Here is a 57,671-nt window from a genome sequence, read left to right on the forward strand (position 1 = left end):
ACGACTACTGGGCAATTGAATACGGCTACATTCCACTGGAAGGTGGAACATTTGGCGAAGCAGATGCACTGAAGAAAATTGCCAGTAAATCTGCCCAACCAGGTCATGATTACGGCACCGACGAAGACCTGATGAATGCTGATCCCTTCATTAATATGTGGGATCTCGGTAATGATCCTTTGCAATATGGCAAAGAACGCCTGCAGTTTGCCCAGGAAATGGCCAAAAAATTAAGCGAAACTGCAGTTACAAATGGTGAAAGTTACCAACGGGTAACAGATACCTTTGCAAAAGTGCTCCGACAGTACGGCGATGCCGCTTTTCTGGCCAGCCAGTATGTCGGTGGGGAAGCTGTTCACCGTGATCATAAAGGCGATCCGAATGGACGTGACCCTTTCGTTCCAGTGTCTCCCGCAAAGCAACGAGAAGCACTCGCATTTCTGCAATCGACGATTCTGAATGATCAGACTTTCCAGTTCCCACCGGAACTGTTGCGAAAGCTCACCACCGAAAAGTGGTTACACTGGGAAAGTGATGAAAATTTAATGAGAAGCCCCCATTTCCCACTGAATGAGCGGATACTGGGCATTCAACGGATTGCTTTCCGTGAATTGCTTTCCGATCGCACATTAAATCAGATTCAGAATGTGGCTCTGAAAACAGCGGGTGACGAAAAGCCCCTGACTGCGGCAGAAGTATTACGCAGTCTAACCGATGGCACTTACACCGATGCACCACTGCCAGGTGGGAAAGCAGTGGCCAGCACGCCCATCCGCAGGAATATGCAGCGTGCTTATCAGGCAGAATTAAAACGCCTTGCTTTGACTGGCAGCAATGCAGACGCACGCAGCCTTGCCCGCATGCACCTGCGTGAAATTGACCGCCGTATGCAGGATAGACTGAAAGAGAAGAACCTGGACGAAACAACGAGAGCCCACTACGAAGACTCTCACGAGCAGATTGCGAAGATTCTGGCAGCTACAATTGTGCAGGAATAATACAGGTGCCCGTATAATCTAAAAAATTACGGTAATCTATGTCGATTAGGAAGGTGAGAATATTTGTGCTGAATGTAGTGGTTGTATCAACTGAATAGCTCATTTAGATCGTATGATCTCTATTCATTTGTCAATTTGGACATCCTGCATGAATTACGCTGATTGGGCACAAAATACTATTTGACAAGCATAGAGAACTTATATCGAATATGAGTTGTGATAAACAATTCCTTTGGTAGGATTCGTGCTGATTGCGATAGCAGAACCGACATCAATGTGGCATTCTAATTGATAGAGTACGCCTGATTGCTAGATCTGTTAGAGCCAAACTATGTTGAATCCTCAGGATAATGAGGAAGGATTCAATTACGACCTGAAGGAAATAGGACCCATCTCTGATCCGCAGGATACTATTATCCTGGCGAATCAATCAACGTTGCCCGATATCCTGCCGCACGAAATAAACAGTGCGTTGCCAGATATTGGTTCGATGCTGAACGACTTCATCCGAATCGAAGGAGTAATCGCACATGCCAGACACAGTATCGTTTACAAAGCATTCCACCAGAAACTGGGTATGGAAGTTGCTGTAAAAATGCCGAATCTGCAGGATGCCCAGCAGATTTATGTGCTGCAATCGTTCTATGAAAACGAGGTAAGCATCCTGGCAAAATTAATTCACAATAATATTTCCAGAATCGTTTACTTCGATCAGTTCAATGACTTGCCGTACATCGTTACCCAGTATGTGGAAGGGAAATCCCTGACTGAGGTGATGAAAGCACACCAGATGCAGCCCCAGGTGGGCTACTGTCTGAAGGTAGCAAGCACCACCTTGTCTGCGTTAAACTTTGCCTGGAAACGGGGAATCATCCATCGTGATATCAAACCCGATAACCTGATTTGTCGCCCTGATGGCCAACTAACGGTGATCGACTGGGGACTTGCAGCTGAACGCGACGAATACCTGCCCGTACATTCGGAACGGAATATGTATCGCTATCTTGGTTGTCCGGCATTTCAGGCACCAGAACTGGCACGTCCCGGTGGACGGTTTGATTCGCGGGCCGATATTTACAGCCTGGGTGCGATGATGTATTTTCTGGTTACTGGCAAGTATCCATTTAATTACACCAAAGTGGAGCAGGTGCTGTATGCCCACCTGCACTACGAGCCAATCCCACCACATGAGTTGGTTGCGAAGCCGGGAATGTTGAAGTTGTCCGATCTGATTATGCGGATGATGGCCAAAAATCCGAACCATCGTCCCAGCATTCGCGAAATGCAGGAAGAATTCACACTAATTAGCGAAGTTGTCGCCCAACCCCGCACCCGCTATTTGTTCGGCCAATAATTTGTGGGGCTTTTTGTTTCTGCAGGGTTGCCTGCAAATCAAGGCCGGGAAAGTTCAGTTCGCTAACATTCTAACACTGTGTTGATGGTACGGGTTTTCGCTGGACTTGTCACTTCTGGCGTGGTATAATGTACACAACGTTTTTTTTGTGATCCTACCTACTGAATCATTCCGGCTGGAGCTTTGCATGTCTTTCCCTCTCAATCGTCGTGGTTTTTTACAGGCAGGTGCTTTGGGTGTGGGCTCGTTGTCGTTCTCCAACCTGTTGCGACTGCAGGCCGAAACGCAGAATCACAGTTCAAAAGACCACCCAGCGGTCATTTTGTTGTGGCTTCCAGGTGGTGCACCCCACATGGAAATGTACGATATGAAGCCGGATGCACCGGAAGACTATCGTGGGGCATTCAAGCCAATTGCTTCCAATGTACTTGGGATCGATGTTTGTGAGCATCTACCGATGCATGCCAAAATCGCCGATAAGTTTACTGTGATCCGTTCGGTGCACCACAATTTCAGCGACCACGGTGGAGGGCACAAGAAATTCCTGACAGGGCGCGACCCCATGTCACCGGTGGGGTTCGTCAACGATTACCCCATGGTCGGTTCGCTGGTTTCCAAATCATTTGAAAATCGCGATGTCGGAATGCCAAACTATGTGGCAGGTATGGATAACGGCCGGCAAGGAATTGACACCTTCAGCTTTGGTGCTGCCTATTTGGGTCGCGCCACCACACCGTTCATGGTGCCCGGTGACCCATGCGATGCTAAGTTTGGTGTGCAGAACTTGTCGATTCCGGCTGAGCTTGCCGATCGCCTGGGTGATCGGCGAGATCTATTGAAGAAATTAGATACTGTTCGTCGCGATATTGACCAAAGCGGGGCAATGTCTGCGATGGATGCGTTTGACAGAAAAGCAGTGGAACTTGCTACCAGCACGAAGGCTCGCGATGCATTTGATCTCAGCAAGGAACCGATGAAGCTGCGGGAACGCTATGGTTGGCACCGCTATGGTCAACGGGCATTGTTAGCTCGCCGATTGGTGGAAGCGGGTTGTACCTTTGTCACCATGGTGCTGGAAAATCCATCCCCCCCAGGAGAGTCTTTTCCAAAAGAAGCTACCTACAACTGGGATTCCCATGCGGTGAACTGCCACATCTTCGAAGACAGCAAGTTTCGTTTTCCCTATTACGACCGTGCTGTCACTGCGTTGATTGAAGATATTTACGCACGCGGGCTGGACAAGCGAGTGATGGTTATTGTCACTGGTGAGTTTGGTCGAACCCCACGGATCTCTTACTCAGTGGGCACCCAAACCAAAGTGCAGCAACCCGGTCGGGATCACTGGCCGCAGTCGATGTCAATGATTGTTTCAGGCGGTGGAATGACAACCGGGCAGATCATTGGTTCCACCGATTCGAAAGGTGCCCATCCAAAAGATCGCCCATTGACACCCAACGATTTATGGGCAACGATGTATGCCCACTTGGGGATCAATCCGGAACATTCTTTCCCAGACCATACTGGCCGTCCCATGCCAATTCTTCCCGAAGGAAAAGTTATTTCGGAACTGAATATCTAGATACCGTTCTGGTTTCAATTGCATATCATGCCAGTGAATACAAACCCAGCTTTTCCTGGATCTGAACACCATAATGAATCCACGACATTTTATCTATTCGCTTTTGACAACAATCAGTGTTATAGCTGTTTATTGCTATCTTCCAGCTGAAGACGCCAAGCAGGTTTCTAAATCGCAAACGCTGGAACAGGAGCTGCTGGCAGAAGGGGCTGCCTCGCTAGCAAAAGCGGCTCTAGCGAATGGCGATCCTGTCCGCGGCGCTACGCTGTTTTACCAGCCGTACCTTGCCTGCTCCAAGTGCCACGATCCGCAGGATCAGAAACTACGAATTGGGCCCGATCTTGCCAAACTTTCCAAGCCGACGACAGCAGAGCACCTGATCGAATCAATTCTGGAGCCTTCCAGGGTAATCCACAAAGGTTTTGAAGGAATCACTATCACATTGCTGGATGGTTCCACTGTAAAAGGTATGTTGTTGGAAACGAAGCCGGGTGAATTAGTTGTTCGCGATGCAGCTCGGGACTTCGGGAAAGTCACTATTGCAGTGAAAGATATTGACACCCAAAAACTGGATAGCGTATCCCTGATGCCCACAGGCCAGGCGAATCAACTGACGACGAGACAACAATTTTTAGACATTGCCCGGTATCTGATTGATATCAACACAAAAGGGCCTTCGCTGGCAGATGAATTGCGACCAAAGCAGATTTCGCTGGTGCGTGCTCCACTGCCAGCATACGAAAACGATCTCGATCATGCGGGTCTGATTGCCGACTTGAATACAGACAGCTTGAAACGCGGTGGGGAGATCTATTCACGCATCTGTATGAATTGTCACGGCACGAAAGATAAGCCTGGCTCTATGCCAACGTCATTGCGGTTTGCGGAAGGTGTGTTTAAAAGTGGATCAGACCCGTACAGTATGTATCGCACCTTGACGCATGGTTTCGGACTGATGCCACAGCAGACACTACTTGTGCCACGTCAAAAATATGATGTCATCCACTACATTCGCGAAACATTTTTGAAGCCAGCCAATCGTTCACAATACTTTTCCGTGAATGAACAATACCTTGGCAGATTGCCGAAAGGTAAAGGACGCGGCCCAGCACCGTCGACGATTTTGCCCTGGGTCGCAATGGATTATGGATCCAGTTTAAACAACACTTATGAGATCAGCCGCGATAAATCGAATTTTGCATACAAGGGAATCGCGGTTCGTCTGGATGATGGGCCAGGTGGTATCTCACGCGGTCAATATTGGATGGTTTACGACCACGACACCATGCGGGCTGCTGCAGCGTGGACAGGGAAGGGTTTTATTGACTGGCAGGGGATTCATTTTGATGGTCGACATCAGGCACATCCGCACATCGATGGTCAGATTCAATGGACTACACCGCCTGGGCCAGGCTGGGCCAATCCCTCCGATGGTACTTTTACCGATACACGTATTCTCGGCCGCGACAATAAACACTACGGCCCATTGCCGAAACAATGGCTGCACTACAAAGGCCAGTATCGCTTCGGTAACAAGATCGTTCTTGATTACACCGTTGGCACAACGAAAATCCTGGAATCACCGCGTCTTGCTGCAACAATGCCGGAAAGCGTATTCACACGCATCTTCAATATCGGTCCACGAGATCAGGAAATGGTGTTGCGAGTTGCCCAATCACCTGCAGGGGCGACGAAATTAGAAACGAATCAACATCCAAAAGCGGGTCATCTGGCTATCCTGGTGCCTGCCAAAGAAACTCAGCCGAAGGAGCCTGCAAAAGGTAAGATTCAGTTCAACGGATCATTGTATCTTGAAGCTGCCAAGCCAGATGATTTCGACATGACGCAGAAAGATTTCACGATTGCCGCTCGCATCAAGACGAACCGCACAGGCGTCATTTTTGCAAAAACCGCATCAGGCGAAAAGTGGGTTCCGGATGGCAAAGGGTTTTTTATTCGAAATGGCAAACTTGTTTACGATATCGGCTGGGTGGGTGCCGTCACAAGCCGACGTTTAGTGAATGATAATCGTTGGCATGATGTTGCGTTGTCATGGGAAGAAAAAAGCGGTATGGTAACTATGTACATCGATGGCAAGCGAGATTCCAGCGGAATTTTGAAGCCAAAAGCGGTTGCGAAAGGTCAGAAGGTACGCATCGGTTTTGCTGCTCCCAATTTTCCGAACCCCGAGCCGTTCCAAGGTGCCATCGCAGGAATACGGTTTTATCAACGCAAGTTAAGTGAAGATGATTTCAAAGCCGGTTTCGCAAAATTACCTGAAGATAAAGCACTGATTGCTTCCTGGAATTTCGATGCCGCCAGCTCTCCTCTGGTGAATGACCAAAGCGGTAATACCCATGATGCCAAGGTTGTCTTGGCTCTCGATGCAGATTCACAGCCGGGAATGCTGGTAGCTGGTCTTTCCGAAAGCGGGCAAGGACTCCAGTTTCGTATCGGTGTCGATGGTGATCTGCAACTGGTGATACCAGCGGGCAAAGACTCACTTCAATTTCAACTCTGGCTGTCGCGGATTGAAGACAAAACAGCGATCGACAAGCTGGGAACACAAGTCGCTTCGATAGAAGCATCAGTCGATTTAGCTCCGCTGACAAAAGGCGGATCACCGCAGTGGCCTGGGTTGTTGCGTACGCAGTTCACAAAGGGTGCTGATGATAACGCGTTTGCAATCGATATTCTTACCCTGCCAGTAAGTAATCCCTGGGCATGTCAGATTCGACTATCCGGCCTTGATTTTTATCCGGAAGGAAATCGCATGGTGGCCTGCACTTGGGATGGCGATGTCTGGGAGATAAAGGGTATCTCGGGCCAGGGCGAATTAACCTGGCAACGTATTGCATCCGGTTTGTTCCAACCGCTGGGAATCAAAATTGTGGAGGGAAAGATCTATGTTTGTTGCCGGGATCAACTGGTCATTCTAAATGATCTTGATGGTGATGGTGAAACAGATTACTATGAAAACTTCAATAATGATCATCAGGTGACCGAGCATTTTCACGAATTTGCGATGGGCCTGCAAACAGATTCAAAAGGCAATTTCTATTACGCGAAAGCGGCCCGGCATGCCTTGCCAGCAATCATTCCGCACCATGGGACATTGCTGCGAGTTGATAAAAACGGCTCGAAGACAGATATTCTAGCAACTGGCTTTCGTGCACCAAACGGAGTTTGCCTGAATACGGATGGCACGTTTTTTCTGACTGATCAGGAAGGCCATTGGACACCGAAGAATCGCATCAATCATGTGAAAGTAGGTGGATTTTACGGTAACATGTTCGGCTATCATCATCAGATCGATCCATCGGACAGCGCAATGGAATTGCCATTGTGCTGGATTACCAACAGCTTTGATCGATCACCATCGGAACTGCTCTGGGTACCAGAAAACACCTGGGGACCGCTTGGTGGATCGCTGATGAATCTGTCTTATGGCTACGGAAAAGTGTACGTTGTGCCCCATGAAACAGTCAACGGGCAGATGCAGGGTGGTATGTCTGAATTACCTCTGCCTCAGTTCCCTACGGGTACGATGCGTGGCCGCTTTAATCCGACTGATAAACAGTTGTATCTATGTGGAATGAATGCCTGGGGAAGTAATCAGCAGCAACCAGGCGGGTTTTACAGAGTTCGATTTACTGGTAAGGAAATGGCGGTTCCCCTTGATCTGCAGGCAAGTGAGAAGCAAATGACAATTCGCTTCAGCAGCAAACTGGATGCGAAAGCTGCTGCCGACGCAAGCCAGTATCAAGTGACGGTGTGGGATTTGAAACGGAATGCCAATTATGGCTCAAAGCATATCAATGAACGAAAGTTGGAAATCAGCTCAGTTGATGTAAGCCCCGATGGATGCTCAATTACATTGAAATTGCCGAAATTAGAGCCCACGTGGGGGATGGAAATAAAATATTCGTTGAAAACCGCCAGTGGACAGTCTGTCCGCAATTCGATCCACAGTTCGATCTATCATTTGAAACCGAAGAAGTGATCTGTTGAACAATTTTTGCTAATATTCCAAGTCTTATAATCTAACAACAAATAAACTACCGAATATTACGATTCAAGATTCGGGTGAATCTCATAATTCCATTCACCATGAAACTTGTTCCGCTTAATCCGGCAGGTTGACAATTCTTGATCACTCACCTTTCTACCAGTTTTATAGTCTGCTTCGTCCAGCCATGCGTGTACTTCTAGAGCAAATTCAGGATCATACTTGCGCCCTGTAAAATTGTATGCTATGCTGGTGAAATTCGTTAAACGGGCTCAATCATGCGTGCCATTTCACTCGATTTACGAGAGCGGATCCTTGCAGATTTTCGCAAAGGAATGAACTTTGCTCAGCTGGCAAAAAAGTATACCGTGAGTGCCGAATGGGTACGCCTTTTTATTCGTAGATTTCAATCAACGGGTGAAGTTGCTCCAAGATCAAAACGAGTGAAGAAAAAACCGTTTCATATTCGTTATGAGGCTGAGCTGCCTGCAGCAGTTGCGGAACAACCTGATTTAACTTTGGAACTTTTAAGAACGAAGCTGGGAGTCAAAGTCAGTGTTGCCACATTGCATGCTTCCCTGGTCGCGCTGAAGATCACGTTTAAAAAAAACGCTAAAAGCTGCAGAACAAAATCGACCTGATGTCGCTGCAGAGCGAGCGGAATTTCACACAGCTCAGAATGTAGGAATTGACCCTGACAGATTCGTATTTCTCGACGAAACATGGGTCAAAACCAACATGACCAGACCTTATGGATGGTCTCCTTCTTGTGAGAGATTGATTGATTATGTGCCTCATGGGCATTGGATGACCACCACTTTTTTAGCCGCACTTCGCGCAGATGGTTTATTTGCACCTTTGATCGTTGATGGAGCCATCACTGGAGATATTTTCCGAGCATGGGTTCAGCAGCACCTAACCAAACAGCTACGAGCAGGTGATATTGTGGTAATGGATAATCTACAAGTACATCGAGTGGCAGGTGTTGTTGAAGCGATCGAAGCAGTAGGTGCATTTGTATTATTCTTGGGCGACCGTTGCTGTCGATGGTGCCGAGGTTGATAATGTCGGAGAAAATCGTCAGATCACGAACAGCTCCTTCGAACACTAGTCGACCCGTTGGTCCGATGACAATGGGTCCACCCGCAGTTGATTCCAGGCGTCCCAGTCCACCAGCCCCGGTGGTGTCGATGATGAGCGTGCCATTGATGATGGTGCCGTCGGCGATCTTCAATAGCGGCGGCGTGGTTCCTTTTGTTCTGGCAATCACCATTTGTCCGGCTGCCAAGTTGCCGGCGATTACGCTTGTCGACAGGTTGCTTTGCACGATAAACGTGTTCACATCGGTGCCCTGAATGTCCAGCCGACCGCCATCAATCACGATGGAGTTTCCGGTCACTGTGCCGCTTTGAAACAGCAACACACCCGGTGGATTACTTCCGCTGACCAGGACATCCAAGCTCCCGTTGTTGACGATATCGCCGTTGATCGTCAACTGTCCAGACACATGGAAGTCTCCATCATTGGTAATCAATCCGCCGTTATGCACCATTGAGGTGCTCACGCCTTGCGTCCATTGGGCAGCAGCATCGACATTGATGTTTCCTGTGTTAGTGAAAGTACCACCGAAGCGGTGTGCGCTGTCAGCGTTGATGTCCACCAACCCCTCATTGACGATATCGATGTTGTCAAAATTGACTTTGTTGTCCACCTGAATCACACCGGTCGCGGTGTTGACAATGCTTCCTTTGGCCGTGGAAAAGGAAGTGTCGGTTGTCGAGGAGCGATTGAGCAACAGCAATCCGTTGTTCACAAATCCCGGAGCGAACGTCGTGGTACTGGAAAGGTTCGGTTGCTTCAAGACCCGCACCGTTTGACCTTCCGCGACAACGCCGGAGACCGTATTCGATTGTCTTAACTGCACGTTGGCATCATTCGGTGCTTCAGCAGCGAAATGGGCCGTACCATTCGTGACAACAATGGCGCGTCCGTTGTGATCCCCACCGGAAATGATCAGGTTCTTGACATGGAAAATCTCGGAGCCTGCCGAGTTTTCGTTAAGTACACCCCCAGACATGTTGAAAGTGCCGTTGTTCTCCAGTCGCACATCACGTTCATTGTTGAAGACTCCTGCGATCTGGTTATAAGTAGCATTTTCGCCAAAGAGCCGTCCTGTCGATGCCACGTTCACCGTGCCATGATTATTCAGTACGGTGCCAACACCATTAATCTTGCTGTTGTCTTCCAGAATGTTGATCGTACCAAAATTATCGACGGTACCCTGCAGAATTGACGTACCGGTACCGCTTCCCATCAGTATTTCGCCATCTGCTTCGTTTACCAGGGTAGAACCTTCGGAAAGTATCAGCGACGCGTTCACATTATTGGAGCCGGACAGAAGAAAGTTGACCAGTCCTTCATTGTGCATTTCGCCATTGAAGTTCAACAATACCGCACCCTGGGCGGCAGATTTCACCAGTTGCACGTCCGAACAGTTATTTCCAGGATTGGAGACCGTAATAAGACCAGGATATCATTGTCGAGAAAGCAAACAGAATAATCGCTACCGTCAGTACATACCGGAAACCGGTTAAGGTTGAATCAAAAGCGGCCGAGGTTAGATTGACGCCTGAAAGCGGGGTGCCACCATTGTTCAGGATAACTTCATTGGCCGGGGTCAGTTTACCGTAGGTGAAAATAGCCTCGGGCCCTGTGGCCCCCATATTGAAAAAAAATGATCACCAGCGCCGTCATTGTACAGATAACTACCGTATCAATAAAAGGTTCGAGCAGGGCTACGGCCCCCTCACTGGCCGGATATTGAGTATTGACAGCTGAATGGGCAATGGCGGCAGAACCCGCCCCAGCCTGGTTTGAAAAGGCCGCACGTTGGAAACCAACGATTAGAACCCCGATCAAACCGCCGAGACCAGCAGTCGTTGTGAAAGCTCTTTCAAAGATCAGGATGATCGCATCATCTAGGTACGTATAATTGGACAGAATGATGATCAGCGCTGCACCGACATAGATAATCGCCATAAGGGGTACAATCTTTTCCGTCACACTGGCGATGCGTTTGATCCCGCCAAAGATGACCAGGCCGACTAGTGCTCCGTCACGACTTAACTGTCGGGTAGACCGATTTTAATTTCGTTCGTGCTTCGTCGATCTTCATTTGCCAGTCAACGCCACGCTGTGTGGTGTTGACATCGTTCGACCATGCCTCGGTTTCTTCACGCAACGTGTCGACATCTTCAAAACGTCGATCTGAGACACATTGGCGGGTTAACGAACTCAGTTCATTCTCGGCGATGTTCAGCCAACTGCCATGCTTGGGCGTGTAGCAAAATTCGATCCGACGAACCAAATCACGAGCACGTGCAGGTTCAAATGCTTCATAGAACGCGCCTTTGGTGTGGGTGTTGAGGTTGTCGCACACCACGATCACTTTGGTACATGATGCATAGCGACCCTCCAGCAACCGAGCTATTTCGATGGCCCAGTCGATCTTCGTCCTCCGTTCGCGAACGGAGACTTCACGCCAACCGACCAGCGGTTAGGTAAACATGAAGATAGCCGCCGTGCCCGCTCGTTCGTATTCGTAGTCGACCCGCTTGGCGTGGTTGGCCGTGGCGGGAATGGGAACGCGTGTTTCTTTCAGCAACTACACCGGTTGTTCGTCCATGCACAGGACCGGCACGTTCGGATCGTACGGTTTTTCGTAGGTTTCCAGCACATCTTCCATATGGGCGACAAACTCGGCGTCCGCCTCCGGAGGAATCACCCAATATTCAATCTTCCGATTCGTCATGCCATTTTTTTTAGCGTGCGTCGGACCGTTTCATAGCTCACCGACTCCACGATTTCCAACTCCACGACCTTGCGTGCCAGCAACCGAAGCGTCCAGTTGTTGTAGCCTTTCGGAGGCGGCCCAAGCCGAGTCGCGATGATGCGGGCCTCTTGGTCGCCCGTCAATAGCTTATCCACTGGCGGTTGCTGACGTTTAGCTCGGTTGAGCGTTTCTTCAAATCCTTGCTCGACAAACCGCTGGCGAAGCCGTTCCACGGTTCTAGTCCGACACGAAAACGCCTCGGCAATACGCTCATCGGTCCAATTCGGACCATCGGCATCTGCCTTCAGCAGAATCTGAGCACGTCGAACTTTCTGCCCGGTTCCCTTCAACTTCTTGACGACACTCTGAAGCTCGACTCGTTCTTGATTCGTCAGTCGAACGATATACAACTTCCGCATGGCAACCTCCTTGTACCAAACAGTATCGCTGATTCTACTGAAATTGCCAATCCGACTTTTTAGATGTGACAAAGCACTAGAACGGCGATCACCAATCCGATGACGGTATTAATGGCTCCACCTTCTAGGCCAAACATCGATGTGATCTGAACCGTTGCTTGATTCGCCTGAAAGGCGTTTCCTCCCCCGAATGAAGCCCCGACACAAAGCGTAGCAAAAATTATCCCGAAGACTCTACCCAGCCTGGTCAATCCCCGCTCAGCTAACCCTTTCGAGAGATAATACATCGGTCCACCGTAAACCGTTCCATTCGAGTCTATGTCTCTGTATTTGACACCGAGCGTGCATTCAACGAATTTGGTGGACATACCTAAAAGCCCACAAATAATCATCCAAAACGTGGCGCCGGGACCACCGATTGCGATTGCCACGGCCACCCCGGCAACGTTTCCGAGACCCACAGTACCCGAAATGGCTGTTGCCAATGCTTGAAAATGGCTGACCTCTCCGGACGCGCCAATGATGCTGATCGTTTCACCGTTCTTTCCCTCGATGACTTTATTATTGTCTGTCATCGGATCGTTTCGTCGTTCGATGTAGTCGTATTTACCGATAACTGCCCAAATTGCCAATGGAAATCGTCTAATATTGATGAACCCGAAGTAAACCGTAAAAAACAATGCCCCTAGCACGAGCAGTATGGCCACCAGCGGCATCCTTACTCCGATAATCGGAAACCCAAAGGTGACTATACTTTCCCAGACATTGGCGATCGGTGCAAAGGCTTTGTCAATTTTCTGATCGAGACCCTTTTCTTGAGCAAAGGTGAGCACGGGCAAAAACAAGACAGCAAGAAGCGTCAAAGGGTATCTCGGATTGTTGTGAATTAACATAAAATGGAAGCACTTCCTTTTCGGTTTGTTTATTCCCGACGCAGGCCTAAAATACATCAGCTAAGGGATGAGAATAGTCTAATTTCAGGGGTTTGTATTTGATTTCAAAAAAAATTGTAAAAGCCGATACCAGCGGCCTAAATGGTAAGGGAGTGCATCTGCTTGGAAGCAGCTTTGAGACTGATATTTTCGTAACGTTGCTTGCGGCCATGACCTTTGGGAGGCTGGTTCGGGCTCAATGACTGGTTCGGGTTCGGAAATAATTTCGGTACCCGTTCAGTGAACGACTGTTTTGATTTCAGCCATTCAACAATCCCAATGCCACTCGGCAACTGTTAATCGCCTGAAATCGGTAACCAAATTTGTTGTCCAAATGCCCGATTGTCATCGCAGTGAGATATGCGTTGCGCCGTTTGCAAGTGACAACACATCACGGAGAAAGGTAAAGTAGTGCATAGCTTCCTGTTGTTTTGGGGGGGGTGTTATTGCAGAATAAGACTGAGCCAGCAATGGTGCTCTTTTCTACCACAAATGAAATCTACTGCAATATTCGGTGAATCACAGCAAAATATGTCTTCTTTTTGTACACCGCAGAGATTGCACCTGTTCAAATCTCTGACATTCATGTAATGGGACTGTCAGCATCCTGTTTGAATCAGATAATACCGTATAGAATGTGGTTATCGATCGCAGCCTGCCATAATTCACTCCCGTCTGACTTTTGAAACGCGAGGACCGTTCATGAACAAGTTTGCTTGTGCGATAATGATAACTGCATTCACCTTGCTTTATCAGCAATTTGTGAGTGCAGCACCGATGTTGCCAGGTCTGGCAAACAAACATCCGCTATCTGAAGAGCAGACAGGCCTACTACTGATGGGGGAGCTACGCTGTGCCGCATGTCACAAATCTACTGAATCTCCGCTATTCGAAAGAGCCACTCCAGACTTGGCTGATGTTGGTGCACGTGTGGCTCCAGAATATCTGCAGCGATTTCTTGATTCACCATCTCATGAGCAGCCGGGCACAACCATGCCTGATATGCTCCATGCATTGCCTGCAGCGCAACGCAAAGAAACTGCGGAGGCGTTGACACATTTCCTGGTCTCACAATCACCAGGAAAATTTCAGTTTGAAGCAGTTGAACCAAAACAAGTACTTCCCGGAAAAACGCTGTTTCACACTATCGGCTGCGTGGCGTGTCATGGTCCGCTGGAAAACAAGAGCAACACGCCTGAACCAAAGGCGATTGTGAACCTTGACCATGTGCCTTCCAAGTACAGCGTTGATTCGTTGAGCAAATTCCTTTTTCAACCTAAGCACGTGCGACCTTCGGGCCGCATGCCCGATATGAAATTGACACGCAGTGAAGCGAATCAGGTAGCCAGCTATCTGCTCAGCAAAGTTCAGATGAGGCTTTCTCGTATCGTTCTCAAAGACGAACTGGTAGCGAAGGGTAAAAAAGCCTTTCAGGAACAAAACTGTGTTGCCTGTCACAAACTGGGTAACATTCCGCCAGCGCCAATGCTAGGGGAGTTGAAAAGTGCTGATCTGACACTGGGATGCCTCAGCACCAAGCGATCGAAAAGTCCATTTTTCAATCTGAATGAAACACAAGCCAATGCGATTCGCAAGTCGCTGTCAGCCAAGCCGGAATTGATCTCCGAAAAATTGAAAGTCACTCACACGTTGATTGCATTCAACTGCAATGCCTGCCATGTGCGCGACGGTTTCGGGGGCGTTGCAGCCGAACATCAGGAGTACTTTCAAACTAGGGAGAAGGAACTGGGTGATGAAGCCCGCATTCCGCCACCGCTGACGCAAGTGGGAGCGAAACTGCAACCAGTGGCATTGAAGAAAATGCTCTTTGATGGCGATAGCGTGCGGCCGTATATGCTTACGCGGATGCCACAATTTGGTGAGCTCAATTTGCGTCATCTTCCTGAATTGTTCGCAAAATTGGATACGATTGAAAAGGTTGATTTTTCGCTGCCGAAAGCGGAGACTCGTGATGCCAAAGAACGCGAGCGGGAAAAGGCAATGCGTGCGGCCGGGCGTGATTTACTGGGTGAAAAGATGTTGACTTGTATTGCGTGCCATACGTTCAACGGCAAAGCAGCCGGTCATAAAGGCATCGAACTGATGACGATTACCGAACGTCTGCAGCCCAGTTGGTACTACCACTATATGATCGAACCCAGTGCGTTTCGGCCACGCACCGTGATGCCTACCGCCTGGCCTGGGGGCAAAGCGATGCTGAAAACGGTTCTCAATGGTCACACTAAGGAACAAATTGAAGCCATCTGGTATTACCTGACGCTTGGCACATCGGCGGCGGATCCACCCGGATTGCGTGTAGTACAGACCGCGCTTGAGGTGAAAGATGCTACCCATACATATCGCGGTCGCAGTAGTGTTGCGGGCTTTCGTGGCATTGCGGTCGGTTTTCCGCAGAAACTGAATTACTCCTTCAATGCGGAGACCGGTACGCTTTCAGCCATCTGGGCTGGTGACTATATTCGCGTCAATCGGAGTGGTCAGGGCTCCGGCAATTTCGACCCTGCCGAGAAACATGTTGCCCTCGCCCAGGATGTTTCATTCTTCGATCTGCCCGATGAAAAAACCGCCTGGCCTCTTCGACCCGTGATGACGAAAGAAGCGCCGGTGAATCCTGATCCGCTTTATCCCAAGAATCGCGGTTATCAGTTTGCGGGTTACTTTATGGATGAACAGTCGATTCCGACCTTCATGTACCGCAGCGGCAGCGTTGAAATTGAAGACTACAGTAATGTGGAAGTCGCTCAAGAAAAGCTCCGACTGGTTCGCACGTTTTCGTTTCATGCACCGAAGGGAACAACACTATGGTTCCGGGGATTGACCGGCCAATTCGTAGTGGAATCGAAACAGCAGTTCAAAACGAAAGAGCTGCGTTTAAACATTCCGAAAGTGCCAACTTTAGTACGTCCGGATTCTGGAGATGAAAAATCTTCCGAATTGCTACTCCAATTTATTATCCCCAAGGGTAAATCAACCCAAACGTTGACTTATGAACTACTCAAATAGCTCCACACGTTTACTGCTCGTTTTGCTGAGTGCGTTCCCTTTCGTCTTGGGAACAGCGCAGGCGGAGGATGTCGGCGGCCGTTGGGGTACGGAAGAACGAGAGCGTGAGTATTATCCGCTGGTCAGTATCCCGATTCCGAATGACAAGGTCATTGAGGCGGGTGCTTTTTGTCCGTTACCTGATGGCCGAATTGCAGTCGGTACACGACATGGAGAAATCTATATTCTCGACGGCATCGATACGAAGAAGCCGAACCCGAAGTTCCATTTGTTTGCCACCGGGCTGGATGAAATCTTCGGCCTTGCTTACAAAGACAAATCGTTTTATGTGACGCAAAGCTGCGAACTGACCCGTGTTACCGATACGAAACAGGACTGTACAGCGGATCGCTTCGAAACGCTTTCCGATGCTTGGGGCTACGCCAATTACCATGAATATGCGTTTGGTTCGAAGTTCGACAAAGACGGAAATATCCATGTCGCGCTCGGATTGTCATATTCCTATGAATCGCATGCGCTATTTCGCGGGTGTATATTGAAAGTGACCCCTAAAGGAAAATCGGAAGTGATTGCAACCGGTTTACGCAGCCCCGGTGGTATCGGTGCCAACGAACATGGAGCGTTGTTTTACATTGAAAGTCAGGGGCCTTGGAATTGCTCGTGCAGTTTGAAGGCAGTTACTCCACGAAGTTTTCACGGCCACCCGGCGAGTTTCAACTGGTATCCTTATGCACCGGAACTCGGCAAGGTGCCTGAGATGCCTAAATCTGGCTCACGAATTGCTATCGAGAAAAATCGGGTGAAACAACTGACCCCCTACGCGGTGATATTTCCGTACATCCGCATGGGCCGTTCAATCACAGGCTTTGTGGTCAACGATACGAAAGGAAAGTTCGGCCCGTTTGATGATCAGATGTTCCTGGGAGATTATACGCAATCAATCATCATGCGTGCAACGACCGAACAGATTAACGGTGTCTGGCAAGGCGCGTGTTATCCGTTTCGTGAAGGACTTTCTACTGGTATCTTGAATGTCTCTTTTACCGAAGGCGGTAATCTTTTGTGTGGTGGAACGAATCGCGGCTGGCCGGTGCGTGGCATTAAGCCGTTTGCGCTGGAGCGTCTCGAATGGAGCGGTAAAATGCCCTTCGAGATACAGCGAGTTACCATTGAACCAGACGGTTTTAAAATTGCATTTACCAAACCGGTTGATGCGAATACAGCACTCAACTTGAAGAATTATCAGCTTTCCACTTTTACTCATCCGTACCATGCAGGCTACGGCGGGCCGGAAATTGAGCAGACCAAACCTGAAGTAAAGTCGGCTGTAATCTCAAACGACGGGCTTTCGGTAAAGATTACCTTAGAAAAATTGTTACCCGGCCATGTGTACGAGTTCGACCTGAATAAACTTGAATCTACAGGTAAAGAAACCTTACTGCACCACAACGCTTTTTACACGGTCAATGAAGCACCGATCAAGAAGTAAAATGGCATGATAACTTGGGTGCAATCATTCATTCCAAATATTTCTTATAAGTGTACTTGCGTTTAATTTGCCATGATTACCCTGTGTGGGGTCAATTCTTTCAATCCAGTGCTATCAATAGCTATCGCCGTAATTTCGTCGGAATTGCCCGCTTTCAGAACTACTTTCCACTCGGAATAATCGCCGTTTGTCGAAGTTGCCTCCACTCCATTTACAATCACCTTGGCAACCTTATGATTGTCAGAGGATGAACCGGTTACCAGAACACCCCCGTTCGTTTTTTGCACTCGGGTGATGATAGTAATCGGGGGTAGATCGTCCGTAGGCTCCAGAACCTTGGGAAATTCAATTTTATTCACGTCAGTGAGCTTCGATTCATTTCCGGTGATAGTCGGTTCCGTTCGAAACCGCATCGGATCGGCCTTGTACTCCGGTGACCGGGTGCTGACAACCATCGCATGTTTTCCTTTGCCAAACCAGTCGTGGAGATAAATGGGTACGCCTTTTTCAGTCTTCGGCTCCGGCCTTGGCCCACCGCCCAAATTTACCAGTGATTTCGCACGAGAACCATCTTTCCAATCGGTTATTTTGACATTGCGAAAGTGGGACACTGCGTTTCCAGTAGGGTTATGGTCACTAATTTGAATCAGCGGCATGCCCCCAGATTTACAGTTGATAAAATTCAATCCATCCACCGTCAAAATACCATGTTGAATGCTCTCATCATCGTGGCCCCGATTAAACGGTTCTGCAGTCGCTTCGCTGATGGTCACATTTTTGTAGAAGTGCTTGTCGTAGTCGGGATGATAAACCCCGTACACAATCCGGTGCAAGTTTAAGTTTTCGACCATTAACGACGGCACTTGCGGACGGAAACCATAATGGACATTCCAGATATTCAGGTTTCGCACAACAAATGGGTGCTGAGAATCCGGGCCAACTCGCCGGACACCTTCACCGAGATTCACACCATACAGGCCCACATTCGAATGAACTTCGTTATCGCTGAACCGGATGAAAGGCAATCTCCTTATATCAACAATTTCCCGGGAACCATCCGGCTGTCTGATGGCAAAATCAAGTTTCAGGGCACTGGTAGGGGTAGCCTCATAGCGAAATCCATACCGATCGTTATCTGAGGCCACATTATTCGTGAAGGTGTTCAGACTGCTGGCCCACCAGAAGCCTGCACCATCATTGGCATCAAACGGCAACGCCTGCTTCGGTAACCGCTTACCGGCACGGGCACCCACTGCCAGATTTCGGTCTAATATGTTGTATACTTCGGTTCCATCTTCCAGAAAGAAACCATGGCCGATACTTTTCCAACCGACACAATCACGAACGACCAGATATTCGGTTCCATGGATGGTCACCCAGCGATTGTCACTATCCCAAATCGAGGCACCTACAATAGAACTGCCTCGCATTGTATCTTTACAAAGATGATAATGAATGGCATATTTACCCAGAATATTCATTTTACCAAGATGACGAAACTCGGCGTAACTGATCGAACCCGCAGAATGGCGGTGGTACATAGTATGACCACGCACCCCATCCGGATTGGCTGATTCGACAATGACATTTCGCGATAAATTGGCCACTTCCCCAGAGTACAACCCATCACCCAAATGTTCATGCTCCAGCGGCTTCGTGAGTTTCAGGACTGGCGGATCAGTGTTCGAGATCGATTCTACAAAGCGTTCTTCAGTAAATTGATCATCTTTGTCATAATAGCGTTGGGTAGCGGTCACAATTACCCGATCCCCCGGATTCCAACCAGTGATCTTGTCCTTGAGGATCAATTCAGTGTCACCTGTGGTCACCGTTTTGGCTAGTTTTGTCCAGCTATGGCTCAACGGCTGCCCATGAAAGTCCATTTTTCCCCCACAGCAGATGATTGCAGGGCAAGTTTCCGGATTCATCCCCTGGATGTGATGCAGTCGAATCATCGCTGTACAATTGGCTTGAATGGGTGCATCTTGTGTACCTACAAGCAGTTGCGACCGATTTTGATGAGGATCTGGCTTCCCGACGTGGGCAGAACAATCGAAGCCATCATCGGTCGCAACTTCTCCGGCTTGAACCGTAATTAATCCAGCTTCCAAACGGGTATTGATCGACGGGTTAAAGCGAAGCGTGCCCGAAATATGCACCGCATGCAGCACCGCCTTGCTATTCATATCGTACACAACTTCATGCCCAGTGCGGATTAACACACGCTGGCCGCGCAGAGGTACCTGTTCTTTTTCCCAGGTTTTGGGGTTACTCCATTCCCCGCTTGCTTTTGACCGGACCAAAAGGGGCTCCGCACCAAGCAGTAGGTTTGCAGAAAAGATGAAACAGGTGAGCAGTTGTGGTAGAAATTGAAGGAGTATCATTCGAGCACCATAGAGGCAGGAAGGAGAGATCAACAGATTCTAGTTACAACAGATTAACGAACTACCTGGCAAAATGCAAGTTTTAATGTATCAATCAGTCCAGAAATGAAACCGCACACAAGGAATTTGTCGAATGGAGGTGCGAATTACCCTTTCTGTAATGCCACTCGAAATTTGGGCACCAAAAAACAGGCAACACTGTTGTATTTTCTGATGGTGGTCTGAACAACCCGAACGTGTATAACCCGTATTTTGCGAAACTTCAGTAATGGGTAATACCGAATTGACGGCTCGGCACAACGTTGCCGCCGAATCTCGACCAAATCTTTTCTGGCTGCGGCGAACCAGTGGATAACCTAGCCGAGTCAGGATGTGGTTGGGGCGGGAGAAAGCGAGGATATCATATCTCACCTTGTCGGTGTCACTGTCCCATTCAATCAGGAATCTATCCTCGCCGCACTCAAGGAGTTTTGGCAAAAACAAGAGTTCTGGGCAATCATTCCATTGACCTTCACACCTGTGGAACAGAGGTACCCCGCTCGCGTGAAGTAGCACTAGCCCCACAGGCCTTGCAGTTTCTCAGATTCTACGACACCTAGCGGGAATTTCTTACTGTTTGCATGCTCTGCAATGCCCGCGAATTCACGCAGTGACTGGTGAATATGTTCTGGCCGCACCTTAATGCCCTTCTCTTTATCACACACCAGTTTTTTCGGATCGAGCGGAACCAGAAACTGCTTCTCGTCCGTTGCTCCGATCACGCGATTGCCCTTGATCCCTTTGCCGAGGAACATGATCGAACCGATTGACCAGTGGTCCTTACCATTGCCGTTATTGTAATTCGGGGTGCGGCCCATTTCACTCTGCACTATCACAACCATCTGCTCACGGATTTTCAATTCTTCCGCACGTCGCAGTAGATAGGCGATACCCGAAAGAAACTCCGGTATCAGAACCATTTGATCTCGGTCGTTATTCGCGTGACTGTCGAATTGGCCGATGGTCAGATTAGCCGAAACGCACACGCCCGCCTTGAATGACGCCAACGCGATTTCCGCCTGCTGACACAATCGCTCTTTCGAAATCTTTACTGGGATGTAAGGCGTCACACGCTCAAGCGCCTTGGAATTATCCTGGGCAGCGTAGAGCATATTCTCTGCATGTTCAATGCGTGGCAAACGAGGTTCTGTTTGGCGTGTCTGGTTCTGTTCACGCAGTGTCGCTTCAATTCGATCCAAAGCGAAGCGGTCGTGATACTGCGAACGCACATTACCTTCAACGGCATCCGCATTGGCTATTTTCTGCAGCGAATGGATATACGGAACTCGTGACATCGCCACCAGATTTCCCGTAGCGGAGTAATTGCCGAACGTCAGAAATGAAATCGGGCACGACGACCCCTGGCACGCTGCTACCAGTGCAGCGAACGTCGGGTAAGCCAGGCTGTCGAGTTTCCCGGTTGCCATGTATCGTGCACCCGGCGAATGATTATTCACCGAGTAATCCAAACCGTTGAACACCAGTAGTTCATTACCAAACTCTTTGTAGAAATCTTCATTACTCATGCCGGTTTTTACTTGCTTCGCCGTCGGCGCATACAAGTGATTTCCCTGCGTGAGAATGTCACCTTCCTTGTACAACCGGTTGATGTCGTTAACGCCCTTGGGGTCCATCAAGTAAGTGGTGTCCCAGCCGCCAGACGCATTAAAAACTACATAATACGGCCCGCCGTACGGTTCATCCTTCGGCTTCGCATACGCGTCCATCAGACTGATCGGCGCTGCAACACCCAGCCCGGCCATTCCGCATAACTGCAGAAAATCGCGTCGACTATTCATACAGAAATTCCTGCCTTCTCAACAGATAAGTGACAACGCCACGCCAGGCGCGAACGGTGTATAGCGGATCAGGCTGTAACACGGGATTCTCGCGTCTGCAGTGATAAATCTCTCGTTTATCGAAGTTCCGCTGCTCGTTCGCATCGTTGAGGATGCCCGAGAACAGCTTGAATGTGCGCTCAACTTCGGTTGAATCAACCGCATCGTAACGGCCGAGAATCCGCTGATGCAAGTGTACAATCGCCTGGCGAATTTTCGCATCGCCTTCGGCAGAATCGCCGGGAACCACCGACGCTTCAATCCCGGGGAAAAGTATCCGCTCCGCAGCCGGTTTGGCAAAGTCCCTAGCGGTATGTCTGCAGGCCATTTCATTGGCCATCATCCGTTGGATTGCACCCATCGCCCCGCTGGGGTCAGTTGCCCGTTCTGTTACTTCAGTCGAATCAATGCCTCCGTAGAGCATCTCCATCTGCTCGTTTAAGCGGCCCCACTTTTCGCCGAAGACCGCCTTCGTTTTTCGCTCGAGCTGCTCAGGTGACAACATGCGCACCAGGCCGACGCATTCCAGCTCCGCCTTACGCTGCGGATTCGTAATCGCGACTGCAGGCCCGTCTGCACGATAAAACTGCGAAAGTGCCAGCGCTTTGAAAACCGATTTCAGGTTGAACTGGTTCTTTGCAAACTGTTCTGCGATAGTTTCAATTTCCCGGCGTTGTGTCTGATAAGCTCGGCGTTTTGCGGCAAAAAGCGGATCATCAAGCTCCTTGCGCGGAAGCAGAACTTTGCGACCATTCAAGATGTAATAGACATGCTCAACCATTGCGATTGCGAAGCGGGGGTCTTTGATCGTGCGTTCGCCCAGCCACTGCAATGCATGCCAGCGTTCTTCAGTCGGCAGCGATTCGCCTTCGAAACCGGCACCAAACATGTCTTTGAACCAGCCCCCTTTTCGCTTGCCATAGACGCCATCAATACTGAAGTAATCTTGAAACAACCCCGCAACGGGATCGAGCGTTTTGTGGCAAACCACGCACTCGGCCGCCTGCATCGTCGGAATTTCGTATTTTTTGGCGACCTCGGCCGCATCCGAAACGCGAGCCGCCAGTTCCAGAACATCTACTCCCAGAAAATGCTGATAGTACATGCGTGCCCTGAGGCGATTGCGGTTGGTGTCTGTTGTGGGGTAGCGTCTCAGATATTGGAAAGTACTCAGCAGCCCGGCGTGCGGATAAAAGCCGGTTGCAGAATCCTGATCGTCGTTCTTCGTGCGAGCAACAAGCGCTTTAAGCTTCACCGGGATATACTCAAACGGATTGTCGATATCTTTAAACTTGTCACGTAATTCTTCGAATATGCCGTAGCCGCGAGCTGTATACGGCGACACCATGATATAGTCAGCGGTGATGATTTCGCTGAACGGCCGGTCGTTGCGAACGATATGCTCAATCAGTTTCATCGGTTCACCGAAGAGCGCCTGGCGATAGTCACGGGCGAGTTTATACCCTGCCTGGGTGCGGGCTTGTTCATCCTTGATACTGCTCAAGTCGTACTTTTGTGTCCAATGCCTGGTCTTGCTGAAATGCGCGTAGGACAAGGCAGACTCCGCTTCGCCGTAGCCAACCGTCAGGAAGATATCGTTGAAGCCTTCACGCAGTCGGTCGTAAAACGCATCCTCTTTCATGATGGTATCCATGAGTTGAGGAATCGCTTTGATGCCGAGCTTCGACACTACTGCCCATTCGCTATCCGTTGGCAGCCGGCCCGCAAGTGAAAGCGTGATCCGACGCAGCAAAACGCGGTCATCGACCATGTTGATGCCTTCGAAAAACGGTGGGGCGTTTTTATCTTCAACGTATGCGGGCAGCGATTTCGGAGTATTCACTGTGCGAACAAAATCCGCAAGAATGCGGTAGCTTGTCGAGTCAGCGTTCAAGACCGCTTCACCTCCGTGGTCAAGTTTGCCGACTGCTTTCAACAGCAGGCGTGATTCATCTTTTACTTTCTGTATCGCCATGTTTGCGAAAGCGACGCGGTTATGCCGCATCGCCTCGGCCTGTGCTTCGCCTGTGATTTTCCTGGGATCGTGAAGGAGAAACTTGCTGTCTTCCGCGTCGCCGCCAAGTTTGTGACAGGTCACGCAGGTATGAGAAGCGACCTTGGCCCAGACTTCGTTTTTAAAGAACTCGTCAACGGCGCAGTCGGACCCGGCATAAACCTTCGTTTGCTGTGCGTGCACAGAATTGCAGAGAGCAAGAGAGATGAAGCATGCTGTGAAGATTGACCCGGCATTCGATAACGTCATAAATAGCCTCGAAAAATCTCGATTGGTGCGTTGAACATACAGAAGCAGCGCAGAATTAGAATATACCATATGCGGCGTGTATCGCGAAGACAATTTTGCGGTGCGCAAGCTAGAAAGCCCTGAGGAAAGTAATTAGGTGCAAAAAGTTAGCCCGTTGCTTTGCCGCCAATGTTCGGATGCTCGAATTCACGTTCTGAGCCATATCGCACTTCGTGTGTGGTTCACTAAACCGGGCTTTTCGCAAATTGAGATCACGATACACTGTTCTGCTGAATTCTAATCAACCAGTACCGACAATCGTCGAATTTCGGATCGTTGCGTTTGACCACTTTTTCTACGATAGATTCGATACGCGAAATACCCCCAGATCAATAATTTGATGATCCGACACATTCTAGTGCTCTGTCACGACTTAATTGTCGGGTAAACCGATTTTAATTTCGTTCGTGCTTCGTCGATCTTCATTTGCCAGTCAACGCCACGCTGTGTAGTGTTGACATCGTTCGACCATGCCTCGGTTTCTTCACTCAAAGTGGCAACATCTTCAAAGCGACGGTCCGCGACACATTGGCGGGTTAACGAACTCAGTTCATTCTCTGCGATGTTCAGCCAACTTCCATGCTTGGGTGTGTAGCAGAATTCGATCCGTCGAACCAAGGTCCGCGCACGCGCGGGTTCAAACGCTTCATAGAACGCGCCCTTGGTGTGGGTGTTGAGGTTGTCACACACCACGATCACTTTGGCACATGACGCATAGCGACCTCCAACAACCGAGCCATTTCGATGGCCCAGTCAATCTTCGTCCTCCGTTCGCGAACGGAGACTTCACGCCAACCGACCAGCGGTTCGGTAAACATGAAGATAGCCGCCGTGCCCGCTCGTTCGTATTCGTAGTCAACCCGCTTGGCATGTTGGGCCGTGGCGGGAATAGGAACGCGTGTTTCTTTCAACAACTGCACCGGTTGTTCGTCCATGCACAGGACCGGCACGTTCGGATCGTACGGTTTTTCGTAGGTTTCCAGCACATCTTCCATGTGGGCGACAAACTCGGCGTCCACCTCCGGAGGAATCACCCAATATTCAATCTTCCGATTCGTCATGCCATTTTTTTAGACCGTTTCGTAGCTCACCGACTCCACGATTTCCAACTCCACGACCTTGCGTGCCAGCAACCGAAGCGTCCAGTTGTTGTAGCCTTTCGGAGGCGGCCCAAGCCGAGTCGCGATGATGCGGGCCTCTTGGTCGCCCGTCAATAGCTTATCCACGGGTGGTTGCTGACGTTTAGCTCGGTTGAGCGTTTCTTCAAATCCTTGCTCGACGAACCGCTGGCGAAGCCGTTCCACGGTTCTAGTCCGACACGAAAACGCCTCGGTAATACGCTCATCAGTCCAATTCGGACCATCGGCATCTGCCTTCAGCAGAATTTGAGCACGTCGAACTTTCTGCCCGGTTCCCTTCAACTTCTTGACGACACTCTGAAGCTCGACTCGTTCTTGCTTTGTCAGTCGAATGATATACAACTTCCGCATGGCACCCTCCTTGTACCATGCAGTATCGCAGATTTGACTGAAATTGCCAATCCGACTTTTTAGATGTGACAAAGCACTAGCCTCCCGCGGACCATTCCGCAGGAACGGTCAAGGAGCACCGAGACGAAGCGCGTGCTTCAATAAGTTATTCTGACATTTTTGAATTGGCTAATTCAAGGCTGCATTTTGTCGTACAGAGAAGTCCTTGATCCTTGCTTAGCTGTTAAAAAGCAAAGGCACGATATCGCACAACCGAAGATAATATTCGCCGATTCGTAGCCGAAAATTGCACATTGGAGCCTGTTGCAACGGTAACTAAGAATGATCTCTACCGCTCATATTTTTCCTGGTGTGAACAGGAAGGGGAAATTCCCTTGCCGAAAATCAGTTTCCTGAAGCGAATTGCAGAAAGTTTCGACTTAACCGAAGGCAGAAAAAGTTCAACACGTTTCTTTGTCGGGATAAGTCTGAAAATTGAATGACGGAATGACGACTTTTCCTGGTTTTCAGGAAACTCCTTATGGGAACAGAATTCTAATAGATTTTACTGAAATTTACGAAAAGTTGTCATTCTGTCATTCCTGCGGGCATCAAAGAAGCATGACTGTCCATGGGACAGTATTTTCAAGGACATACAAGAGTTTGAGTTAACCAACATTTACACGGGATATTTTCCAGTTAATTTGAATACACCTTCAAGCACCCCCTGGAGTGAACCTGAACCCTGCGGGACTGATTGAAGATCGGAGAGAAATAACCGATGGCACATTTGAAAAAGATTACAACCACGAAGAAACAACCGGACGGAACGGTTAAAAAGTTGAAATCGAAGAAGTGGTACTCATCCTACATCGACGCATCGGGCAAATTATGTTCGGAACCATTGAGCACGAACAAGACGGCCGCGTAGCAGATGCTTGCGAAAATCGTTGAACGGGTAGAATTGGAAAAGGCGGGTATCGGTGATCATCGAACTACCAAGTTTCAGAAAATGCCGTTGCGGGAACACCTGCAAGCCTGGCGGGAATCATTGCATGCGAACAACTGCGAACAGGAATACATCAAACTGAAAACCAACCGTGTAACTGCTATCATCGAAGGATGCCAGTTTCATTTCTGCAAAGATATGAACGCGGAATTTTTGGAAAAGTTCCTGCATCATCTGCGAACAAACCAAGGCATGAGCACGCAGACCACTAAGCATTATCTACAGGCTGCAAAGCAGTTCGTACTGTGGATGATCGAGAATGACCGCATCGACCGCAACCCATTTAAGACAGTCAAGCCCGGGAACGTTGCCATAGACGCAGAAAGGCGGGGAGAATATCAGAACGATGAGGTCACTCGATTGCTCGTAGCTGCAGAAGCAGGCAAGCCATTCAGGGGGCTTTGCGGTTCCGATCGTGCCATGTTGTACCGCCTGGCCCTAGGGACCGGGTTCAGGGCATCTGAACTCGCAATCCTCAAGCCGGAATCATTCGACCTTTCTGCCTGCCCGCCTGTTGTGCATTTGCAGGCACGCAGCAGCAAGAACCGCCAACCAGCCACTCAACCTATTTCAATCGATCTGGCGAACGATTTGAGGCCATTTCTGGCTGCCAAGCCGAAAGGTGAACTGATCTGGCCGGGAACCTGGAATGAAAAGGCCGCAAAGATGATCAGGCGGGATATGGAGGCAGCAGGGATCCCGGTTGAAACTACTTCGCCGGAAGGGGATGAAGTACGCGACTTTCACGCACTGCGAAGCACATACATCAGCAACCTGATTCGCAGCGGTGCAGATACCAAACAGGTAATGACCCTGGCAAGGCATTCCGACCCAAAATTGACCATGAAACGGTACGCACGGACAAAATTAAGTGACCTGGCGGAAAAAGTAAACGGCTTGCCCACTGGTAAAAAGTTTGCCCCCCAGTTTGCCCCCGATTCTGACAATCTTATGCAAACGATGACAACGGATGAGGATTTGAACAGTTCTGGAAATGTTGATTCGATAATTAGTGAAGGAACAGGAAACCCTGTAAAATACGATACTTGCGGAGATATGGTGACTGCTGAAGATGAGAATTTAGAAGCACGCCCGGCTGGAGTCGAACCAGCAACCTACGGTTCCGAAGACCGTTTCTGTAAATTTGCAAACTACTTATTCTGCAAGTACTTCCGGCGAATTGAATCACCCCGTTGCACCCAGTGTTGCACCTCTTTTTTCGCAATCCGATGCCAATGATCTGGCAAAAATTATCATTACCTGGCCACAACTACCAGATGCAATCAAAGCGGCAATTAAATCATTGGTTACAGTGAGTACAGCTCAGCACCAACAAGCACCGAAACAACTGTCGGAAGATTCTCTTCCTTGGGAACAGGCTGCAGGATGATTGGTGTTGTCAAGCAAGGTGATCAAGATACTCAAGATCTTTTTGTTAAGGAGGTTGAGCTGGAAGAACAGTTGGGTAATTCGATCATTCACCCACAATTACATGCCCATACATGCGTCTATTTTGAGAAAATCGTTCCGTTCTTTGGTCCGCCCCGCCGATACCCTGCGAGTAATTCTTTTGTTCGCTGGGCCAGCATTCGACGCACTTCTCGGCGTTTGCCCTTCACCCGTGGTATCGTCATCAAGTCGTATGCTGTTGTCTGGTGCCGCATCCATGCGATCACAGCAACTTCCGCCCTTTCCTCGACCGGAATCCGCTTTGTACGGGCGACGGTGCCACTTCCAACAGGTGTGGCGTGATCTGTAACCGCTTTGGCAAGTCGCTGGGCAAGGTCGGCATGGTCAGGATGAAAGTCCAGGAAGCCCACCACAGCCCCGATGAAGTCTTCGACGTAAATCTCCTGAGCCTTTTCCCGTCGCTTGGCATCAGATTCTTTACGTTTCTGAAAACTCTCGGTGGATCGCTCGGCTTGGAGGTCTGTTTGAATCAGTTCGATCGTCGTTGCCGGTGCCCACACGCCCAGCGAGAAGAGTTTGCGGCCCTTTTTCTCCTGAACCACCCAATGATCACCAGCAGCCTTTACTCTGCGGGTCAGAGCGGCATCACCAGGAGGAAGAAGAACCCAACCAGTGGGAACGGTCAGGACTTTGCCATCTGTGGTTTTGACGGTGTTCGGCGCGGGACCGGGACTGAAGGTAGTGCTGATCATTCTTGCATTTTATTGCCAAGTCGCTTATTGTTCGAATCGGGATACGATGAAATCGGGATAGTTCTCTTCACTCAAATCCAGATAAATCATTATACTTGATTAAGCAGTTTCTTTAGAATATAGCGAGCAAATTGCTCTTCTACCCGTTTTGGTATCTTCCCGTCCAGAACCAGCATAGCCAATTCCATGTTGATCGTGAATGCCTGCTGGGTCAGGTTGGCTGATGACAGAAACAACCACTCGCCATCGGACGTGCAGGATACCGACCTTGTTGTCACAGGGCCATTTAGCTCAGGGAGGGGGTATTAAATCCGAACAAAGTGATTTCGGAAGTTGCTACATCACCAATCCATTCGCGATGCAATACAATTCAGAGTCAGGCACAACTAGACTAAAGACGTCTCTTGGTGGAACAGGTCGAATACTGTCGATCATTTCCCAATGGATACCTGTTGAATTTGCTCTTGCTACAAATCGGTTCCATTCGTTGTCATCTGAGAAGCCGCTGATCTTGCTGATGATCCTGATTGCTGCCTGGCGATTCATGTAACCTTTATGACGCTTCGCAATTCGTTTCAACTCGGGTTCTTTCCGTAATGCCCGGATTATTTTCTCCTGCAGCGCATGAGTAAGCGGAACGTAATCCAGCGTGTCGTTGCAAATTCCAGTAGTTTTTGCGAGGAACTCAGCTATTGCCTGTTTTCGCTGTTGTTCCACCACACGCACTTCACTCAGGATATCAGGCAGATCAATTACACTTGGGCAAACGGTCCAGGACGTTTTTGATGCACCTCTTGCAGGAGTTTCAGTGACAGAATGCCGTAAGCCCAATTTTCGTAACAGTCTTGAAATGGAGGCTACCAGGTACGGGCTGGAAGTATTGAATCGAAGAAAAAATCGATCATTTTTTCTGTGTTTATTCCATCCAACCGAACAATCACCATCGATTAATCCCGAAAATAATCCTAAATGACATCTGTGTGATCCATTCAAGAGAATCTCATCCGGGATCTTTTTGAAAAGCGCAGGTCTTAATCCTTCCTGCAGGTAGAAGTCAGGGTGGATCGGAGAAAGTACTTTTCGGGCAAACTCTTTGCCGTTCAGATGAATTTTAACTGAATCGGAAAACTTTCGACTATCTGCTTCATCAGAGTAGGTACGTACGTTGAATGGAATTCTAAACACAGATTGAGCCAGCGACTCGAATTCTTTTCTGCATTCTTCAGAGTTTTTGGCATATCCGATCGAATTATCTTGTTGCCAGCCATCTGCTGCCAACATTCCGTAAAATTTACCCACATCGAAATCGTAGTCTTTGCCAATCAAAGAGTCTTGCTTAAAGTATGGGATCCACTGATCAAGGGATGGCGTCTCGCTTTTCATTTCACCAGAATGGTGGTCAAAAACAGGTAACAAACTATCATCACTGATCACGACAGTCCTGTTCCGACTAGTTGATACCTCGATACATGCTTTGTCATTTGTAACCGAAATGTGGCTTACTTTGCAAATATTTTGCATCTCATTCAGATGGTTGTACGATGCAATGTTCACACCATCAGGAACACGATAAATCTTTTGATCATCGTCAATTTTCCAATCAAGTTTAGAAAGGGGAATCTCACCAATCTTTGCCTGCAGAATGCCACTGGTACTGCCGATGAATTCAGCAACTGGCTTTCCACATTTCTTTTCAACAAACTCGATCCATTCGAGATGGTCACTACTTGACGCTCTGAAACACTTGGAGAATTTCAATTCAAGCCCAGTACTACCTTCAATTAAAACATCTTTTTTCATCATATCACCAATAGGATAATTGTTTTTTCGATCAGCAATCACACTACTAGTATTTTAACGTGTTCAACGAATTCGTTTTGAAGATAGCCTAATAGCAGTTTTGTAGAGGATATAAAGTGACTGTATTCTGGTAGTACTTTTCATCAATAATCTAACGAAAGGTTACGTATTTCGCTTGATAAGCCATCAAAATCCATAGTGTACCCCTTACAGTAAGTGGACTAACGTGTATAGCACTACCTGCCACTGGCTTGGCAAAAAATGACAGTGTTGAGAACTTATGCCATGCTGGTGCTCTTACTGTAATGACTGGCGTTGTCTCCATTGCTTGCAGCAAGATCTCGCGAGCAAGTGGAGTTTGTTCTTCGATATTCTTCTTTGCCTCTAATGCCGACATCCCTTTCTGGCGTAAGCTTTTGGTCACAGCACGCTTGAATGTAGTGAACGCCATGTCGATCGGCAGTCCAATAGAGTCCATATCCATTTCAGGATCTGGTACTACTACTGATCGGCCTACGTTGTCTACTGCTGACGAGATTAGTTTACGTTGTACCATCCCCATTTTGGGGCTATTACCAAATACGCTTGCTAACAGTCCTTTGACGTTCTTCTGTTGTAATTTGGGGTGGATAGGATCTGCCAAACCGACAGTTGCTTTGTATGCGTTGTAAAGGTTTAGTCGAGCACTGCCGGTTGATTCATCACCAAACAGTTTCTTCTTCTGATTCAAGAGATCGTTTGCCAAAAACAGTTCTTGGTACATGTAATTTGGGTCTGACACGATTGGTGTGGTAGTGTCGCCCAGAAAACCGATCGGTCTGTACGCTGCTGGCAATACTGGTACGGAAGACATGATCCAATCGGTCGGCTTTTGATCTGTTTTCTTTAATGTCTTGAGATAGCGTAACTTTCTAACAGCATCATCTCTGTGGCTTTTGCGTCCAGAATTAATTACCGAGCGTGCTTTAGCCATTTCGGTATCTACGTCGATATTAGCTAAAGCAGTTTCGATTGCTTTAACGCCGGTGTGTTCACCCAGTTTTTCTTCACCAGCGATAATACCTTCAAACTTCTTTTTGGTCAGACCTAACAGACGGCGAATCGGTTCTTCCATGACTGGATTTGGCATCCGTTCTGTCAGTTTAATTCCAGCCCACACAGTACCGTTGTGACCTTGGGTGAGTTTGGGATCAAACAGACCACCAGCAATAGGATCTAACTCACCTGCTCTAAGGTCAGCAGTTTCGCCATTCTTTAAGTACCGGTCACCAATCAGTTCCTGGGCCTGTTTGTCTGTCATTGCCATCAAATTGATTTTTGGCCCACGACGACGCATATCAATGCCAGCAGCTTTCAGAGTGTTAACAAACTTCTCGTATACCAGTGGTACTTTCACCTGGGTTGGAGAGTAGCCGGACATGTATTGCAGCAAGTAATCATCGTTTTTCTGCCCACGTACTGAACCTGCTTCACGGAGATTGTGGACAGCACCGTGCGAGATCAGTGCGTTGACGTCCAACAGTGATACCCGCTTACTGTTAGATACTTCAATAGCGGTATCACCAGCGACAATAGTGTATTTGCCTGACTCTGTTTCCAAGTCATAAACAGGCATCATTTCTGTCGGTGTGTTAACTTTTTGAATTGAAGCTATTTTCATATTACTTTCGGGTGACTGACATAGTTTTCAAAAAACTTTTTGGCGACGTTTGACAGCTTTTTGCCGACACCGCCAGCTATTTCTTCTGGCTGTTTCGTAGCAAACTAGGTGGTATCTATCTACTGGTCATTTCACAGAAATGCTTCTTGGTGGAATCTAGAAATCTTCTGATGGATTCTTCAAAGACGGGGTTGAGAATCTTTTCTCTTAACTTGATTCCGGCCCAGGACGTGATGATATAGCCTGAGTCATCTTGGGATAAACTAAGCCACCTTCGATTGGTGTCAGACACCTGGTCGTTGATCTGTAGTTTAGCGTTTCATAGTAGGTTTAATCAAATTATCAACGGAATAAGAATTATTGAGAACAAAAGCCTTAAAAACGTTTTTAGGCATCAATGATGAATCAGATAAATAGACCTTATTTGTTTTGAAAGTTAGTTTGGCGGCCGGTTGAATCTGGGTTATTTGTTTCGCTTATGGTCCTTGAAGCACTGTTATTTCTTATCAAAACTGAGCTACCTTTGCGAGATATATACCTGCTTATTAGCAGGTAAGAAAAGCCAATCAACTCAATCTTGTATAACTGCAATAATTTCCGCAAATTTGCTAACAAGAAGCGAATATTATTTGGTCTTCACCTATGTACTAATGGCTCTGCTTGCCTGCGAATCAGTAGCTCGATTCTGTAATTATCATTTATCAATAATAGTCAAACCTGGATCTTGTATAAGATTGCCCAAAGATTCTTGTGTGTCTCCTTCATTTAGTGTAAACCATTTAAAGTTTTTACCATCTGGATCAGGACGTAGTTGAGCTCGAGGATAGTGTGTCGGCAGATTGTCCGCATGCCCGCTTGCCATCTTCAGCCAAGCGGCGATGAACGACACATCCTCGAAAGATGCGGAGCCGTACGAGGTTCGCACAGCATCCCTGAAGTCCTGGATGAGTGCGTTTCGATCCGCCGCGTTCGGCAAGGCATCTGCGAGCGTTGAGTAGGTCTGCTTCCAGTCGTTGCCATCGTGCAGATGCGTGTTTGCCGAGTCGATCTCCAATCGCACGCTGCCGAAGCCGAGGGGCTTGCCGCCGCCGAAGCGGTGGAAGTGGTTGTCCGGCAAGCTGAGGATCCAGAGCAACGCTCCGAGTTCGACCTTCGACAGGTTGGTCACGTGAATATCGAAAGTAAACTCGGTGCCGGGCTTTACCCAGCCCTGAATCGAGCGATTCTGGTTATCACGTACCTTGTCGCTGTCAGGCCGGCGGTACTCCTGAACGTGGCCGGCGACGGACTGTTGGGTGCGATCTTGTACCCCGTTGTCCCAGTGACCGTTTGGCAGTCCGTTGTGATGCGGATAAACCTTCCGGCCGCGCAAACCTTTACCTGGAGAATAACCCGCTTGTTCTTTACCCAAGCCCTTGCGCTGTGTTTCACCATTCTCGGAAACCGCGACATAGAAGCGTGCCTGTTGCGGCTTCGGCTGGCCGAGGATCGCAAGGGGTAGGCCAGGTGTGCCAAACGGCTCTATCGCTTTTTCTTTAGGAGTGTGGCAGGTCACCGGTCCGATGCGGACGTTGCCCTTGTAGGCTCCTTTGCCCCGCTGGTTCACCCAGCCGTTGGCTGATCGGATTGAAGAAGAGTGTTCGCAAACCTTGTAGGCTCCTTTGCCCCGCTGGTTCACCCAGCCGAAAACGCGATCGGCGGGGGAGAGTTTGTCCAATGAAGTGGCAGGATGTAGCGACTCCGGGAGCAAAGATTGTGGTGATGACTCGAAAAGGCGGCGAGAAATCATCACGGGGTACAAAGCTATCATCTGCCCATCACGGAAAGCGGCGTAACAGAGCGTTCCGTTGGAGAGTTGTCGCACCTCGAGGCCACCGACAACCTGTCGTGACCAAACCGAGTTGTTGAGTGCCGGCGGGCCAGCCATACCAGCGCGACGTTCCTCATCATGAATCGACTGGTAGTTAGTGATGAGCTCGCACCATTGTTGACGGAGTTCATCTGTCAGGGAGTGCAAGATCGGCTCATTTCGGGTGGTGAAGAACACTCGCTCATCATGCTTGCGGTCAATGTTGCGGTTCGTAATGCAGACCACACCAAAGACTTTGATCATGGCTACATTTTGAACCGGTCGGTGTGAACCGCGAGGTTGACCTTGCGGCGGTTGCGAACCAAGCGATCCGCCAACCCGAACACACTTCCGAACAGACCAGTAATCGAAAGGGTGGTTACCAGAGCGTTCCCACAACTCCAGCCAGACTTCCACATTGTCACCGTCCTCAGGCAGGTTCTTATCGGGATAGCGAATCGCAAATGGAGCGATCGATCCGTCCGATTGGCGATACCTCGGGAGCCAAGCTGAATACATTGGATCGCCTTGGACCGGTTTCCCTGAGCTACTAATGCCAGAGTTTCCGGGCAACAACTCGATTTGAAGTTCACCGTTTCCATCAGAGATTCGAGCAGGTACGAGTGATAATCCATCTCTCGCCGGCATCCGGTCAGCAAGTCGATCTTCATGCCCAGCAAACACCGCCAGCCGCGAGTTGGTCACCGCCTCGTACGCTGTGCGAAGCATCCCCTTTAGTGAGGTAGGCGGAATGTACGGCTTACCGTCGGCATCGACGCACACGGGGAAGCTCTTGTGGCCTGCCTTTATGCCAAGTTGTGGGTCATCTCGATCATACTCAATCATTTTTGTGGCATCGGGTACCAGCAATGGAGTTTTCACAGTCATCTTCACGCGGATCACACCGGTGAATCGATCGGGGTGCAGGACGTGATGGCCAATGGGTACATCATCACCCAGTTCGCCGGCGATGCCCTCGCGTGGCAGCGCCGGCACGAAGTTGTATGGGTTGTGGAAGGCCCCTCGCACAGTTGGTGCGCTCTGCTGCGGTTGCCGTCTCCCTTGAGTGCTTCGCCCCTGTGGCCCACGTTGCTGCGATCCTTGCTGTTGCTGAGACGATCGAACTGGCGGTGGAGGTGTAGGTGCTGAGAATGGTTCTCCCACCGGTCGAACTTTCTTCGGCTGCCCGCCCACTTCGTCGAGTTCCACCTTGCGACCGTTCAGTTTCTCAATAATTTCTTTCTTCAGCGATTGGGACAACTCAGCGTCGGGAACTGGATGCTCAACTTCCTTGCCTTTGCTGTTGACGAACTTAATGCGAAACTGTTTTTTCGCATTCACGATGAGTGTACCTTCAGCCATTTGCCACCTCCAATTTTAACAATCGTTCGTCAAAGATCACTGCGTTGCCGTGGTCTGCTTCGACGATGTATTCCACACTGTGCAGCAACACACGCTGATTCTTACCGACGTTGCCCTTAGGTATCCGCAGTGCGCCGATTCGGGCTGTCCCCAGTTCACTCCAGCCATCGCTCACAGGTCGGCCTGTGCCTTCGCCCCAGAGGAGATACGTTTGATCAAGCTTCTCAATGACAGTTTTTTCCTGATGCATCTTCCAATCATCCGATAACGACTGCTCATGCTCCGTCAAAATGACGGCTTGGTGACACTTAGCCGGGCTGGGATCATTCAGCCAGCGAAGCTCGGACGTCTCACTGAAGACACGGGCCTCGAACACAGTGCCGATATCCACCCGCTGACCGTCGGAGGCTCGCAATGCCCCTTCTGCAAAGGTCGCCAACTCACAACGTCGAGGTGAGTATAGGATGGCCGTTGCACCATTCGCATCGAGGATCGTAGCGAATGCTGACAGAGCCTCGTTGAGAGCGAGATTCTGCCGAGTATAAACGAAGAGCGTGGCACTCATGCGGGCACCTCCTGATTGGCCCAATCGCTCCAAGCGGTTTTGAGTTTTTCGGGCAAGTTATGGAATTTGCCATCGACAAGCTGAATTTCAGTTAGTGGGGCAAGATCACCTTCGAGCCCTTGTGCTTCGATGGTAAGCCCTGTCACTTGAACCGTCCCCATGCCACGATGCGTGGCAAAACCGAGCGGCAAACGGTCGTTGGCCAGATCGCGGACGACCAAGAGCAGTAATGCAATTGCGGGTAGCAATTCTTTATCCGGCAATCGCTGCAAGTTCACTTCCAAAGTCAGCGGCTCCCACTGGGTGCAGTGCGGTTCAAGGACGGTGTATAGCATGCTATCCGCAGCCGAGCCGAGCCAACGGTCGATGGCGACGTGGTACGCTTGCGACCAGGGTTGAAGGCCGGCATCGGCCATGGCCTTTCTAAGTTGCTGGTCGTCGGTCGCGGCCTGGATGGCTTGCCACTGAGCGACGGTGAGCCGGTGTTGACCGAAGCAATCGATTACGCCCAATGCTCCAAGGCCAAGGTGAGGTTTGTTTTCTACTTGTTTTGCAGTTCCGAACAGTTCATTGATCAGTTCAACATTGACAGCATTAAGGAACTTCTTCTTCCCCTCGGTGCCGAGCCAACTTGGGCTGGTGTCACCACGAAGCGTCCGGACGATTCGCTCGGCCTGACTGCGAAACGCACCTTTGATGGAACTACCCGGCAAGACCAGTGAAATCTTGTCTTCGCAGCCGCTAACCAAGGGCAGCATGTCAGCAGCGATACCATCAAAGCCCGCCTTGACCATCAGCGGCCCCACCGGCTTCCAGTGGATCGTCAACGTGAGTCGAGGACGCTTCTGTGTGGGATGTGTGGCGGCATCAATGTCTGTTTTCGAAACGACAGCCCCGTTCGCTTGACGCAGCGAAGCAAGGATACTTTGCCGAGAGCCGAAGCCTAGCTCGGTCAACTGCCCGCCTTTCAGCAGCACATGTCCCAAGCCGCGTGTCTTGGCGGCTCCGAGACGAACCTCGCCTGCTTCTAATGCTTGTTTGAGAACGGCCAGCATCGCCAGAGCCTGATCCCGTTGGCCCCGCTCTGTCACGTCTAATGTCACACGGAGGTTCAGCCTGGTGCCGCGTGGCAGGATGGCCCGGTCGTACTTGATGTGTTCGGCGGCCGCTCCGTATTCTCGATCAATGCCGACGTGATCGCGGATTTCGACCACCACCGTTTCGCTATTCTCGATTACGGCGTCATCGACCACGACAAAGGACGCGTGACTGGGATCCTTTTCATTCGGCATGAAAGTTCGACGATCTTGGTAGCCCCAGACTTGTTCTGTCGGATGACGACCCTCTCCATACTCGGTATCCGGATGATCAAAGGACTCTTCGCACCACTGCCGCAATGCTCCGGCCAGACTGGTGCCTGGGATGTAAAGTTGTCCAGCCCCGTTCCGAGCGAGCGGCAGATCGCTATCAACATCCTCACCATAGCCCCCAACGTGAAGAGGAGACAGAGTGACCAAGGTGCCGTACAGATGAAGTCGGCTGTGTATGTTACGCGCCATGGGTTGCCTCCTTTCGTTCCTGTTGTTTCTCAAGTTCTCGTTTATGTGCGCGGATGCAGGCATCGAAGAAAGTTCGCACGGCGAAGGCCCAGAGTTCTTGCTTCAATTCGGAGTCCGCATTGATGGTGAGAGTGGGCCAGTCGTCGGTTTTGACAATGTTCCAAATCTGTATTGGCTCGGAAATGAAGCTCTTGATCTTCTGAATCGAAGCTAACCATTCGTTTCTGGTTTTCCCTGGCCACTTCTTGAGTCTGTTGTCGTTGCCAGCGAGGTGATCGAGCCAAGCGATGACTTGAGGCAAGTCGTTGATGGTTCGCAACGTCGCGATTTGGCTACGTAGACCTCCAAGTTGACTCATTGGCGGCTTGCCCTGCTCACCACTGGCCACCCAGCCCAGTTCTTTATCCCGGTCTTGAGGGAGGTTCGCGAATTCGAGACAAGCCCGGCGGATCTCTTGCTTCCAGCACTCTCGCTCGATAAGTCGGGCGAAATCGAAGCTGGAATGACCCTTGGCAATTTTTTGAAGTTTTGGCTTTTCCGGACTACCGTTTTTGGCAGATGTTGATGAGTGAACCTGAGGCAATGATTCGGCAATCAAAGGATGATTAAACCGCACTTGGCCGTAGCCCTCGGCGGTGCGTTCACCGATACCGCTGGCCTCGAGCTGAGCGAGTTTCGCGGGATCGACCGTGCCTTCGACCTGAAATACCATGCACGAGCCGGCCTGCAAGGCGACAAGCGAGGGCCGTGGCAATCCCCAGCCGACGTGCCAGGTGTCGAGTCGACGGATGCGAACGAATTCGTGAAGAAGTTCATCGGGGTTAAACTTCTCCTCTCCGTTGATTATTCGTAGTATGTCATTGTCTTTACGCACACGTAGCGTGATTCCCAGTCTCCGGGACAGTTCTTCACCAAGACAAGACGCCGTCGGTTCGGGACGTAATTGCGAATTCCGAACAAGCGTATCTGAAACAAGCCAGACAAAAAGTTCGTTTGTGTTATTAGCCGCTGTGAGAGGAGACGATACGCAGTCTTCTGGAGATTCCGCTATGAGACTAACCGAGCCGTAGTCATCCTTCTTGGAACGGCCAAACGAGACTTCACCACTTAGCTTGTTCCACCAGTTCGCTTCCAGATGATCCGCCAAGGATTTGCGAATGCGTAGCTCACTACGAAGAACGACCGGGGTTCCGTGGTCACTCGGCGCGATGGCCTCGTAAGAATAGACTCCCCCCACAACTTCGGTCGGCCGCTGCGATTCATCCTGGACTGTGTTGTGTGTCCGCACCGTAGTGGGCGTCTTGTATACTTTCGTAGGCTGTTGAGAAACATACCCCACACGCATCTGTTTAGGTTGCTTGTCTTCGTCTAGTTCGGGCTTCAGCAGCCGGTTGATGACCAGCTCTCGATTCTCACTTTCCAAAGGCTTTTCAATGCCTTTCGGCGAAAACAACGCCAGCGGGACCGGCTGAGCTCGTTCACCGTCAACTTCCGGGTAAGCTGGCAAGATTACGACATCTCCGGACGGTACAGAACTTCGAAGTTCCGGGAATGTCCGCGTAATATGTGGAAGCAGATATGAGCCCGGGAGAAAGTCCAGCGTTTCGACCACGTTACCGGTGGTGCGATACGATACCGCCAGTGGTCCGTTAAGTTCAAGTTGTAGCGGTACAAAGATCCACGGATCATTTTGTTGTGCAGTGGACGGAGTTTCGGGCGAAATTGCGCTTTCCTTACTAAACGAACATTCCGGAACCGATTCAGTTTGTTCCAACCATGCTATTGCAGCATCTGTATCCGCGCCGATGATCTCCAGGCAACAACGGCCCGGCCCCCGGCGGCGTTTGCCGCCAAGCCGTTCAACCAGCTTTGCGGATGCTATCAACAGTGCACTTCCAAGTTCTCTAGTCAGTTGATCAGAGACGTTCAGAATGCACTCGGCTTCAAGAATCGTTCCTGTTCGCCCCATTTCCTCGAAGCGAAGCATGTTTGTTTGTGCTGACCCGCTACGACGATCAATTTTGACCCCCGGTTTGACAAACGTCAGAGCTTGTCGAATCAGCTGATGTTTTTCGGCTTTTAGTTGATCGCGTAACTGCGTGGCCTGATCTGCTGCGGTATGTGCGGCATAAGGGTCAAGACGTTCTTCGGCTTTTAGTTGTTCGCGTAACGGCGTGGGAATGCGAGCAGAGCGAATTTGCACGGAGGACTCTTGGGGTGGCTCAGCTGGATTATCGTGTCGCCCTGTAGGGTCATTTGGTCCCAAGGAGGGCTGACTACCAAAGAGGCAGTCCACTAATTTCGACCAAGGTCCTATGGATCCATTGTCCAGACCCCAACACAACCTCTCGCAGGCATCACGCCAGATGCCGCGGAGCGACTTCGCCGGCACGAAGGGGAGGTCGTCGGCATCACGGGTGATCAAGCGATCGACGTTGCCGGGCCGTCCCATGCCGGCGCCAACGTGCCAGTCAGATTCCATCGTCAATCGTATTGTAAATTGTTTGAGAATTGTCATGATTGGGCCTCCCAGAATTCAGCAGTATCAATGGCATCGAGCAAAGCGGTACGATGGCTATCATTGTCCATCCAGTAAAGAGAATCGATTTTCGGATCGCCCAAGAGTTTGTCCAAGCCCTCTTTTCGATAGCGTTCTATTACCAACTTTAACCGCGCATCGGCGGTTTCTTTACGAAGAAACAATGCTTCACGTAAATCGTGGAGCATGCTGTTGGGCAGACGGCGGCGATCATCTTCATCACGGGCAAGCACCGACGTAATTCGGCAACACAGGTCTGACCAGCGACGGTTGACGGGCCCTTTATCGGCAGTAGTGACATATGGGCGACCGACCAGCAGTGTTTTGCCGTCATCCGATGTGAGTTCCCGGCGAAGACGCACTAAATCTGGGCCGCTGGAATCATATAGGATGTGGTAGTCGATTGCCGAAAGCATGTGAAGTTCACTTTTCTTGCCTAGTTTCTTTGCCGACTGCAATAGTTCCTCGGCTAAGTGATATCCCGCAAAGAAGGGGAAGTGTGGTTTGACGATTGCAACGCCCGCACAACTCGTCACACCTTTGGGCATAATCCGTTTCACGTCTTCATGCCCCGCTGTTTCCTCTTCGAAGCAGTCAATGAACTTCTTAGTAAACTGCAACGCTTGGCGGCCATCACAGACAACCGTCAGATCATCGCCACCGAGAACAAGGGGGACAACAGGCTTGAAATCGGGATTTTTGAGCTTGAATTGCCTTGGTGCGTTCTTCGGTATAGTGAGTACATGCAGTGCCTGACAGAATGCCTTCTCCGTGCATTCATCAAGCGCCAGTGAGAAGTTTCGCAACTTCTCGATGTAGTCGCGGTTTCCTGATGTGTTCGCCTCGAACTTCAGGAACACCTGCCCCAGCCCATTGCCATCCGCGTGCACAATCGCGAGCCAGTCGCAGCCGAGTTTCTCCAGATCGGTCGTTGCATCTGGTAATTTTGCACTTGCGTTATGGTGATTCAGGATACCATCGAGACGACTTTTCCACTGTTTACGTGCATTGAGTTTGGCGAACACCGGTGCAGAATATTCTTTTTGCTCATCCTTAGTAATGTCATCATCCGTTCTGGCTATCCTAACTGCCGGTAGACCGCTGGTCGCGCACTCAGCGATGATTGGGAGGCGTTGAAATCTCGCCGATGGACCCGGCAATCGAGAGCGGACGGCCTCGAACTCACGATGGATAGTTTTGATTTTTTCGTGGATTTCTACATTCTCGAAATCAAATTCCTGGCTTACCACCCCACGAACTTCCAGCCCTGGTGCTTCCTTGAGTGCGCGGAGTGTTACTTCACGAACAATCTGCTTCCCGAGAGATTCATCTTTCACCAGCAATATCGCTTTTCCAGAAGCCGCGACGATTACCTCAACGGGATTTTTTTCATCAACAGGCAGATTGCGTGTGGGATCTTTGAGTGCACCCCGGACTTCGGGCATCGACTCATGCCAAAGATCAGGGCCGCCTGCATCCCGGATTGCTTTTAGCACATATTCTGTGCCCACCCGGGCGGTCAATTCGGATGCGCCAACGTTTTCGCGCAACTTATTCGTGGCGAATACATAAGCTTGATTTCCGCTGGTTTCAATCAGTACGAGGCGAATAGTCATTAAAAGATTCCCCTATCTACATTTTTACAATCATAAACAATACGGTTTCAGCAGCTTTTCAAGCGATTCTTCAAAACTAGGGCAAGGATTTTCTTCTGATGCACCATTGGCATCAATCATTGGGTAGCTTTCAGGTTGGCCTGGCATTGTGAAAGGAATTGCTTGCCTTCCTAATTTCATGCGTTCGTTGTGCAACTCCTGGAACCAGGGAGTATCACATTTTCTGGTGTAAATTGGCAACACCACAAACTGCTCTGCCAAAGTTGAAGAGGCCTGTTGCAATCGATAGGACCCTGCATCAATATCTTTGCTATCAGTTTTGGCTGCTTTGCATTCCAGATAGATTAATTTGCCGCACTTCAGCAAAATCACAATATCCAGTTCTGCCTCTGCTTTACTTTTATTATCAAGCCGGCAAATCTTGACATTCTTCCAGATCGAAGCCACTGCTGTTTGAATATCTTTGTTTTGATTCAGCCAGCCAATTATCCGGTGGGTTATCGCGTTTTCAAGCGGTGGCCCAAGCATGCTTGTGGGAGAAATTATCCCTTCCATCTTCTCCAATTGTTTTCTTGCAGCTGCCAGGTACAGATTGGCGGTGCCATGAAATAGATTTTCTGTAAATTGCGGATTAGGATTTCGCACAAAGTTTTTTAACTGCTGCTGCCACTTTTCGAAGGTTTCTGTTCGAACCAACAGATTCAGATTTTGAAACGGTACATTAATTTTTGGAAAAATATCGTGCTTTTCATCAATTGCCTGAGACTGAAGAGCTTTCCGATAGTCGAAATGTTCCTGATGCAGTTGATATGTGGTGGATTCGATTGTTCCATAGTCGGTTGAATTTTCGATTGTTGCCGTGCCTGGCCATACCTGCACCGCGTCCTGCGTGTCCTGGGATTGGAATAACTCAAACCCTTTTAAGTACAAAACTTCTTGTAGTGTTATGCAATTGTTTTGGTAAGCTCGTTGAATCGGTGAGGATGCAAAATCTAATGATTGCAACATGTATGTTGCAGGGCGATCGCTTCCATAAAGTAGTTTCGGGTGCCAGTCGCGGAAAGCTTCCAGTAGCCACAGCGGCACCCATTTTGTGCCCCCGTTCAATACCAGGTAGTACTGTACTTTTTGAGAGTGCTTGTAATTCTGCTTCCACGAACTTATTGCTGGCAAGACTTCCGAGCGATCGTTCAGATTGCCTACATCAATCGACTCTAATATTGATAAGCCACGAATTGTAAGCAATTCGCTTGCTTTGGTAGCCCAATTCCCCTTTTTCGATTCGGGGCTTTCGATCCACAACAGCTTGTCCCCGGGCTGGTACATTTCCAGGATGGGGGGTAGATTGGATACTTGGCTGCCTGTCGATACAGCAACAAAGAGGTTCATGGGCGAGTCTCCGCGGTTTGTGGGTTTATTTTCTGCGAACTACTCGCATTCTACCCAACATATTTTCTACCTTGCAACTAAAAAATTATGAGAAATCGTTACGCGTGGTTTCCTTCCGCACAGAGCAGGGTGCCGTGCCAGCACTGGATGGCTACTTTCGAACCGTTGCTGTCCAGTTGTTTCAAGGAAAACTTTCCCCACTTCCCTATTTCGGTGCGGTTCGCAATCACCGTTTTCTGGTCTTGTTCAACCGCCAAATAATGTCCGGTGTGGGACAAAAAGCTAACCATGTCATCGTCGTTTCGGATCATTTTCCACTTTTCCCATGGTCCGACGACTTCTCGATTGGCAACCAGGCGACCTTCCAGCGTGCTATCCGCACACCAATAGCCACTGTGGGCTTTTATTGCGTAGGTGCCATCTTTTTGTCTTTCCAGGACAAAGGTTTCCCATTCGCGGGCTTCGTTTCGATTTGCCATTACATGACCATGAAACGGATAAATTACACGTATGGGGAATGCTTCGTGATCTTTGTAGCCCGCTTCCTGCATTGCTGCTACTTTCAACGCGTGGAGCTGCATGATATAAACGGCAGTGCGGTCTGCTTCTGCACATCCAAAGTAGGTGGCGGCAGCACCTAAAGTAATCAACGCGAGCACGATGCCAACGGGGCCAGTTAAAAATGCCACCAGTGAAGACGAACCTGTGTACGCTGCGAATGGCAGGGTGATGCCCAGCAAACCCGCTGCCTGACTGATGAAAACAGACATACCCATGTAGAACGCAAAACCATAGTACGAAACAGCTCCGGCTAATGCCAGGATCGCAACACTTCCGGAGCTTGCTGCCAGTGCGGCATGGTCTAGTTTCTTATCCGGATTGATCTTCGCCATCAATTCATATCGCTGGTCAGGGGTCATTTTGTCCCACATTTTGCCCATCATGATCATGCAGATCCGTCTTTCCAGCGCCAGGCTGGATGATTTCTGAATGACGGATGCCGGGATTTCATGGTGACGTGCGATCCATTCCAGAATTTCGTGGTAGTTCTGTCTTTCCGAATTTCGGTATTGCCGACTGAACAGGTTATTCGAGATTCGAAATACTTTCCGCACAATTCCTGAAGCATCTTTGCTGCGGCCTTCGATTTTTTCATCCATATCAAGCACTTTTTTCAATGCCACAATCTGGTCTGGTGGTAGTGCATTCAAGAAATCCCAATGGTGGTCTGATGTCCATTTTTCATCCACTTTCACATACGCTGCGGCATGTTTTAACATACTTTTTTCCGTGGCAAACAACCCACCGCCCACCAGCGTAGTGGCACTGGCGATGGTGCCTCTCAGCACAAGACGGCGATCGATCCCGAAACGATTGATGAGCGACGATGATTTCATTTGAATCTCCAGTTTGGTGTTACCAACACACCCATAACGCACGAGGAAGGAAAATCCGGACAAAATTTTTCTGAAAAGACAGATCTTTCGAAAATTACCCCGTGCTTGGCAGCCAGTGTGGAATTATTTCCACGTGCAATTAATATTGCCACGCCATGACTGAAGACCGAAATTTTTGTAGCACGTTCGCACTATTTGATGGGGGTTAGTTTGCCGTAAGTGCTTAGTCAAGTGTTCTTTATGTAGATGGAAAGATTTTTGTGAATTCCTGAAAATTAACAATCAAACGAATGTTGGAAAGTAAAAATTGGGTATACACCGAAAGGCGATTACTGCCGCATGTCAGTGCAACCGGTGTCGTTGACATCGAGACGGCTTTCACGCCCTAAATCGAGTTTCAATGGCCTCTCATCGGCCCCATGTCAGTGCAACTTGGTTGGTAGGGGTATACTCAGTATATCTCCCAATGACGTTTCAATGGCCTCTCATCGGCCCCATGTCAGTGCAACTCCCCCTTACGCTCGTCGCGTCTGCCGGGGATGTTTACCGGTTTCAATGGCCTCTCATCGGCCCCATGTCAGTGCAACACTCGCTCTCCGAAATGACAACTACACGTTTGCCATTGATGTTTCAATGGCCTCTCATCGGCCCCATGTCAGTGCAACGGTGTTGCGCAGCTTATTCCGTGGGCACCCTAACCGCAGTTTCAATGGCCTCTCATCGGCCCCATGTCAGTGCAACAATCATGCCACCGGCATGATCGAGTGGTCGTTCAACAGTCGTTTCAATGGCCTCTCATCGGCCCCATGTCAGTGCAACAGGAAGCGTTGATGGTATGCAAGTCACCGAACGTCGGTTGTTTCAATGGCCTCTCATCGGCCCCATGTCAGTGCAACAACTTGAACCCGGAGTTATAGCACCAAAAGAATTGCGTTTCAATGGCCTCTCATCGGCCCCATGTCAGTGCAACTTGGACTCTAGAAGGAGTGTCACTGTCAACATTCGTCCCTTTCAATGGCCTCTCATCGGCCCCAAGTCAGTGCAACCCCCACAAGATGGCACCATTTACTTGGTGTCTTCAATGGTCTTTCAATGGCCTCTCATCGGCCCCATGTCAGTGCAACAATGATTGATAGGGAGATCAATCTCATCGATCCGTTGGCCTCTTTCAATGGCCTCTCATCGGCCCCATGTCAGTGCAACCATAAGCGTGCAACTCGCAGGTGGTGAAGTCGCCACCTTCTTTCAATGGCCTCTCATCGGCCCCATGTCAGTGCAACAAGACAGGGAGAACCTGTCAGTCTCACATTGTCTATGGTCTTTCAATGGCCTCTCATCGGCCCCATGTCAGTGCAACGTGGCTGTGGGCCGAGAGTGGCAGAGGAATAGTTGCCTTCTTTCAATGGCCTCTCATCGGCCCCATGTCAGTGCAACAAGGTCACGTGATCTTTTGTCGTTCCGAACAGCGGTTGGGCCTTTCAATGGCCTCTCATCGGCCCCATGTCAGTGCAACTCGGGAGAAGCGTATGAAAGCATCCAATTTGGTTTTCTTTCAATGGCCTCTCATCGGCCCCATGTCAGTGCAACGCAACAAACCCAAATCGAGTTGGGCTTTCGTCGGTTTAAGACTTTCAATGGCCTCTCATCGGCCCCATGTCAGTGCAACACTGTCGATGCAACACAAATTGACGACAAACTGTTCCAGCTTTCAATGGCCTCTCACCGGCCACATGTCAGTGCAACAAGTTGCCGGCGGTAGATGTGCAGCCAGAGATAACCGCGTTTCAATGGCCTCTCACCGGCCACATGTCAGTGCAACGGTATCAGCTATGGTGGCTGATACGTCGTTAGTTAATTGTTTCAATGGCCTCTCACCGGCCACATGTCAGTGCAACGCGTTCGGCTGGTACGGCTGGGGCGCACTGGCCTATGGTTTCAATGGCCTCTCACCGGCCACATGTCAGTGCAACAACGGACTTCTGTATGCGTCATGAGATCAGCAACACCTTGTTTCAATGGCCTCTCACCGGCCACATGTCAGTGCAACGAGGTGGTTGTGGCAGTCAGCGCCGACCGCCCGCCAGGAGTTTCAATGGCCTCTCACCGGCCACATGTCAGTGCAACGAGCGCGGCGATCCGCGCGTATTACTGGGATGAAAGCCCCCGTTTCAATGGCCTCTCACCGGCCACATGTCAGTGCAACACGTGCGAAATCTGATTGTGGCGGAAATAAAATACGGACACGTTTCAATGGCCTCTCACCGGCCACATGTCAGTGCAACGGTATCAGCTATGGTGGCTGATACGTCGTTAGTTAATTGTTTCAATGGCCTCTCACCGGCCACATGTCAGTGCAACGCGTTCGGCTGGTACGGCTGGGGCGCACTGGCCTATGGTTTCAATGGCCTCTCACCGGCCACATGTCAGTGCAACAAGTTGAAACCCCTGAGGTAGAAGGTTAAGGAGATTTGGTTTCAATGGCCTCTCACCGGCCACATGTCAGTGCAACGAAGTAACCAGGATTTGGTAAAAGCGATTCCCAAGTGCGTCGTTTCAATGGCCTCTCACCGGCCACATGTCAGTGCAACGTGGCAGCGGCTGTTTCACAGCTCTTGTACGGCCCTGATTTACGTTTCAATGGCCTCTCACCGGCCACATGTCAGTGCAACGAGGTTGCCGGAGTCCTTCCGCGACCTCCTCAAGCTGACGGGTTTCAATGGCCTCTCACCGGCCACATGTCAGTGCAACGGGCAAGGAGACATATGTCTCTTGAAATTATGCGAACGGTCGTTTCAATGGCCTCTCACCGGCCACATGTCAGTGCAACGTGACGATGCAAGAGCTCGAATGGGAATGGGATACTGGCGTTTCAATGGCCTCTCACCGGCCACATGTCAGTGCAACCCTGTTCTGTCTCTAGGAGGGTTTTGATAACGATGGGAGTTTCAATGGCCTCTCACCGGCCACATGTCAGTGCAACGCAGCGGGCAGAACAATTTTTCAATAATTTCACGATTCATCGTTTCAATGGCCTCTCACCGGCCACATGTCAGTGCAACGAGGCTCTGGAATCTCGCAATATTTTCTGGTCTGCCACCGAGTTTCAATGGCCTCTCACCGGCCACATGTCAGTGCAACAACGATCTGGAATACAAGGTCTCATTCCACGCCAGGGCTGGCGTTTCAATGGCCTCTCACCGGCCACATGTCAGTGCAACCTAAAAACGTACACCGTGGAGCTCGACCAGCAGCTTTTTGTTTCAATGGCCTCTCACCGGCCACATGTCAGTGCAACCCACCATTGTCGTTGGCAGTAGTGTCGGTTGGATGAACTTCAATTAGTTTCAATGGCCTCTCACCGGCCACATGTCAGTGCAACAATTTCAGAGGCTACGGCGTGTACTATCGCCTGGATATCTGCGTTTCAATGGCCTCTCACCGGCCACATGTCAGTGCAACGACTGGCAGTGGGTCGAGCCACGGAAAGGCAATAGCGAGATGTTTCAATGGCCTCTCACCGGCCACATGTCAGTGCAACGCGTAAGCCTGGTAAAGTGGCGGGTTGTCCGCGAGGTGCACTGTTTCAATGGCCTCTCACCGGCCACATGTCAGTGCAACTGATAACCTGCTGTGTCTTACTGTGAATAGTTGAAGTTTCAATGGCCTCTCACCGGCCACATGTCAGTGCAACTTGAAATTAAGAGCGTAGAAACTATCGCTACGAAAGCAAGTTTCAATGGCCTCTCACCGGCCACATGTCAGTGCAACCCCCATGAGAAGTGCCCTGACAATGGGAGTGTGGTTTACGAGTTTCAATGGCCTCTCACCGGCCACATGTCAGTGCAACGACCAGACTATGACGCTAAAATACGATGCAAACCTGTGGCACTGTTTCAATGGCCTCTCACCGGCCACATGTCAGTGCAACATGAATTGGGCTGAACGGTTCGAGATATCGAACACGTTCGGTTTCAATGGCCTCTCACCGGCCACATGTCAGTGCAACAAAAACCTCAAGGTTGTGCTTATGACCGCCACAATGGACGAGTTTCAAGGGCCTCTCACCGGCCACATGTCAGTGCAACGTGTAAAATGGACAGGTTCTGCACCTGCTGCCAGGCACAAGGTTTCAATGGCCTCTCACCGGCCACATGTCAGTGCAACGAGTGGCTCACGTAACGAGCTAAGGAGTGTTGAGATGTTTGTTTCAATGGCCTCTCACCGGCCACATGTCAGTGCAACTTGTGGCTGATGTCGATCTTACCTCGTCGGGTGGCTTACGTTTCAATGGCCTCTCATCGGCCACATGTCAGTGCAACCACCGGAATGGTAGCGTCACTGTCGTCGGTTGCCTACATGTTTCAATGGCCTCTCATCGGCCACATGTCAGTGCAACAAGTGCCTCTACCAACCCATTACCCAACTACGCACGGTTTCAATGGCCTCTCACCGGCCACATGTCAGTGCAACTTTCTGTACGCAGAAGAAATGAAACACCCGATAGAGGCTTGTTTCAATGGCCTCTCACCGGCCACATGTCAGTGCAACATCGGTGGAACTCAACTGCCGCGTCGAATTGACGGTGACGTTTCAATGGCCTCTCACCGGCCACATGTCAGTGCAACGCTATCGGTGTCAGAGAGCATCTGATCTTAGCAGAGACTCCGTTTCAATGGCCTCTCACCGGCCACATGTCAGTGCAACCATGGGTGCTGGATGGCCCAGGTCCGATGCACGGTGGAGCGTTTCAATGGCCTCTCACCGGCCACATGTCAGTGCAACGGCACCAGTTGTAAGTGTAAGCGATTTAAGCAGTTAAGCAATCCATTTGCCAGCATGCCCCAAAAAGCCATCAGTTATACCATGTAAAACCATCAATCGTTTGTCAGAATGGCATCGTAACTCCTTACAGGATAAAGAATTACGGATTTGCCAGCATGTTGCCAGGAATTCGCTACTTGATGAGAATATTTTCACCTCATTCTCTCGATATCCGCCATTTTCAGCTTTTTCCAGCCATTTTGCAATTTTTTGCAAAATCGCGAATCAATTTCAAGGTCATTTGGCAATATTAATTAGTGTTGTTTCACTAAGGCAGGGGGAACACTCATTCAATTACAGGATTTTCAGAAAACTGTTTAAGACTGCTTCCAGAACTTCGTGCAGGTTGTTCTGTAACCAATATTTTTCCCAGGAATGCAGTACGTTCGGAAACAGATCTGGTTGCAGCCGAAAGCCCAACGATGGATCATCGGTAAAGTTGGCAGGCGAAATATTGTTGCGATTGCAGATGGTCAGCACCCAGCGATCAACCGCAAGAACGCGAAGTGGCTCGATCAAATCACAAACGAAAGAGGCCCGCCCCGGACGAAAATCGTGCAATCCACCGAGGTTCAGTTCTAATCCAGAGGCACTCGCCCGTGCCAGCACCTTGGTGAACAACCAGGTGTAGCCGATACTTAACAGGGCATTCACTGGGTCTTTTGGAGGTCTTCTGGTGCGTGTGGTGAATACCCATGGATGATGAAGCCTGCATCCAAGCAGGAGAAACCAGGCACGAGCAGCATTGCCTTCGATCCCACGGAGTTGTGGAACTGAGGTCGCTGATTCGACATCCATCAGGGCTTGATCCAACCGGGAGATTGTTTCGCCTGCTTCAGAAGTTCCCTGCTTCTGAAAGTTGCGTGCAGAATCTCTTTGCGATAGTAGTTTTTGTTGCACAATGAATTTCGCCCATTCCAGTCGTCTTTCGGGATCGTTGAGCAAGTAGAACTGCTTCAACCGTGTTGCAACCTGGTCTGCGCGATAGTTCACCAGAAACCCACGACAAAGGTTCGCACGCAGGGATAACCAGGCCAGGTGAATATTGTGCTTTAAAATCAAGATCACAGCGTTGTCGCTGATACCCACCGGGCCATAGCAGATCATCGTATCTATGGCTCGATGGTCAATCCGCACAGGAGGATGATCCTTGGCAGAAAAAGCCAGTTGAGCATTCAGGATCTTGATTTTGCCAGGGCCTACCAGGTGTGCCACACGGGTGGATACAGAAGTTTGTCTTTTGTTTCTCATCGGGCTTATTCCAGATCATTGATTTCGAGTTGAACTGAATCATCATCGTTTGTTTCTGTTTCAGCTTCTAATGACGCATGATCCTGTAGTTCTGAGACTCCTGAAGAGAGAATAGGAAGTTGTTGTTTCCGGCGGGGTTTTGAAACCATCCAGGGTGGTTTAAATTTAAGGTTGTTGGGTATATGAGGAGCCAATGAAGAAAGTACGGACATACGCACTCCATTGACCTGCCACGACCAGAATCCACGTGGCAGACGAACACGATATTTTGTACGGATGCTTGCCATCCGTTCTCCCGTGAGATGGGAAAGTAGTTTTCCGAAACGGAGACGGGCGTAATCATCCAGGGTTCGAAATACTTCGAAAGCATTATCTGCATAAAGATAAGATTGTCGCCATTGTCTGAGCTGTTGATTGATTGCAACAATCCACTTTTCGAGATTGAACACAGCAGCGTCAATTTTTTCGCTTGGTAGTGCGGTCATTTCGGAAAGCCGGTCTACCATGTTCTGGACTTTACTTGCCGGTATGGAATAACCGAAAGAGAGGTGATTTTCGATTTTAAAGATTCTCGGACGCAGGGTGACACCAAGCCAATCGATTCCCTGTTGGATGGGCACCGCTGTCGGGCGACGGACACCTAATTTCTGGTACAGTTTGCCCAGAGATTTATGAATTGTTGAAATACCGGATTTTGCAGAAGAGGCATCTTCAGCCAACAAAAGTAAGTTATCTGCGTATCGCAGCATTTGTGTGGCATGTTCGTTGAGATCTGAATACTGCAGCAGATCGCGGTCCAGACGATCAAGATAGAAGTTGCACAACAAAGGTGACAGTGAACTGCCTTGAATGAGACCACGCTGCCTGGTTCGCCAGAATCGTGAAGTTGCTGTAGTAGCCCCAGAATTGAGTAATTTTTGCAGCAATGACATCAGATCATCATCGGAGATCAAGGTGCGAAGTTGCTCTATTAATAACTGGTTATCGATAGTATCGAAGCAATTTTCGATATCCAATGAAGCAGCAAATGTCATGGGCCGATTTATCCGTTCACCGGAATCGAGTATCTGAACAGCATCGGCCAGAGCGCTGGCAACTGATCTGCCTGGTCTGAATCCATAAGACTGTGGCACCATCCTTGGTTCCAGGATTGGTTCCAAAACTTGTTTGATTGCAGCATGAACAACACGATCCCGCACGGTCATAATACCTAACTGGCGGAACTGCCCAGGCTTGGATTTGGGTATCAGTATCCAGCGAATAGCCATTGGTTCGTAAGTGCCATGGTAGATATCATCAGATATCTTCTGCAGCCATTCGCTTAGTTGTGGTTTGACAGACCGGCACGTAAGTTGATCGACACCAGGGGTATCAGCACCATCGGAATTGGAAACTCGCCCCCACGCTGCAATCAGATTACGGTGATCCAGCAGCCAGCCCATTAAATGACCATGGGGAATTTCTGCCATGATCGTATCGAGATAGATTTGCTGTTGAAATTCAATCAACTGCTTGTTTTGGGAAGAAGATTGTTCTTCATGATGCGGTGTTTGGGCAACTTTAATCATCCGGGTTCTCCTGGGTGTTTGTTTGGGAAGCTGAACTTCCCAGTGTTAATAGTGGTTTGTTTGCAATGCAAATTACCACGTGCTGAGTGGCACGATGCTCCATGCCAATCTGAATGCCATCAATTGATTTCGCTGCTGGTAATTCCCACACCTGGATAATGTCCGCATATGGGTCGATGATTTGTGACGCTGTATCCAAAATGGCTTAGATTGATGCAGAATCACCAGAGTGCAGAAAAACTGATTTCTGGGTACGGATTGCCCATTTTTCCATGAGTCGGGCTATTTTGCGAAGCCGCTTCGGGTCAGCAATATCGTAGGCAATGATGTATTTCATGACTGGTTTCTGAATGCCACTCAGTAAGAACGTACCAGGAGGCAGAAGTAGGACAAAAAAGTCTGAAAAAAGAAAAATCACTGCATCAAAGTTGTTTTCCAACCGCCGGCCCCCGCCACGCGGTGCGGGCCCACGTGCACAATTCCTGCGTAATGAATCCAGGGAATCAGCTCCACTGGAACTTGTCGGAATTGGGCCTTACCAATGACACCTTGCAGCACTGCACGGTGATCGGTTCTGTTGGAATGACGGAGTTGTTTGAATGGGCGGAAAGAATGCGATTCTGTGAGAACACTAGCAGCAAGTTCTTTCATGCGGGCGAAGTCAGCCTGAAGTGGTTTATCGTAACAGCGGAACAGCCCACCCAAAGTGCGGAGAGACGCACCCATGAAATCTGCAAATGTGGGTTCGAAGATGGTGCGGTGCTTCCCACGCTGATATTCTTCACGTAGAAAAAGCGGGGAAGTGAGTTCAATTTCCAGGTCTACTGCACTGTCTTTGTTCTTCAGCGGTCGCACTGGATTGATGTCCACCGATTTTCTTGTCAGAATCGGTTCTAGAGTGAATTGCGTGTGGAACGGATTGAAACCTGCCGCAGAATCCTGCCCACAGTGGGCGAATGTTTCCCAAAACAGATCGTGCCACGCGATGGCAGTGCTGCCAAAGAAAGAAACCGTCACGCGGAAACCATCACCAGGCTTTAACGCCACTTTACAGGGGAATTGCGGTGCGATGACCACGGGACGAAAGCCATCATCCTGGCCCGCAAAATTACGATTGGCAGGAGTGGGCGTGGCATCGATTGTTTCGCCGTAGGCACAACCTGTCTGGTGAGTGATTTTTCCAAGCTCATCTGGCGGACCGCATAGACAGGTTGTGGCTTTTAGCCGGGCGCCCACTAAGCCACGAATTGCCATCCCCATCCAGGGTAACAGGCGACCTGGAGTGGTTAGCCGAACGTTGCGAGTGGTTTGCAGGATAGAAAGCATGAAGTAAGATAATTCAAATAGTAATCAAATAAAATAATTTACATATGTAATTTTACAAACCCAGTTCTTTTTCATTAACTTCAGAATTATAAAGGTTGTACCCACGCACTTCGTTGTTTACTGTGGAAACGTACTGCGCACTTACTTCTCGATTATATGTTACAGCACAGGTAACGATTGCAGTCACTTTCTGGCCACCAGTAAAATCAATCATTACTTCACTATCTGTCTTTATTACAGATTCATTGTGCATTTTCTTAATCCCACGGTCGAGTGCTTTAGATAATTTATCAAAGTCTTCAAAATCCCAACCATTATCTCTGGATAATTCATCCGCTTGTCTAGGGCAATTAATTACATCAACTTGATTGTTCTTGTTGTTGATAATTACTTTAACTTGTAAATGTCTGAGTTCTGGATAATTTGCCAAATAATCATGAAATAGATAAGCTTGTAAAATCGATTCTTTAGATGCTACAATTGCGACAACTTTCAGCTCTCCAAGGTGGTGTTGAATTGCATGAAGTGGCATTTCCCAACTCCAGAACTTTTTCTCTGCATCAGATTTTAGCTGCGCTAGCTTTGCAATATCACATTTGAAGTTCCAGGTTGGTTCAAACCACTTTGGGTAACCCTGTACTCCAATATCACTACCTTTCAGATTAGATAGAAACAGTATTAACACTGGTTTTTCGGAAGGCGGCTTGGAATGTGGTAAACGATTAATTGGCTGAAGTAAAACACGGCGAAAATGATATACACAAATCAAAAGCAAAATGAATAGAATTGAAATTGCAGTACACTTCAGAAGTAAATAATTCTGTAACCAAGAATCCAAAAAGAACTTTTCCCAACTAGCGACAGTCAGCTGCCCAATGATGAAGCTAATTACAGCGACAAATAAAAAAAGCGGCTTATTTATCATTAATATTTACCTGGTAATTACGGATCATTGAGAATAGTTATCGTTCCATCAGCCATTGATTAAGTGCAGCCAGCACGGCAAGGTGCTGATTTTCCGTGTTGGCAGTGGTTTTCACTTCAAACTTCACAGTGCGGGAGCCATCAGTGAAAATTCCTTCGATCTCCCCATGTTTCAGCCGAAAACGGGTAGGTTCTGCTAGATCCGGATTGTAAACGCGCGTTTTACAATATATCACCTGAGGAATCTCAGTGGTGACCTCTTCCATAAAGCGGATTGCACGCGGGAAGGTTCCCGGCCAGCCCGCCTTTTCAATTTGGTTCGGTTTTTTCGCCACGCATGCGGGTGGCAGAATCTGCGTGCGATCTGTCCGAAAGCGATGACGAAATGTTTCCTGAAAAATCTGGCCAGTCGCCGACAATTCAAGGTAATCCCGACCATCAATCTGCTCGGAATTGATCAGAGAATCGAGTTTTTCATCGAGCTCATCAGTAAAGAGTTTTTTTTCGTAAACTCCTTTTTCCAGAGAAGTTAACAGCCCGCTGTATTTCATCCAGAACGAAAAATCGAGTGCCACGGGCATTGGTGGGAAGGAAATGATTTCGCTGAACCGTTCGTGCATGTAATAAACGGGAATTCCAATCGCCTGCCCCAACAGAACGGCAATGGCAATCTGGGCCTTGTACCCACCCGTGGCATTGATGGCGCAGGCCTCTGATGAATAGGTGCGTACCGTTTCGCCGATGGAACGTGCCAGGTTTTTCAGGCCCCGCGTCCGAAACAGTTGGGGATCGCTGTCCTGTAAACCACTGATCATCCGGGTTTCTACCGGATCGTGCCCACGCAGGCGGAAATATGCGGCCAGAATGGCAACAATATTGTTCCCCGCTTCCGTATCGGAATGAAAAAGATAGATTCCTGCATTGGCGGTGGCAAATTGTTGTTGAAGCAGGCTGTGGACGGAATTGATTTCTGCCCCACAGATTCTGGTATCGGCTGGTAACCGTGCCAGTTGGTGGGCAACTCCTTGCCAATCCTCATTCGCAAATGCCGTCGACATCGTTTCGTAGATCTGGAACTGCTCTTCGGTCCACTGTTTCCGATCGGCGGGTAAGGCCCGCTCTGTTTCGAGCGACTTGGACAGGTTTGCCAGGTTGGGGTAGAATAAACTGGTGCCCACCGTGGTGAGAATGATCGGGCGTGACATTGGATTCTCCGTTTCAGAAGATTACGCGTGTGAAATTGCTTTCAGGACATTTTTTAGAGATTTTTAGAGATTATTTTGAATTTTTTTGATGAGTTCCAGATTCTGGAGTTCTCGTTTGCCACGATTCCAGATTTTAGTAATGGTAGCTGGGTTGATGTCGAAGTTTTCTTCCAGCCACACTATGCGGGATCGTTTGCAAAGATCACCTAAGCAGGCTTGGTGAAACGCCGCCAACGCATCATGAGCAACCAATTCCAGCTGATCATGTTCTGAAAGGATTCCCAGCAGGTTGGGTACTACCAGCAGCACGAGGCGTTTTCGTTCTTTCCAGCCTGTAATAATACCTTTATCGTTGGGGGACAATCGAACCGGATCATTGACAAAAGTCTGCTCCACAAGAAAATATCTTCGAGCAGTCATCACGCCCAACGTAGGGCACAGTTTCGAAAATGATGACTGCTTTCGATAAATACCAATTTTCCAACGTTTAGCAGTTGTTCTCACCCACGCTTGGAGCTCTCCCTTTGCAGGATTGTATTTCCCCTGTATGAGTCGCAGCCGTACGTGCTGAACGATGTCGTCGAAATCCGGATCTCTACGATAAATAATCGTTTCGACCATTGATTCGATGCGCGCAAGATCCCCCAGATGAATAATTTGATGATCGGACACATTCCAGCCTCCCGCGGACCATTCCGCAGGAACGGTCAAGGAGCACCGACTTGAAGTACATCTTCAATAAGTTATTCTGACTTTATCCACAACCATTTGGTGAAAAAGTAGAAAAAGTAGAGGCGAATCCTGTGGCAGATGGAAAAATGTCCATGCTGTTCGGCGAAAAGCTCGACAAAATCACCAGTGCGAAAGGACAGAATACTCATCTGCTGAAAACGTTTTTAAGTTCCCTCTAATCTCTGTTCAGTGATTTCGGAGGCATTCTAGAACAATACCTAGAAATCAGAATGGTTCAGCACCATATCTACAATTGCAACATCCCTTTTGGCTTGCTGAAGTGATTCACACCAATCGAACAAGAGCCTCATGAACTACGTGGATGTCAAATAGAATGTAAGAAAACGACTATAGAAAAGGGAAGTCGTAAGAGGTGCCGATCATTGACTCTTGCAGCTTATTCCGTAGCGAAATAATTATTTGTACGAATTGTGTTCCTGTGCTTCGATGTACCAGCCCGAGGTATGGCAAACTACACTCTAGATCGGCAACCCACCCAGTATTGCCTTGATCTTGAATGTGTTATTTGCAAAGATTTATGGCAAAACAGTTGCTTTCGACTATTTTTGCCTGTGTCTTTACCTGCACCTCAGTTTGAGACACTAGCTTTGAAATGAATTTAGGGTAATGATCGCAGGGAACAACGATCCGATAACACTCATATATTGTTACCAACAAATGAGAATCTGATGCTTAGTCATGATCAACGATTCCAGCTCGTTGATGCAGCGCGTGCTGCAGCAGCAAGGGCATTCTTGACTAACCAGAGTGGAACTACTTATGGCGCTGCTGTACTCACGGTTTTGGGAAAAGTCTACCAGGCCGGGCAGTATTCGTCGTTCAATCACGTCACCAACATCCATGCTGAACAAGCGGTACTGCTAATCGCGACCATGGCAGACGATCCAGACGTATTGGCACTTGCCATTGCTTCCAACGGGACGGAACCGATCACTCGGCCATGCGGTATCTGTCGACAGGTGTTGGCCGAGCATTCTGCCCGAGTCGGCCGTGATTTTGAAGTCCTGATGGCTTGCCGAGATAGTAACAGTTATGAAACGGCATTGGTGAGTGAGCTGTTACCACTGGGATGGTCGCCTGGCCAGAACAGAACGGTTGTACGAGATGTTGACGTTCGGAGTGTAATTCCTCAACAAGGACTTCTTCACAAGAACGAAGTACTCGAACCTGGCGACCATATTATACTTCGTGATGGATGCGTCGCGATGGTCTGGGACAGCCTGTTCGAGCCCGCCGGTACACTGGTGA

General features: G+C 49.3%; 40 protein-coding genes, 1 pseudogene and 1 CRISPR repeat array (2 of these 42 running past the window's edge). Of the genes and pseudogenes, 9 read left to right on the forward strand and 32 right to left on the reverse strand.

Annotated features, from left to right (window positions below; genetic code table 11):
* The 4 genes from R3B84_13855 to R3B84_13870 all read left to right on the forward strand — a co-directional run.
* Window positions 1-998 carry the 3' portion of a zinc-dependent metalloprotease gene (locus tag R3B84_13855; GenBank protein MEZ6141652.1) on the forward strand. Its footprint begins 1,627 nt before the window's first position, so 998 of the gene's 2,625 nt are visible here — the last part of the coding sequence; its start codon lies off the left edge, out of view; it ends in the stop codon at window positions 996-998.
* 331 nt (window positions 999-1,329) lie between these two features.
* Window positions 1,330-2,352 carry a serine/threonine-protein kinase gene (locus R3B84_13860; GenBank protein MEZ6141653.1) on the forward strand — a complete coding sequence of 341 codons (1,023 nt, stop codon included), beginning with the start codon at window positions 1,330-1,332 and terminating at the stop codon, window positions 2,350-2,352.
* Between the two features lie 187 nt (window positions 2,353-2,539).
* Complete coding sequence (locus R3B84_13865) at window positions 2,540-3,931, forward strand: DUF1501 domain-containing protein (protein MEZ6141654.1); 1,392 nt, start codon at window positions 2,540-2,542, stop codon at window positions 3,929-3,931.
* Window positions 3,932-4,004: 73 nt separating this feature from the next.
* Complete coding sequence (locus R3B84_13870; protein ID MEZ6141655.1) at window positions 4,005-7,934, forward strand: DUF6797 domain-containing protein; 3,930 nt, start codon at window positions 4,005-4,007, stop codon at window positions 7,932-7,934.
* 65 nt (window positions 7,935-7,999) lie between these two features.
* On the opposite strand, the pseudogene R3B84_13875 reads toward R3B84_13870, so the two are convergent.
* Window positions 8,000-8,143 (reverse strand): annotated as a pseudogene (locus R3B84_13875) (ISAzo13 family transposase).
* 75 nt (window positions 8,144-8,218) lie between these two features.
* Between R3B84_13875 and R3B84_13880 the strand changes: the two are divergent.
* The gene (locus tag R3B84_13880) at window positions 8,219-8,581 is read left to right on the forward strand and encodes an IS630 transposase-related protein (protein ID MEZ6141656.1); all 363 of its coding nucleotides are present in this window, start codon (window positions 8,219-8,221) and stop codon (window positions 8,579-8,581) included.
* Window positions 8,582-8,817: 236 nt separating this feature from the next.
* Here the strand turns inward: R3B84_13880 and R3B84_13885 are convergent, their stop codons facing one another.
* The 6 genes from R3B84_13885 to R3B84_13910 all read right to left on the reverse strand — a co-directional run bounded on the left by R3B84_13885 (window position 8,818) and on the right by R3B84_13910 (window position 13,084).
* Window positions 8,818-10,416 (reverse strand): hypothetical protein, encoded by a 1,599-nt coding sequence (locus tag R3B84_13885; protein ID MEZ6141657.1) that lies wholly within the window; start codon window positions 10,414-10,416, stop codon window positions 8,818-8,820.
* 206 nt (window positions 10,417-10,622) lie between these two features.
* Window positions 10,623-11,039 (reverse strand): alanine:cation symporter family protein, encoded by a 417-nt coding sequence (locus tag R3B84_13890; protein MEZ6141658.1) that lies wholly within the window; start codon window positions 11,037-11,039, stop codon window positions 10,623-10,625.
* 16 nt (window positions 11,040-11,055) lie between these two features.
* On the reverse strand, window positions 11,056-11,493 hold the full coding sequence (locus R3B84_13895; protein MEZ6141659.1) for a transposase: 438 nt from the start codon (window positions 11,491-11,493) through the stop codon (window positions 11,056-11,058).
* Between the two features lie 111 nt (window positions 11,494-11,604).
* Window positions 11,605-11,751 (reverse strand): hypothetical protein, encoded by a 147-nt coding sequence (locus R3B84_13900; GenBank protein ID MEZ6141660.1) that lies wholly within the window; start codon window positions 11,749-11,751, stop codon window positions 11,605-11,607.
* On the reverse strand, window positions 11,748-12,191 hold the full coding sequence (locus R3B84_13905) for a helix-turn-helix domain-containing protein (protein MEZ6141661.1): 444 nt from the start codon (window positions 12,189-12,191) through the stop codon (window positions 11,748-11,750). The genes R3B84_13900 and R3B84_13905 overlap by 4 nt, the downstream gene beginning before the upstream one ends.
* 59 nt (window positions 12,192-12,250) lie before the next feature.
* Complete coding sequence (locus R3B84_13910) at window positions 12,251-13,084, reverse strand: alanine:cation symporter family protein (protein MEZ6141662.1); 834 nt, start codon at window positions 13,082-13,084, stop codon at window positions 12,251-12,253.
* 741 nt (window positions 13,085-13,825) lie between these two features.
* Here R3B84_13910 and R3B84_13915 point away from each other — a divergent pair.
* Together R3B84_13915 and R3B84_13920 are read left to right on the forward strand one after the other, a co-directional pair.
* Window positions 13,826-16,147 (forward strand): cytochrome c, encoded by a 2,322-nt coding sequence (locus R3B84_13915; protein MEZ6141663.1) that lies wholly within the window; start codon window positions 13,826-13,828, stop codon window positions 16,145-16,147.
* Window positions 16,131-17,636: a hypothetical protein gene (locus R3B84_13920; protein MEZ6141664.1), complete on the forward strand. Its 1,506-nt coding sequence runs from the start codon at window positions 16,131-16,133 to the stop codon at window positions 17,634-17,636. The genes R3B84_13915 and R3B84_13920 overlap by 17 nt, the downstream gene beginning before the upstream one ends.
* Before the next feature lie 62 nt (window positions 17,637-17,698).
* Here R3B84_13920 and R3B84_13925 read toward each other — a convergent pair whose 3' ends face one another.
* The 7 genes from R3B84_13925 to R3B84_13955 form a co-directional block, all read right to left on the reverse strand.
* On the reverse strand, window positions 17,699-20,020 hold the full coding sequence (locus tag R3B84_13925; GenBank protein ID MEZ6141665.1) for a G8 domain-containing protein: 2,322 nt from the start codon (window positions 20,018-20,020) through the stop codon (window positions 17,699-17,701).
* 90 nt (window positions 20,021-20,110) lie between these two features.
* Entirely contained in the window at window positions 20,111-20,584 is a 474-nt protein-coding gene (locus R3B84_13930; GenBank protein MEZ6141666.1) for a DUF1990 family protein, read from the reverse strand.
* The gene (locus tag R3B84_13935) at window positions 20,575-21,858 is read right to left on the reverse strand and encodes a DUF1501 domain-containing protein (GenBank protein ID MEZ6141667.1); all 1,284 of its coding nucleotides are present in this window, start codon (window positions 21,856-21,858) and stop codon (window positions 20,575-20,577) included. Before R3B84_13935 ends, R3B84_13930 begins: the two co-directional genes overlap by 10 nt.
* Entirely contained in the window at window positions 21,851-24,160 is a 2,310-nt protein-coding gene (locus R3B84_13940; protein ID MEZ6141668.1) for a DUF1592 domain-containing protein, read from the reverse strand. Before R3B84_13940 ends, R3B84_13935 begins: the two co-directional genes overlap by 8 nt.
* A gap of 405 nt (window positions 24,161-24,565) precedes the next feature.
* The gene (locus R3B84_13945) at window positions 24,566-24,889 is read right to left on the reverse strand and encodes a transposase (GenBank protein ID MEZ6141669.1); all 324 of its coding nucleotides are present in this window, start codon (window positions 24,887-24,889) and stop codon (window positions 24,566-24,568) included.
* A gap of 5 nt (window positions 24,890-24,894) precedes the next feature.
* On the reverse strand, window positions 24,895-25,260 hold the full coding sequence (locus R3B84_13950) for a hypothetical protein (GenBank protein ID MEZ6141670.1): 366 nt from the start codon (window positions 25,258-25,260) through the stop codon (window positions 24,895-24,897).
* Window positions 25,261-25,269: 9 nt separating this feature from the next.
* On the reverse strand, window positions 25,270-25,689 hold the full coding sequence (locus R3B84_13955; protein ID MEZ6141671.1) for a helix-turn-helix domain-containing protein: 420 nt from the start codon (window positions 25,687-25,689) through the stop codon (window positions 25,270-25,272).
* Between the two features lie 913 nt (window positions 25,690-26,602).
* On the opposite strand from R3B84_13955, the gene R3B84_13960 reads away from it, so the two are divergent.
* Window positions 26,603-27,916 carry a tyrosine-type recombinase/integrase gene (locus R3B84_13960; GenBank protein ID MEZ6141672.1) on the forward strand — a complete coding sequence of 438 codons (1,314 nt, stop codon included), beginning with the start codon at window positions 26,603-26,605 and terminating at the stop codon, window positions 27,914-27,916.
* A gap of 269 nt (window positions 27,917-28,185) precedes the next feature.
* Here the strand turns inward: R3B84_13960 and R3B84_13965 are convergent, their stop codons facing one another.
* From R3B84_13965 to R3B84_14050, 18 genes are all read right to left on the reverse strand, one after another.
* Window positions 28,186-28,839 (reverse strand): DUF2293 domain-containing protein, encoded by a 654-nt coding sequence (locus R3B84_13965; protein ID MEZ6141673.1) that lies wholly within the window; start codon window positions 28,837-28,839, stop codon window positions 28,186-28,188.
* Window positions 28,840-29,175: 336 nt separating this feature from the next.
* Window positions 29,176-30,642 carry an LAGLIDADG family homing endonuclease gene (locus R3B84_13970; protein MEZ6141674.1) on the reverse strand — a complete coding sequence of 489 codons (1,467 nt, stop codon included), beginning with the start codon at window positions 30,640-30,642 and terminating at the stop codon, window positions 29,176-29,178.
* Between the two features lie 148 nt (window positions 30,643-30,790).
* On the reverse strand, window positions 30,791-32,299 hold the full coding sequence (locus R3B84_13975; GenBank protein MEZ6141675.1) for a hypothetical protein: 1,509 nt from the start codon (window positions 32,297-32,299) through the stop codon (window positions 30,791-30,793).
* A 694-nt stretch (window positions 32,300-32,993) separates the two neighbouring features.
* Window positions 32,994-35,510, reverse strand: coding sequence for a TIGR03986 family CRISPR-associated RAMP protein (locus tag R3B84_13980; protein ID MEZ6141676.1), 2,517 nt, complete (start codon window positions 35,508-35,510; stop codon window positions 32,994-32,996).
* Window positions 35,503-36,075 carry a CRISPR-associated protein Csx19 gene (gene csx19 / locus R3B84_13985; GenBank protein MEZ6141677.1) on the reverse strand — a complete coding sequence of 191 codons (573 nt, stop codon included), beginning with the start codon at window positions 36,073-36,075 and terminating at the stop codon, window positions 35,503-35,505. Before csx19 ends, R3B84_13980 begins: the two co-directional genes overlap by 8 nt.
* Window positions 36,072-37,634, reverse strand: a complete 1,563-nt coding sequence (locus R3B84_13990) for an RAMP superfamily CRISPR-associated protein (GenBank protein MEZ6141678.1) — start codon at window positions 37,632-37,634, stop codon at window positions 36,072-36,074. Before R3B84_13990 ends, csx19 begins: the two co-directional genes overlap by 4 nt.
* Entirely contained in the window at window positions 37,624-40,152 is a 2,529-nt protein-coding gene (locus R3B84_13995) for an RAMP superfamily CRISPR-associated protein (protein ID MEZ6141679.1), read from the reverse strand. The genes R3B84_13990 and R3B84_13995 overlap by 11 nt, the downstream gene beginning before the upstream one ends.
* On the reverse strand, window positions 40,149-41,789 hold the full coding sequence (locus tag R3B84_14000) for a hypothetical protein (protein ID MEZ6141680.1): 1,641 nt from the start codon (window positions 41,787-41,789) through the stop codon (window positions 40,149-40,151). The genes R3B84_13995 and R3B84_14000 overlap by 4 nt, the downstream gene beginning before the upstream one ends.
* A gap of 30 nt (window positions 41,790-41,819) precedes the next feature.
* The gene (locus tag R3B84_14005) at window positions 41,820-43,178 is read right to left on the reverse strand and encodes a hypothetical protein (GenBank protein ID MEZ6141681.1); all 1,359 of its coding nucleotides are present in this window, start codon (window positions 43,176-43,178) and stop codon (window positions 41,820-41,822) included.
* Window positions 43,179-43,276: 98 nt separating this feature from the next.
* Complete coding sequence (locus R3B84_14010; protein ID MEZ6141682.1) at window positions 43,277-44,575, reverse strand: hypothetical protein; 1,299 nt, start codon at window positions 44,573-44,575, stop codon at window positions 43,277-43,279.
* A gap of 395 nt (window positions 44,576-44,970) precedes the next feature.
* Window positions 44,971-49,357: direct repeats of the CRISPR family, unit length 37 nt; unit sequence TTTCAATGGCCTCTCACCGGCCACATGTCAGTGCAAC.
* A gap of 333 nt (window positions 49,358-49,690) precedes the next feature.
* The gene (cas1, locus tag R3B84_14015; protein ID MEZ6141683.1) at window positions 49,691-50,647 is read right to left on the reverse strand and encodes a CRISPR-associated endonuclease Cas1; all 957 of its coding nucleotides are present in this window, start codon (window positions 50,645-50,647) and stop codon (window positions 49,691-49,693) included.
* 5 nt (window positions 50,648-50,652) lie between these two features.
* Complete coding sequence (locus tag R3B84_14020; GenBank protein ID MEZ6141684.1) at window positions 50,653-52,215, reverse strand: reverse transcriptase domain-containing protein; 1,563 nt, start codon at window positions 52,213-52,215, stop codon at window positions 50,653-50,655.
* Window positions 52,208-52,414 carry a hypothetical protein gene (locus R3B84_14025; protein MEZ6141685.1) on the reverse strand — a complete coding sequence of 69 codons (207 nt, stop codon included), beginning with the start codon at window positions 52,412-52,414 and terminating at the stop codon, window positions 52,208-52,210. Before R3B84_14025 ends, R3B84_14020 begins: the two co-directional genes overlap by 8 nt.
* Before the next feature lie 6 nt (window positions 52,415-52,420).
* Complete coding sequence (cas2, locus tag R3B84_14030) at window positions 52,421-52,552, reverse strand: CRISPR-associated endonuclease Cas2 (protein MEZ6141686.1); 132 nt, start codon at window positions 52,550-52,552, stop codon at window positions 52,421-52,423.
* A gap of 77 nt (window positions 52,553-52,629) precedes the next feature.
* Complete coding sequence (gene cas6 / locus R3B84_14035) at window positions 52,630-53,541, reverse strand: CRISPR system precrRNA processing endoribonuclease RAMP protein Cas6 (GenBank protein MEZ6141687.1); 912 nt, start codon at window positions 53,539-53,541, stop codon at window positions 52,630-52,632.
* Window positions 53,542-53,593: 52 nt separating this feature from the next.
* Window positions 53,594-54,466 carry a hypothetical protein gene (locus R3B84_14040; GenBank protein MEZ6141688.1) on the reverse strand — a complete coding sequence of 291 codons (873 nt, stop codon included), beginning with the start codon at window positions 54,464-54,466 and terminating at the stop codon, window positions 53,594-53,596.
* Window positions 54,467-54,503: 37 nt separating this feature from the next.
* A complete protein-coding gene (locus R3B84_14045; GenBank protein MEZ6141689.1) occupies window positions 54,504-55,670 on the reverse strand; it encodes a putative CRISPR-associated protein in 1,167 nt (388 codons plus the stop codon).
* Window positions 55,671-55,733: 63 nt separating this feature from the next.
* Window positions 55,734-56,342, reverse strand: coding sequence for a hypothetical protein (locus R3B84_14050; protein ID MEZ6141690.1), 609 nt, complete (start codon window positions 56,340-56,342; stop codon window positions 55,734-55,736).
* Window positions 56,343-57,091: 749 nt separating this feature from the next.
* On the opposite strand from R3B84_14050, the gene R3B84_14055 reads away from it, so the two are divergent.
* Window positions 57,092-57,671 carry the beginning of a hypothetical protein gene (locus R3B84_14055; GenBank protein MEZ6141691.1) on the forward strand. It continues 833 nt past the right edge of the window, so the window shows 580 of its 1,413 coding nt (coding positions 1-580); it begins with the start codon at window positions 57,092-57,094; its stop codon lies beyond the right edge, outside the window.

This window comes from Zavarzinella sp., from assembly GCA_041399155.1.
Classification (GTDB): Bacteria; Planctomycetota; Planctomycetia; order Gemmatales; family Gemmataceae; genus JAWKTI01.

What these genes read in the sequence shown, in the direction of transcription:
- R3B84_13860 (MEZ6141653.1), top strand. Translation starts at nt 1,330, where the DNA reads ATGTTGAATCCTCAGGATAATGAGGAAGGATTCAATTACGACCTGAAG.
- R3B84_13865 (MEZ6141654.1), top strand. Translation starts at nt 2,540, where the DNA reads ATGTCTTTCCCTCTCAATCGTCGTGGTTTTTTACAGGCAGGTGCTTTG.
- R3B84_13870 (MEZ6141655.1), top strand. Translation starts at nt 4,005, where the DNA reads ATGAATCCACGACATTTTATCTATTCGCTTTTGACAACAATCAGTGTT.
- R3B84_13880 (MEZ6141656.1), top strand. Translation starts at nt 8,219, where the DNA reads ATGCGTGCCATTTCACTCGATTTACGAGAGCGGATCCTTGCAGATTTT.
- R3B84_13900 (MEZ6141660.1), bottom strand. Translation starts at nt 11,751, where the DNA reads ATGACGAATCGGAAGATTGAATATTGGGTGATTCCTCCGGAGGCGGAC.
- R3B84_13905 (MEZ6141661.1), bottom strand. Translation starts at nt 12,191, where the DNA reads ATGCGGAAGTTGTATATCGTTCGACTGACGAATCAAGAACGAGTCGAG.
- R3B84_13910 (MEZ6141662.1), bottom strand. Translation starts at nt 13,084, where the DNA reads ATGTTAATTCACAACAATCCGAGATACCCTTTGACGCTTCTTGCTGTC.
- R3B84_13915 (MEZ6141663.1), top strand. Translation starts at nt 13,826, where the DNA reads ATGAACAAGTTTGCTTGTGCGATAATGATAACTGCATTCACCTTGCTT.
- R3B84_13920 (MEZ6141664.1), top strand. Translation starts at nt 16,131, where the DNA reads ATGAACTACTCAAATAGCTCCACACGTTTACTGCTCGTTTTGCTGAGT.
- R3B84_13925 (MEZ6141665.1), bottom strand. Translation starts at nt 20,020, where the DNA reads ATGATACTCCTTCAATTTCTACCACAACTGCTCACCTGTTTCATCTTT.
- R3B84_13935 (MEZ6141667.1), bottom strand. Translation starts at nt 21,858, where the DNA reads ATGAATAGTCGACGCGATTTTCTGCAGTTATGCGGAATGGCCGGGCTG.
- R3B84_13940 (MEZ6141668.1), bottom strand. Translation starts at nt 24,160, where the DNA reads ATGACGTTATCGAATGCCGGGTCAATCTTCACAGCATGCTTCATCTCT.
- R3B84_13950 (MEZ6141670.1), bottom strand. Translation starts at nt 25,260, where the DNA reads ATGACGAATCGGAAGATTGAATATTGGGTGATTCCTCCGGAGGTGGAC.
- R3B84_13955 (MEZ6141671.1), bottom strand. Translation starts at nt 25,689, where the DNA reads ATGCGGAAGTTGTATATCATTCGACTGACAAAGCAAGAACGAGTCGAG.
- R3B84_13960 (MEZ6141672.1), top strand. Translation starts at nt 26,603, where the DNA reads ATGCTTGCGAAAATCGTTGAACGGGTAGAATTGGAAAAGGCGGGTATC.
- R3B84_13965 (MEZ6141673.1), bottom strand. Translation starts at nt 28,839, where the DNA reads ATGATCAGCACTACCTTCAGTCCCGGTCCCGCGCCGAACACCGTCAAA.
- R3B84_13970 (MEZ6141674.1), bottom strand. Translation starts at nt 30,642, where the DNA reads ATGATGAAAAAAGATGTTTTAATTGAAGGTAGTACTGGGCTTGAATTG.
- R3B84_13975 (MEZ6141675.1), bottom strand. Translation starts at nt 32,299, where the DNA reads ATGAAAATAGCTTCAATTCAAAAAGTTAACACACCGACAGAAATGATG.
- R3B84_13980 (MEZ6141676.1), bottom strand. Translation starts at nt 35,510, where the DNA reads ATGGCTGAAGGTACACTCATCGTGAATGCGAAAAAACAGTTTCGCATT.
- csx19 (MEZ6141677.1), bottom strand. Translation starts at nt 36,075, where the DNA reads ATGAGTGCCACGCTCTTCGTTTATACTCGGCAGAATCTCGCTCTCAAC.
- R3B84_13990 (MEZ6141678.1), bottom strand. Translation starts at nt 37,634, where the DNA reads ATGGCGCGTAACATACACAGCCGACTTCATCTGTACGGCACCTTGGTC.
- R3B84_13995 (MEZ6141679.1), bottom strand. Translation starts at nt 40,152, where the DNA reads ATGACAATTCTCAAACAATTTACAATACGATTGACGATGGAATCTGAC.
- R3B84_14000 (MEZ6141680.1), bottom strand. Translation starts at nt 41,789, where the DNA reads ATGACTATTCGCCTCGTACTGATTGAAACCAGCGGAAATCAAGCTTAT.
- R3B84_14005 (MEZ6141681.1), bottom strand. Translation starts at nt 43,178, where the DNA reads ATGAACCTCTTTGTTGCTGTATCGACAGGCAGCCAAGTATCCAATCTA.
- R3B84_14010 (MEZ6141682.1), bottom strand. Translation starts at nt 44,575, where the DNA reads ATGAAATCATCGTCGCTCATCAATCGTTTCGGGATCGATCGCCGTCTT.
- cas1 (MEZ6141683.1), bottom strand. Translation starts at nt 50,647, where the DNA reads ATGAGAAACAAAAGACAAACTTCTGTATCCACCCGTGTGGCACACCTG.
- R3B84_14020 (MEZ6141684.1), bottom strand. Translation starts at nt 52,215, where the DNA reads ATGATTAAAGTTGCCCAAACACCGCATCATGAAGAACAATCTTCTTCC.
- cas2 (MEZ6141686.1), bottom strand. Translation starts at nt 52,552, where the DNA reads ATGAAATACATCATTGCCTACGATATTGCTGACCCGAAGCGGCTTCGC.
- cas6 (MEZ6141687.1), bottom strand. Translation starts at nt 53,541, where the DNA reads ATGCTTTCTATCCTGCAAACCACTCGCAACGTTCGGCTAACCACTCCA.
- R3B84_14040 (MEZ6141688.1), bottom strand. Translation starts at nt 54,466, where the DNA reads ATGATAAATAAGCCGCTTTTTTTATTTGTCGCTGTAATTAGCTTCATC.
- R3B84_14045 (MEZ6141689.1), bottom strand. Translation starts at nt 55,670, where the DNA reads ATGTCACGCCCGATCATTCTCACCACGGTGGGCACCAGTTTATTCTAC.